55 protein-coding genes (2 of these 55 only partly in view) are annotated in these 56,902 nt (G+C 61.2%); 25 read left to right on the forward strand and 30 right to left on the reverse strand.

Going from position 1 to position 56,902, the window contains the following annotated elements; translation table 11 throughout:
• Together HX793_RS28305 and HX793_RS28310 are read left to right on the forward strand one after the other, a co-directional pair.
• On the forward strand, positions 1–754 hold the 3' portion of the coding sequence (locus tag HX793_RS28305; protein WP_016978669.1) for a Tim44 domain-containing protein. Its footprint begins 119 nt before the window's first position; 754 of the gene's 873 nt are visible here — the last part of the coding sequence; its start codon lies beyond the left edge, outside the window; its stop codon occupies positions 752–754.
• Between the two features lie 136 nt (positions 755–890).
• Positions 891–1,298, forward strand: a complete 408-nt coding sequence (locus HX793_RS28310) for an SMI1/KNR4 family protein (protein WP_016978670.1) — start codon at positions 891–893, stop codon at positions 1,296–1,298.
• 101 nt (positions 1,299–1,399) lie between these two features.
• On the opposite strand, the gene HX793_RS28315 is transcribed toward HX793_RS28310, so the two are convergent.
• Entirely contained in the window at positions 1,400–3,157 is a 1,758-nt protein-coding gene (locus HX793_RS28315; RefSeq protein ID WP_016978671.1) for a cation:proton antiporter, read from the reverse strand.
• A gap of 291 nt (positions 3,158–3,448) precedes the next feature.
• Between HX793_RS28315 and HX793_RS28320 the strand changes: the two genes are divergently transcribed.
• Positions 3,449–3,931 (forward strand): acyl-CoA thioesterase, encoded by a 483-nt coding sequence (locus HX793_RS28320; RefSeq protein WP_016978672.1) that lies wholly within the window; start codon positions 3,449–3,451, stop codon positions 3,929–3,931.
• On the opposite strand, the gene pdxY is transcribed toward HX793_RS28320, so the two are convergent.
• Positions 3,932–4,804: a pyridoxal kinase PdxY gene (gene pdxY / locus HX793_RS28325; protein ID WP_177052552.1), complete on the reverse strand. Its 873-nt coding sequence runs from the start codon at positions 4,802–4,804 to the stop codon at positions 3,932–3,934.
• 117 nt (positions 4,805–4,921) lie between these two features.
• On the opposite strand from pdxY, the gene HX793_RS28330 reads away from it, so the two are divergent.
• Positions 4,922–5,314, forward strand: coding sequence for a DUF3301 domain-containing protein (locus tag HX793_RS28330; protein WP_016978674.1), 393 nt, complete (start codon positions 4,922–4,924; stop codon positions 5,312–5,314).
• Here HX793_RS28330 and HX793_RS28335 read toward each other — a convergent pair.
• Genes HX793_RS28335 through dksA form a run of 4 tightly spaced genes read right to left on the reverse strand, consistent with a single transcriptional unit; the run spans position 5,308 to position 8,599 of the window.
• Entirely contained in the window at positions 5,308–6,270 is a 963-nt protein-coding gene (locus HX793_RS28335) for a CobW family GTP-binding protein (RefSeq protein WP_177096623.1), read from the reverse strand. The two genes, HX793_RS28330 and HX793_RS28335, sit on opposite strands and share 7 nt — an antisense overlap.
• Before the next feature lie 44 nt (positions 6,271–6,314).
• Positions 6,315–6,959 carry a DUF1826 domain-containing protein gene (locus tag HX793_RS28340; protein ID WP_177052550.1) on the reverse strand — a complete coding sequence of 215 codons (645 nt, stop codon included), beginning with the start codon at positions 6,957–6,959 and terminating at the stop codon, positions 6,315–6,317.
• Entirely contained in the window at positions 6,959–8,167 is a 1,209-nt protein-coding gene (gene zigA / locus HX793_RS28345; protein WP_177052549.1) for a zinc metallochaperone GTPase ZigA, read from the reverse strand. Before zigA ends, HX793_RS28340 begins: the two co-directional genes overlap by 1 nt.
• 27 nt (positions 8,168–8,194) lie before the next feature.
• Positions 8,195–8,599 carry an RNA polymerase-binding protein DksA gene (gene dksA, locus HX793_RS28350; protein ID WP_177096632.1) on the reverse strand — a complete coding sequence of 135 codons (405 nt, stop codon included), beginning with the start codon at positions 8,597–8,599 and terminating at the stop codon, positions 8,195–8,197.
• Positions 8,600–8,726: 127 nt separating this feature from the next.
• Between dksA and HX793_RS28355 the strand changes: the two genes are divergently transcribed.
• A complete protein-coding gene (locus tag HX793_RS28355) occupies positions 8,727–9,095 on the forward strand; it encodes a glutamine synthetase (protein ID WP_177096634.1) in 369 nt (122 codons plus the stop codon).
• On the opposite strand, the gene HX793_RS28360 is transcribed toward HX793_RS28355, so the two are convergent.
• Positions 9,092–10,306 carry an N-acetylmuramoyl-L-alanine amidase gene (locus HX793_RS28360; protein WP_177096636.1) on the reverse strand — a complete coding sequence of 405 codons (1,215 nt, stop codon included), beginning with the start codon at positions 10,304–10,306 and terminating at the stop codon, positions 9,092–9,094. The two genes, HX793_RS28355 and HX793_RS28360, sit on opposite strands and share 4 nt — an antisense overlap.
• A 128-nt stretch (positions 10,307–10,434) precedes the next feature.
• Here HX793_RS28360 and folE2 point away from each other — a divergent pair, with 128 nt between their 5' ends.
• Genes folE2 through HX793_RS28400 form a run of 8 tightly spaced genes read left to right on the forward strand, consistent with a single transcriptional unit; the run spans position 10,435 to position 16,884 of the window.
• A complete protein-coding gene (gene folE2, locus HX793_RS28365) occupies positions 10,435–11,325 on the forward strand; it encodes a GTP cyclohydrolase FolE2 (RefSeq protein WP_177052547.1) in 891 nt (296 codons plus the stop codon).
• Complete coding sequence (locus HX793_RS28370; protein ID WP_177058406.1) at positions 11,322–11,990, forward strand: metal ABC transporter ATP-binding protein; 669 nt, start codon at positions 11,322–11,324, stop codon at positions 11,988–11,990. The genes folE2 and HX793_RS28370 overlap by 4 nt, the downstream gene beginning before the upstream one ends.
• Positions 11,990–12,856, forward strand: coding sequence for a metal ABC transporter permease (locus HX793_RS28375; RefSeq protein ID WP_177052545.1), 867 nt, complete (start codon positions 11,990–11,992; stop codon positions 12,854–12,856). Before HX793_RS28370 ends, HX793_RS28375 begins: the two co-directional genes overlap by 1 nt.
• A gap of 11 nt (positions 12,857–12,867) precedes the next feature.
• On the forward strand, positions 12,868–13,746 hold the full coding sequence (locus tag HX793_RS28380; protein ID WP_177096638.1) for a metal ABC transporter substrate-binding protein: 879 nt from the start codon (positions 12,868–12,870) through the stop codon (positions 13,744–13,746).
• Entirely contained in the window at positions 13,743–14,156 is a 414-nt protein-coding gene (hisI, locus tag HX793_RS28385) for a phosphoribosyl-AMP cyclohydrolase (protein WP_016978685.1), read from the forward strand. Before HX793_RS28380 ends, hisI begins: the two co-directional genes overlap by 4 nt.
• Positions 14,153–14,713 (forward strand): gamma carbonic anhydrase family protein, encoded by a 561-nt coding sequence (locus HX793_RS28390; protein WP_016978686.1) that lies wholly within the window; start codon positions 14,153–14,155, stop codon positions 14,711–14,713. The genes hisI and HX793_RS28390 overlap by 4 nt, the downstream gene beginning before the upstream one ends.
• Positions 14,714–14,716: 3 nt before the next feature.
• Entirely contained in the window at positions 14,717–16,054 is a 1,338-nt protein-coding gene (locus tag HX793_RS28395; protein ID WP_016978687.1) for a dihydroorotase, read from the forward strand.
• An 11-nt stretch (positions 16,055–16,065) separates the two neighbouring features.
• A complete protein-coding gene (locus HX793_RS28400) occupies positions 16,066–16,884 on the forward strand; it encodes a His/Gly/Thr/Pro-type tRNA ligase C-terminal domain-containing protein (RefSeq protein WP_177052542.1) in 819 nt (272 codons plus the stop codon).
• Here HX793_RS28400 and HX793_RS28405 read toward each other — a convergent pair.
• A complete protein-coding gene (locus HX793_RS28405; RefSeq protein WP_016978689.1) occupies positions 16,868–17,389 on the reverse strand; it encodes a DUF3617 domain-containing protein in 522 nt (173 codons plus the stop codon). The genes HX793_RS28400 and HX793_RS28405 overlap by 17 nt on opposite strands.
• Positions 17,390–17,519: 130 nt before the next feature.
• Here HX793_RS28405 and cls point away from each other — a divergent pair, with 130 nt between their 5' ends.
• Positions 17,520–18,959, forward strand: a complete 1,440-nt coding sequence (cls, locus tag HX793_RS28410; protein ID WP_016978690.1) for a cardiolipin synthase — start codon at positions 17,520–17,522, stop codon at positions 18,957–18,959.
• Between the two features lie 5 nt (positions 18,960–18,964).
• Here the strand turns inward: cls and cfaB are convergent, their stop codons facing one another.
• The 8 genes from cfaB to hflK (HX793_RS28450) all read right to left on the reverse strand — a co-directional run bounded on the left by cfaB (position 18,965) and on the right by hflK (HX793_RS28450) (position 28,118).
• Positions 18,965–20,149 (reverse strand): C17 cyclopropane fatty acid synthase CfaB, encoded by a 1,185-nt coding sequence (gene cfaB, locus HX793_RS28415; RefSeq protein ID WP_177052540.1) that lies wholly within the window; start codon positions 20,147–20,149, stop codon positions 18,965–18,967.
• 87 nt (positions 20,150–20,236) lie between these two features.
• Complete coding sequence (locus HX793_RS28420; protein WP_177058402.1) at positions 20,237–21,025, reverse strand: HvfC/BufC N-terminal domain-containing protein; 789 nt, start codon at positions 21,023–21,025, stop codon at positions 20,237–20,239.
• Complete coding sequence (gene bufB / locus HX793_RS28425; RefSeq protein WP_038845437.1) at positions 21,016–21,861, reverse strand: MNIO family bufferin maturase; 846 nt, start codon at positions 21,859–21,861, stop codon at positions 21,016–21,018. The genes HX793_RS28420 and bufB overlap by 10 nt, the downstream gene beginning before the upstream one ends.
• Positions 21,862–21,926: 65 nt before the next feature.
• On the reverse strand, positions 21,927–22,181 hold the full coding sequence (gene bufA2 / locus HX793_RS28430; RefSeq protein WP_016978693.1) for a BufA2 family periplasmic bufferin-type metallophore: 255 nt from the start codon (positions 22,179–22,181) through the stop codon (positions 21,927–21,929).
• A 116-nt stretch (positions 22,182–22,297) separates the two neighbouring features.
• Positions 22,298–24,184 (reverse strand): cation-translocating P-type ATPase, encoded by a 1,887-nt coding sequence (locus HX793_RS28435; protein ID WP_177096640.1) that lies wholly within the window; start codon positions 24,182–24,184, stop codon positions 22,298–22,300.
• On the reverse strand, positions 24,181–25,215 hold the full coding sequence (gene hflK, locus HX793_RS28440; RefSeq protein ID WP_177052537.1) for a protease modulator HflK: 1,035 nt from the start codon (positions 25,213–25,215) through the stop codon (positions 24,181–24,183). The genes HX793_RS28435 and hflK (HX793_RS28440) overlap by 4 nt, the downstream gene beginning before the upstream one ends.
• Positions 25,212–26,201 carry a protease modulator HflC gene (gene hflC, locus HX793_RS28445; RefSeq protein WP_177096642.1) on the reverse strand — a complete coding sequence of 330 codons (990 nt, stop codon included), beginning with the start codon at positions 26,199–26,201 and terminating at the stop codon, positions 25,212–25,214. The genes hflK (HX793_RS28440) and hflC overlap by 4 nt, the downstream gene beginning before the upstream one ends.
• Positions 26,202–26,213: 12 nt before the next feature.
• Positions 26,214–28,118: a protease modulator HflK gene (gene hflK, locus HX793_RS28450; RefSeq protein WP_177052536.1), complete on the reverse strand. Its 1,905-nt coding sequence runs from the start codon at positions 28,116–28,118 to the stop codon at positions 26,214–26,216.
• Positions 28,119–28,423: 305 nt separating this feature from the next.
• Between hflK (HX793_RS28450) and HX793_RS28455 the strand changes: the two genes are divergently transcribed.
• The 8 genes from HX793_RS28455 (at position 28,424) to HX793_RS28490 (ending at position 35,311) form a co-directional block, all read left to right on the forward strand.
• Positions 28,424–29,047, forward strand: coding sequence for a CDP-alcohol phosphatidyltransferase family protein (locus HX793_RS28455; RefSeq protein ID WP_177096644.1), 624 nt, complete (start codon positions 28,424–28,426; stop codon positions 29,045–29,047).
• A gap of 11 nt (positions 29,048–29,058) precedes the next feature.
• Positions 29,059–30,807 (forward strand): bifunctional alpha/beta hydrolase/class I SAM-dependent methyltransferase, encoded by a 1,749-nt coding sequence (locus HX793_RS28460; protein ID WP_177052535.1) that lies wholly within the window; start codon positions 29,059–29,061, stop codon positions 30,805–30,807.
• Between the two features lie 2 nt (positions 30,808–30,809).
• Entirely contained in the window at positions 30,810–32,108 is a 1,299-nt protein-coding gene (locus HX793_RS28465; protein ID WP_177058400.1) for a phosphatase PAP2/dual specificity phosphatase family protein, read from the forward strand.
• Positions 32,098–32,541: a hypothetical protein gene (locus HX793_RS28470; RefSeq protein WP_122730011.1), complete on the forward strand. Its 444-nt coding sequence runs from the start codon at positions 32,098–32,100 to the stop codon at positions 32,539–32,541. Before HX793_RS28465 ends, HX793_RS28470 begins: the two co-directional genes overlap by 11 nt.
• Before the next feature lie 9 nt (positions 32,542–32,550).
• Positions 32,551–33,171 (forward strand): lysophospholipid acyltransferase family protein, encoded by a 621-nt coding sequence (locus tag HX793_RS28475; protein ID WP_061434693.1) that lies wholly within the window; start codon positions 32,551–32,553, stop codon positions 33,169–33,171.
• A gap of 1 nt (position 33,172) precedes the next feature.
• Positions 33,173–34,105, forward strand: a complete 933-nt coding sequence (locus tag HX793_RS28480; protein WP_010207670.1) for a phosphatidate cytidylyltransferase — start codon at positions 33,173–33,175, stop codon at positions 34,103–34,105.
• 163 nt (positions 34,106–34,268) lie between these two features.
• The gene (locus HX793_RS28485) at positions 34,269–34,733 is read left to right on the forward strand and encodes a helix-turn-helix domain-containing protein (RefSeq protein WP_033897219.1); all 465 of its coding nucleotides are present in this window, start codon (positions 34,269–34,271) and stop codon (positions 34,731–34,733) included.
• The gene (locus tag HX793_RS28490; protein ID WP_016978704.1) at positions 34,724–35,311 is read left to right on the forward strand and encodes a mobile mystery protein B; all 588 of its coding nucleotides are present in this window, start codon (positions 34,724–34,726) and stop codon (positions 35,309–35,311) included. The genes HX793_RS28485 and HX793_RS28490 overlap by 10 nt, the downstream gene beginning before the upstream one ends.
• 193 nt (positions 35,312–35,504) lie before the next feature.
• Here HX793_RS28490 and HX793_RS28495 read toward each other — a convergent pair whose 3' ends face one another.
• Positions 35,505–35,978, reverse strand: coding sequence for an Lrp/AsnC family transcriptional regulator (locus HX793_RS28495; protein WP_025854407.1), 474 nt, complete (start codon positions 35,976–35,978; stop codon positions 35,505–35,507).
• Positions 35,979–36,113: 135 nt separating this feature from the next.
• On the opposite strand from HX793_RS28495, the gene HX793_RS28500 reads away from it, so the two are divergent.
• The 3 genes from HX793_RS28500 to pbpC all read left to right on the forward strand — a co-directional run bounded on the left by HX793_RS28500 (position 36,114) and on the right by pbpC (position 44,900).
• Entirely contained in the window at positions 36,114–36,743 is a 630-nt protein-coding gene (locus HX793_RS28500) for a LysE family translocator (RefSeq protein WP_177096646.1), read from the forward strand.
• Between the two features lie 77 nt (positions 36,744–36,820).
• Positions 36,821–42,619 carry an MG2 domain-containing protein gene (locus tag HX793_RS28505; protein ID WP_177096648.1) on the forward strand — a complete coding sequence of 1,933 codons (5,799 nt, stop codon included), beginning with the start codon at positions 36,821–36,823 and terminating at the stop codon, positions 42,617–42,619.
• The gene (gene pbpC / locus HX793_RS28510) at positions 42,600–44,900 is read left to right on the forward strand and encodes a penicillin-binding protein 1C (protein ID WP_177096650.1); all 2,301 of its coding nucleotides are present in this window, start codon (positions 42,600–42,602) and stop codon (positions 44,898–44,900) included. Before HX793_RS28505 ends, pbpC begins: the two co-directional genes overlap by 20 nt.
• Here pbpC and HX793_RS28515 read toward each other — a convergent pair whose 3' ends face one another.
• The 13 genes from HX793_RS28515 to atpE form a co-directional block, all read right to left on the reverse strand.
• Positions 44,901–46,067: a hypothetical protein gene (locus tag HX793_RS28515; protein ID WP_177096652.1), complete on the reverse strand. Its 1,167-nt coding sequence runs from the start codon at positions 46,065–46,067 to the stop codon at positions 44,901–44,903.
• A complete protein-coding gene (locus tag HX793_RS28520) occupies positions 46,064–46,645 on the reverse strand; it encodes a LemA family protein (RefSeq protein WP_177058396.1) in 582 nt (193 codons plus the stop codon). The genes HX793_RS28515 and HX793_RS28520 overlap by 4 nt, the downstream gene beginning before the upstream one ends.
• A gap of 99 nt (positions 46,646–46,744) precedes the next feature.
• The gene (locus HX793_RS28525) at positions 46,745–47,110 is read right to left on the reverse strand and encodes an avidin-fold protein (protein WP_016978711.1); all 366 of its coding nucleotides are present in this window, start codon (positions 47,108–47,110) and stop codon (positions 46,745–46,747) included.
• 60 nt (positions 47,111–47,170) lie between these two features.
• A complete protein-coding gene (gene glmS, locus HX793_RS28530) occupies positions 47,171–49,003 on the reverse strand; it encodes a glutamine--fructose-6-phosphate transaminase (isomerizing) (protein WP_178905561.1) in 1,833 nt (610 codons plus the stop codon).
• A 10-nt stretch (positions 49,004–49,013) separates the two neighbouring features.
• Positions 49,014–49,781, reverse strand: a complete 768-nt coding sequence (locus HX793_RS28535) for a DeoR/GlpR family DNA-binding transcription regulator (RefSeq protein WP_010207681.1) — start codon at positions 49,779–49,781, stop codon at positions 49,014–49,016.
• A 128-nt stretch (positions 49,782–49,909) separates the two neighbouring features.
• On the reverse strand, positions 49,910–51,277 hold the full coding sequence (gene glmU / locus HX793_RS28540; RefSeq protein ID WP_016978713.1) for a bifunctional UDP-N-acetylglucosamine diphosphorylase/glucosamine-1-phosphate N-acetyltransferase GlmU: 1,368 nt from the start codon (positions 51,275–51,277) through the stop codon (positions 49,910–49,912).
• A 123-nt stretch (positions 51,278–51,400) separates the two neighbouring features.
• Positions 51,401–51,817: a F0F1 ATP synthase subunit epsilon gene (locus tag HX793_RS28545; RefSeq protein ID WP_003177061.1), complete on the reverse strand. Its 417-nt coding sequence runs from the start codon at positions 51,815–51,817 to the stop codon at positions 51,401–51,403.
• A gap of 44 nt (positions 51,818–51,861) precedes the next feature.
• Complete coding sequence (gene atpD, locus HX793_RS28550; protein ID WP_010207684.1) at positions 51,862–53,238, reverse strand: F0F1 ATP synthase subunit beta; 1,377 nt, start codon at positions 53,236–53,238, stop codon at positions 51,862–51,864.
• 27 nt (positions 53,239–53,265) lie between these two features.
• Positions 53,266–54,126: a F0F1 ATP synthase subunit gamma gene (atpG, locus tag HX793_RS28555; RefSeq protein WP_010207685.1), complete on the reverse strand. Its 861-nt coding sequence runs from the start codon at positions 54,124–54,126 to the stop codon at positions 53,266–53,268.
• 50 nt (positions 54,127–54,176) lie between these two features.
• Entirely contained in the window at positions 54,177–55,721 is a 1,545-nt protein-coding gene (atpA, locus tag HX793_RS28560; protein WP_010207686.1) for a F0F1 ATP synthase subunit alpha, read from the reverse strand.
• 21 nt (positions 55,722–55,742) lie between these two features.
• Positions 55,743–56,279 carry a F0F1 ATP synthase subunit delta gene (locus HX793_RS28565; protein WP_010207689.1) on the reverse strand — a complete coding sequence of 179 codons (537 nt, stop codon included), beginning with the start codon at positions 56,277–56,279 and terminating at the stop codon, positions 55,743–55,745.
• 12 nt (positions 56,280–56,291) lie between these two features.
• Entirely contained in the window at positions 56,292–56,762 is a 471-nt protein-coding gene (locus HX793_RS28570) for a F0F1 ATP synthase subunit B (RefSeq protein WP_008439543.1), read from the reverse strand.
• A 56-nt stretch (positions 56,763–56,818) separates the two neighbouring features.
• A protein-coding gene (atpE, locus tag HX793_RS28575) for a F0F1 ATP synthase subunit C (protein ID WP_002555987.1) crosses the window boundary here: on the reverse strand, positions 56,819–56,902 show its end. It continues 174 nt past the right edge of the window; 84 of the gene's 258 nt are visible here — the last part of the coding sequence; its start codon lies off the right edge, out of view — the gene reads right to left on this strand; its stop codon occupies positions 56,819–56,821.

Genomic DNA, 56,902 nt, shown 5'->3' on the forward strand with positions numbered 1-56,902 from the left:
CAGCCAAATGGCTCCATCCGCCGGTGGCATGGGCGGTGCAGCCGCGACCGCAGGCGCAGCCGGTGCTGCTGGCGCCGCTGCCAAGGCCGGCGGTGCTTCGCGCTGGTTGGGCCCTCTGGCCGGTATCGCTGCCGGTGGCCTGCTCGCTTCCATGTTCATGGGCGGCGGCTTCCAGGGCATGCAGATCTTCGACATGCTGATCCTGGCGGTCATCGCCTTTGTGATCTTCCGCTTTATCGCCGCCCGTCGCCGCAAGCAGCAGGAGCACTTGGCTCCAGCCGGCGCGCCGATGCAGCGTGAAGTGTTCGAGCAAAAACCAGCCATGGGTTCGATCTTCGGTGGTTCGGCAGCGCCTGCTGCAGCCCGTCCGGTGATCAACGCGCCGGCCTGGTTCAACGAAGAGCGTTTCGTCGAAGCGGCCCGTAGCCACTTCCAGTCCCTGCAGCAGCACTGGGACGCCAACGAAATGGACAAGATCGCCGAGTTCGTGACCCCGCAACTGCTGGAGTTCCTCAAGCGCGAACGTGCCGAGATCGGCGATGCGTTCCAGTCGACCTACATCGATGACCTGCGCGTCCAGCTGGAAGGTGTGGATGACCGCGCCGACAAGACCATCGCCACCCTGACGTTCAGCGGTGTGTCGAAGTCCTCGCGTTTCGACCAGGGCGAAGTGTTCAGCGAAAGCTGGAACATGGAGCGTCCACAAGGCGAGAACCAGCCTTGGCTAGTCGCCGGTATTCGCCAGAACGGCTGATACCCATGCGGTTAAGCATGCAGTAACAAAAACCCCGGACATGTTCCGGGGTTTTCTATTTCACGGTTGCACTTATAGCGAGCTACTGTATAAAACGCCCCTATAAACCGCGCCATCTAGCAAGAGGATCCCGGCCGTGGAAGAAGTCATCGAACAATTGCGTGAAGCCAACGAACCGGTCCCGGTTCCTTTGGAGCTGCCTGACGAAGATCAACTGGTTGAGGTTGAAGAAGAGCTATTCATCAACATACCGTTTGTCTTCAAAGAGTTCCTGCTGACTGTCAGCGACGTAGTCTATGGCAGCCTGGAACCCGTCACCGTTACCGACCCGCAATCCCATACCTACTTGCCCGACGTTGCGGCCAATGCTTGGGATGCAGGACTGCCACGCGACCTGATCCCTATCTGCCAGGATGGTGACGACTACTACTGCGTCGAAGAAGACGGCACCGTGGTGCTGTGGTCCGGTGAAGAAGAGCTTGTCACCGAAGAGTCATGGGAGTCGGTGTGGCACTGGGCGCGGGACGTCTGGCTGGAAAGCTGAGCCTCCTGTAGGAGCGAGCTTGCTCGCGAGAAACCCGAGAGCACCACTGGGCGTCAGGTTTCCCGCGTTATCGTTAACGACCTTCGCGAGCAAGCTCGCTCCTACAGCGTGTCCTTGTGGTTATCCAGCGTCTCCAACAAGGCGACCTGCATCCGCGTATGCACGCGGATGAACCACCGCCATAGTACGGCCGCCACCGCCGCCGTGACCACGGCAATGAGCACCAGCAACTTGTTGGTCGGCAGAATACTGGCCGACAAGGCTGCCAATAGCAGGAAGATCACCAGCAGCGACAGGATCGGGATCAGCTCCGCGATCACCCGCCGTACGCGCTGGGTATGCCGCCCAGCCATTTCCGGCTTCACACTCATCTCCGCCAACAGCATCGACAGCGCCTTGAGCTTGCGATACGCCGCGATCAGGAATGGCAGCGACAATAGCAACGCCCCACCCCAGATCAACGCCTTCTGCCAGCTCGGATCACTGATCCAGCCCTCCAGATACCCTCCGATACGCGCTGCGAAAAAGCTGCCGGCAAAGAAGATCGCCACCACCAGCGCCAGATTCACCCCGACTTGCAGGATGATCTTGCGGATCATCGACGCCAGCATCGCGCCTTCGCCCTGGGGCTGGATACTGCGCAGCCATTCACCGTACATGCCGAACACCCGACTCAATCGCTTGGGCATGACCGCTGCAATCTTCAAGGACAGTGGGTCGGCACCACGAATCAGGTACGGCGTGAGCAGTGTGGTAATCGCTGAAACTGCTACCGCGACAGGGTAAAGGAAGTCGCTGGTCACCTGTAGCGTCATCCCCAACGCCGCGATGATGAAGGAAAACTCACCAATCTGTGACAGCCCCATGCCGACACGCAGTGAGGTACGGCCGTCATTGCCGGCGATAAACGCCCCCAGGCCGCAGGACAACATCTTGCCCAGCACCACCGCCACGGTGATCACCGCAATCGGCCAGGCGTATTGCAGCAGAATCTGCGGGTCGATCATCAAGCCGATGGCGACGAAGAAGATGGCGCTGAACATGTCGCGAACCGGCTCGATCAGGCGCTCGATCTTAATCAATTGCTTGGATTCGGCCATGATCGCGCCAATCAGGAACGCGCCCAGCACCATGCTGTATTCCAGCTTGACCACCAGCAGGCAGAAACCGAAACACAGGCCCAGTACGGTGATCAGCAGCATCTCGTTGCTTTCGAACTTGGCCACGTAGGCCAGCAAACGCGGCACCAGCAAAATGCCGATGACCAGCGCGACGATCATGAACAACGACAGTTTGCCGACCGTGGAAAACACCTCGCCGGAGCTGACCGTGCCGCTGACGGCAATGCTCGACAGCAAGGCGATGATGCCGATGCCAAGGATGTCTTCGACGATCAGCACGCCGAAAATAAGCTGGGCAAAGCGCTGGTTCTTCATCTTCAGGTCATTGAGCGCCTTGACGATGATGGTGGTGGAGGAAATCGCCAGGATCGCGCCGAGGAACAGCGAGTCCATGGTGTTCCAGTCGAACCAGCGGCCGATTTCGTAGCCGATCCAGATCATCAGGATGATTTCCAGGAAGGCCGCGATGAAGGCTGTGGCGCCGACCTTGAACAGCTTGCGCAGGCTGAACTCCAGGCCCAGGCAGAACATCAGGAAGATCACCCCCAGCTCGGCGAGGGTCTTGATGGTGTCTTCATCGTGGATCAGGCCGAACGGCGGGGTGTGGGGGCCGATGATGAACCCGGCGACGATGTAGCCCAGCACCACCGGTTGCTTGAGGCGGTGAAACAGGATGGTGACAACCCCTGCCACCAACATGATCACGGCCAGGTCCTGGATAAAGCTGATGGCGTGCATGGCGAGGGGCTCCTTGAGGGTACTGGCGCTTTTCCCACTTCCGCCCGCGCCTTTGAAATGTCGCAAAGGGCGAAAGGAAAAGTCTGCCTTGATCGTAAGAAATGCCCTGAGATGGGCTTTTGAAGGTTAACACCGCGACTTCCGGCAGAAAGCCGGTGCAATATATGGAAACAGATCGGTACACGCGTGACGGCAAGCCGACCACCGGCGTCCCGTTAAGGAAGGCGCAGCAAAGATTCCAGCACCCGCAGAGGTGCCCCCCAACCAATGCCTACAACCCGTGAGTGTGCTATGGAACCCGGAAACGCCCAGCTGTCGATGACGGTATTGATGACCCCTGATATGGCCAACTTCTCAGGCAATGTCCACGGCGGCACCCTGCTCAAGTACCTCGACGAAGTGGCCTACGCCTGCGCAAGCCGTTATGCCGGCCGTTATGTCGTGACGCTGTCGGTGGACCAGGTGATTTTCCGCGAGCCGATTCATGTCGGCGAGCTGGTGACCTTCCTCGCGTCGGTCAACTACACCGGCAACACCTCGATGGAGGTGGGCATCAAGGTGGTGACCGAGAACATCCGCGAACGCTCGGTGCGCCACACCAACAGTTGCTTCTTCACCATGGTGGCCGTGGACGACCAGCGCAAACCGGCCGCCGTACCGCCATTGCAGCCGCAGAACAGCGAAGATAAGCGCCGCTTTGTACAGGCCCAGCAGCGCCGGCAGATTCGTCAGGAGCTGGAAAAGCGCTACCAGGAAATCAAGGCAGACGCGTAATCACAGGCCGATCGGCGTCGCCTCGAACCGCACGCGGGGATGGGCGATACGGTCCTGAGCACGCACCAGCTCCAATTCATAACTGGCGCACGCCTGGGTTTCTAGCAGCACTTCATGCACCGCTGCGGCAGTGAACTCGAACGCCGCCAACAGGCTGTCGCCCAACAGTACCCGCGCCAGGAACAACCCCGAGGTCAGGTCGCCCACGCCCACGGGCTGACGCGGAAACGCCAGCAGCGGCCGGCGCAGGTGCCAACTGCCATCGGCGGTCACCAGCAGCATCTCGAAACCGTCCGGCAGCTTGCCGGGGTAATCCAGGTGCTTAACCAATACCGCCTTCGGCCCGCGTGCCAGCAACGCCTTGGCCATGGCCAGGCAATCGAACAGCGATTGCGGCTTGCGCCCGGCAAAGCTGTCCAGCTCCAACTGGTTAGGGCACAGGAAGTCAGCCATGGCTGCGGCTTCGTCCAGCAGGAAATCGCTGACTTCCTGGGGCACGATGCAGCCCTTTTCCGGATGGCCCATCACCGGGTCGCACAAATACAGGGCCTTGGGGTTGATGGCCTTGATGCGCGCCACGCCGCTGAGAATCGCCCGGCCCTGGTCCGCACTACCCAGGTAGCCGGACAGCACGGCGTCGCAGTTGCCCAGTTCGCCGATCGCGGCGATGCCTTCCACCAGCGCCGGAATCTGCTGCGGCGCCAACACTTCGCCCGCCCATTGGCCATACTGGGTGTGGTTGGAGAACTGCACCGTGTTCAACGGCCAGACATTCACCCCGACGCGCTGCATGGGGAATACGGCGGCGCTGTTTCCGGCGTGGCCAAAGACCACATGAGACTGGATCGCAAGCAGGTGAGGTGTGCGTTTCATGCGCGGGATTTCCGTAAAGCCATTGAAATTCTGGCCGCGCAGTATGCGACTAAACGCAGCCTGTACGACAGACCGGCGACACAGTTAAGCTGCTCTCACTTTGTTGGAGTCTTTCGCATGCTGACCCTGGGAAACATCTTCGTGTTGATGCTGCTGGCGACCGGTGCCGCCTGGGTGTGGCACAACCACGGCCTGCGCGAGCGGGCGCTGGAGCGGGTCAAGCAGCATTGCGCCAAGCTCGACATCGAGCTGCTGGACGGCGCGGTGGCGCTCAAGCGCATCGGGTTTGTGAAGGATGCCAACGGGCGTCGGCGCCTGGCGCGTATCTACAACTTTGAATTCACCGTGACCGGCGAAACTCGCCATCCGGGGACCATCACCCAATTCGGCGCCCACAGCGCGCAAATCGAACTGGCGCCCTACCCGTTCGAGATCAAGACGCCGCTGCCCAGTGCCGAGGTGATCGAGCTGAGCCAGTGGCGCCAGGACCACGCCAAGAACCGTCAGTAACGGCAGGCCTTTAGTGCGGCCTGCAAGGCAGCCAGGTCCTGTGGCTCGCTGAAAATCAATTCGATACGTGAATCGCGGCGCCACTCGCTGGCCTGCCAAGTCCGCTCGCTGTTATCCACCGCATTGGTCGAAACCCAACCGTCGGCGCTGTGGATAACCAGCTTGGCGCGGCGCCATTCAAGGCTTGTCAGCCACTGGTCGAGGCGGCGGGTATCAAACTGCTGGCTCGGGTGCCAGCGCCAGCCGACACTCCAGCCACCCTCTTGAGCCTGACTCAGGCAGATCGGTTGAGTGGGATCGCTCCACACCGCCGGCATTTGCGCGAGGCCTTCGGGCAGTTCGACGTTATCCACAGCGGCTGAAGCCTGCGCGTTCAGGCCGGGTAATTGTTGCAGGGGTAATTGCGCCTGGCGAGTCCAGTAGAGCGGGCATTCGGGCAACTGCAGTTCGATCGCTCGGCGCTGCCCAGCGTCCACCCCTTCATCCTTGTTCAACACCAGCAACCCGGCACTCGTCAGAGCCTCTTGCTGCGCTGGCGGCAATGGTTTTCCTGCGGCCAGCGTTTGGGCATCCAGCACCAGCACACAGGGCTGGACGGCCAGCACGCCCTGCCACGGCGCCTGTCGCAACTGCTTGAGCAACTGCGCCGGATGGCCCAGGCCCGACGGTTCGATGAACAGCCGGTCGGGCTTGGCCTTACGCAACAGACGGCCCAGTCCTACCTGGAACGGTGCACCGTTCACACAACACAAGCAGCCGCCGGCGACTTCGCCCAGGGCAATGCCGTCGTCATCCTGGGTGAGCAAGGCCGCGTCCAGGCCGATCTGCCCGAACTCGTTGATCAGCACGGCCCAGCGCTCGTTGGCCGGGCGCTGGGAGAGCAGGTGCTTGATGAGGCTGGTCTTGCCGGCGCCCAAGGGCCCGGTAATCACGTGGGTGGGAATGTTCTGCAGCATGAGGGGCATCGTTCGGACCGTGTAGAGCGTTTGATCCTACGCGGTTATGCGAGCCAATCCAGTGTCAGGATCAATCGGCGCTCATCGGCCTTGAGCGCCGGTGACCGGTGGATCAGACCGTAATTCTCATTACCGTGCCATTTGGTGCCCTTGAGCAGGGCGACTTCGCCGCAATGGATCTGTTCGACACGCTCGTTGGGCTCGGCCTCCGGCTGGCTCAGCCTGCGCCGGTCCATCACGCCTTCGCGCAACCACTGGCTGCCGATCCCGGCATAGGTGGTGATCAGCCGCACTGGCACATGGTCGACGTGAAAACGTGGGCACATCGCCTTATCCAGCAACCTCAAACGCACACCAATACGCTTGGCGCCCAGCAAGCAGGCGAATGCGCTGACCAGCCACGACACGTCGGCAATAAAGCCTTCGTAGCCTTCAAGATCACGGCAACTGGACGCCAGTCCCTGCAAGTTGGGTACGGCGTCTTCGTTGTTGAGCTCGATCACCATGGAATCGGCCAACGGCTCGTTGAGCGCCACCAGCAAGGCGCCGAAATCGGCGATGTGCAACGGCAACTGCCGCTCCCACACGGCCAGGTTGACACCATCTTCCAGGATGTCGGACAGCGCCAGCGGAGTTTCGCCACGGGTCTGGCGAATCACGGGACGCAGGGGAATCACCGGGGCCAGCATCAGGCGGCTGCCTCCTCATACCAAGGGCCAAAAGGATCGGCCAGCAGGCGCCAACCGTCGACGCCCAGGGCCATTTCTTCATCGTTGAGCAGGCACGCGTCCAGCTCGGCACGCAGTTGGGTGAAGTCGATGTTCTGCCCGATAAACACCAGTTCCTGGCGGCAATCACCGGTGCTCAGTTGCCAGTTGCCCATGATCGCCGCAATGCTTTCTTCGTCCTGAGGCCACTGGCTTTTTGGCACAAAGCGCCACCAGCGTCCGGCAAAACCATGGCGCATCAAACCGCCAGCCTGGGACCAACTGCCCGCATCCTGGTGCTTGCTGGCCAGCCAGAAAAAACCCTTGGAGCGCAGCAGTTTGCCGTTGACCCACGGACGGTCGATGAAGTCGAAGAAACGCTGTGGATGGAAGGGACGGCGCGCACGGTAAGCGGTGGAAGCAATACCGTATTCCTCGGTTTCCGGCACATGTTCACCGCGCAGTTCCTGCAGCCAGCCCGGGGCTTGGGCTGCACGTTCGAAGTCGAAACGGCCGGTATTGAGGATTTTGTTCAGCGGCACTTCGCCCATGACCATTGGGATGATTTCCGCCTGGGCGTTGAGGCGTTCAAGGATCGCCATCAACTCTTCGCGTTCGCGACTGCTGATCAGGTCGATTTTGCTGATGAGGATCACGTCGGCGAATTCGATCTGCTCGATCAGCAGGTCGGTGATGGAGCGCTCGTCTTCTTCACCGAGGGTTTCACCACGCGACGCGAGGCTTTCGGCCGCCTGGTAGTCGAGCAGGAAGTTCATGCCGTCGACCACGGTGACCATGGTGTCCAGGCGTGCGATGTCGGCCAGGCTTTGCTCGTTTTCATCGCGGAAGGTGAAGGTCTCGGCCACGGGCAAGGGTTCGGAGATGCCGGTGGACTCGATCAGCAGGTAATCGAAACGACCTTCCTTGGCGAGTTTTCCCACTTCAAGCAACAAGTCTTCGCGCAAGGTGCAGCAGATGCAGCCGTTGCTCATCTCCACCAGTTTTTCTTCGGCGCGGTTGAGCGTGACGTCGCGCTGGACCTCACTGCCGTCGATGTTGATTTCGCTCATGTCGTTGACGATCACCGCCACCCGCAGGTTTTCGCGGTTGCGCAGGACGTAGTTGAGCAGCGTGCTTTTACCGGCGCCGAGAAATCCGGACAACACAGTAACGGGGAGACGATTGGGCATCAGGTATTCCTCATCAGGGTTGGCCGGTCAAATCGCCCGTTTGTGGCGTTCGCGCAGCTCTTCACGTTCTTTGGCTTCGATACACAGGGTGGCGGTAGGACGCAGCAACAAGCGCTGTAGGCCGATGGGCTCGCCGGTTTCGCGGCACCAGCCGTATTCGCCGCGAGCCAGCAAGTCGAGGGCGCCGTCGATCTTGTCCAGCAGCTTCTTTTCCCGCTCCAGCAGGCGCAGTTGCCATTGGCGCTGTTCTTCGGCGCTGCCGACATCGGCGGGGTCGCTGTTGGTTTCCTGCTCGCGCAGTACCAGGAACTCGGCGTCGATGCGGGCTTGCAGCTCATTGCGCTGGGCCAGCAGCAACTCACGGAAGAACCCTTGCTGGGCTTCGTTCATGTAGTTGGCGGAAGGCTGGGCCAGGAGGTCTTGTTCGGTCATGGGGAGCGGTTCACGGGTCAGGCTGTGTTTTAATGTTATAGTATAACAGTACAAATAAGCCAATCCCCTCTTGCTCGCCACGACGAAGGGCGCAATGCTTGAATACTTCCCGACCTCGAGAAACCCGATGAAACGCTTGGTGTGCGCCCTGTTATTGGTTGCCGCAGGACCTGTCTGCGCCCAGGTGCCGAGCCTGCTGGCCAACTGCACGCGCAGCGCCAACCTGCTCGCTTGCGTTGACCCTTTAGGCAACGCCTACGGCGTGGCGACGGTCGGCAGCACCACGTATTTGCGCGGGTACGAGGTGATCGGCAAACGCTATTGGGCACAGACCAACAGCCGCTACGGGCAACTGACGTTCTTTACCGGGTTGGCGTCGGACGGTGAGGCGTGGGTCGGCTACACGCGGCGCGTGGGCTGGACCACCCTCAACCGGTTTTCCAGTTCGGGTGGCGCCAGCGCCAAATTCACCTGTAGCCGTATAACCGGCTGTTAGACCTGGCCGTTCTTCTGCTCCTGCACCCACGCCATGTAGCTGTTCATCGGTGGGTTCTTCTGGAAGTATTTCTTCAGGCCTTCGAACAGGCCATCGGCAACCGCCTGTTGATGACGCGCGGTGACCAGCCGCGCGCTGTCCCGCGCGTTGGAAATAAACCCGGTTTCCACCAGGATCGACGGCACGTCCGGTGACTTGAGCACCGCGAATCCGGCTTGTTCCACGCGCTTCTGATGCAGGCTGGTGATGCCTTCCAGGCTGCCCAGGATCGAGCTGCCCAGTTGCAGGCTGGACGCGATAGTAGCGTTCATCGACATATCCAGGATCACCCCGGCGAGCATCGGGTCCTTGTCTTTCAGATTGAGCAGGCTGGTAGCGCCGAGCAGATCGGCACCGTTTTCCCGTTGCGCCATGAACCGCGCCGTGGCTGAAGTCGCGCCGCCTTCGGACAGGGCATACACCGAAGCGCCCGATGCCGTGATACGCGGCGCCGCGTCCGCATGCACCGAGATAAACATGTCGGCATTGTGCTTGTGGGCGATTTCCACACGCTTGCGCAGCGGCACGAAGAAGTCGTCGTTGCGCACCAACTTCACGTCGAAGCCTTTCTCGCGCTTCAAGCGTTTAGCCAGCAGCTGGGCGATGGATAGCACCACATCTTTTTCGCGCTGGCCTTTGGAACCGACAGCGCCTGGGTCCTTGCCGCCGTGGCCAGGGTCTACCACCACAATAATGTCGCGCTTGGGGTGCGCCTTGTCCACCAGTGGCTTGGGCTCGGCCGCAATCTGGCGAGGCGCCTGGGTGGCGCTGGTCAGGTCCAGTACCAGGCGATGGCCTTGGCCATCCTGGGGCGGCAATAGAAAGCTGTTGAGCTGCATCGGCGCCGCCAGGTCGAGCACGATGCGCGTGTCGCCTTTGCCGAAATGCCCGGAACGGATAGAGGTGATCCCGCTGTTCTTCAGCGCCAACTGAGAGAAATCACCACTGAGCCCGGCGCCGCTCAAGTCGATGATCAAGTCGATGATCAAGCGTTCCGGCGCGCTCAGGGTGAAGGTCTTGTATTGCACCGGACCGCTGAGGTCAAACACCAGGCGCAGCTTGTCGTCCGAGCGCCACAGGCGGGCGTTGCTGATCTGCGTGGCTTGGGCGGCAAACGGCAAGGTGAACAGCGGGCTGGCCAGAAGCAGGTTTAGGAGCTGACGTCTGTGCATGAAAAATACCGCAAATAAAGGAGCGTCCCTACTCGACATGACTGAAAAAAGGCTGGAGCAGAAAAATCATCGTCGACTCAATAGTTATAATATAACATGTCTTTTTATTTCCAACGATGGACCTGCTCATGAATGCGCTGACTCTGCCGGATATCGCCGCGCAGGCTTCACGCCAAGCCTTGCCACTCGACTGGGTGGGCATGTGCGGCATCGCCCTGCCGATTCTCATCGACGGCCAACGCCTGACCGCCACCGCCGATGCCGGTGTGAGCCTGGACGATGGCGCCGCCCGGGGCATTCATATGTCACGCCTATACCTGGCCCTGGAGATGCTCGACCAGCAGCCGCTTACGCCTGCACTTCTGCGTAATGTACTGCAGCGTTTTCTCGACAGTCATGAAGGTTTATCTAATAACGCCTACCTGCGCATCCACACCGATTTGCTGCTCAAACGCCCGGCGCTGGTCAGCCCGCTGGCCGGCTGGAAAGGCTACCCGGTGAGCATCGAAGCGCGTCTGGAAAACCAGATGTTCCACGTGGAACTAAAAATTGACGTTACTTACTCCTCGACCTGTCCCTGCTCCGCTGCCCTCGCCAGGCAGTTGATTCAGCAACAATTTCTCGACGACTTCGCCAACACACCGTTGCAGCATGAAGACGTATTGACCTGGCTCGGCAGCGCCAACGGCATCGTCGCCACGCCTCACAGCCAGCGCAGCAGTGCGCAATTGCATGTCGAGCTGCAAGGCGAGCAACTGCCACTGACAGACTTAATCGACACCGTCGAAGCCGCCCTCGGCACCGCCGTACAAACCGCCGTAAAACGAGCGGACGAACAAGCCTTCGCCCTGGCCAACGGGCAGAACCTGATGTTCTGCGAAGACGCCGCCCGCCGCCTGAATCTCGCCTTGAAACGCTCGGATGCCGTCAAAGCCTTCCATCTGAAAGTGATCCACGCCGAAAGCCTGCACGCGCACGATGCCGTGGCTGAAAGCCGCTGGACGAGACACCCTGCATGATCACCTGCACCGCTTTACGCTGGGGCGCACCCGGCCAACCGCTGACGCCCGCCATCGACCTCACCCTGGAAAAAGGCAGCCTCACTGGCATCATTGGCGCCAACGGCACCGGTAAAAGCAGCCTGCTCAAGGTGATTGCCGGTCTACAAAAGCCGCTGGCAGGAAAAGTGACGGTGGATGTTCCACGCCGTGGTGGCCTGTCGTTCCTCCCGCAACAACAGCACCTTGACCGACAGTTTCCCATCAGCCTGCAAGAGCTGGTCGCCGCCGGTTTCTGGGGCACGCAACTGTCCCCTCAAGCGCGCAGTCAGCGTCTTGAAGCGGTACTGGAAGACTGGTGCCTCAGCGGCCTTGGGCATCGCCCGTTGATGGCGCTGTCCGGTGGCGAACTGCAACGCGCCCTGCTCGCTCGCATGAGCCTGGCCGAGGCACCGGTTCTGCTGCTCGACGAGCCCCACGCCGCCCTCGATGAAGAAGGCCAGGCGCTGTGCTGGAAACACATCCACGCCTGGCATGAGCAAGGCCGCACGCTGATCGTGGTCTGCCATGACCTCGCCTCCGTGCGCCACCACACCCAACAGGTGGTGCAGATCAAAAGCACCGGCTGCGTGTTCGGCCCGAGTAAAGAGCTGATCCGCCCGCAGCCTCAGATGCAGGTGGCCTGATGCATTTCGCCGCCCACCTGTGGATGCCCTTCGTCGACTTCTTGTTCATGCGCCGCGCCCTCATCGGCGGGTTGGTACTCGCCTGCAGCACCGCGCCGCTGGGGGTGTTCCTGATCCTGCGGCGCATGAGCCTGATCGGTGACGCTGTCGCCCACGGCATCCTGCCCGGCGCAGCCCTCGGCTTCTGGTTCGCCGGCCTCAGCCTGCCCGCCCTGACCATCGGCGGCCTCGGCGCGGGCCTGAGCATGGCAGGCCTGTCCGCCTGGATCACTCGCCGCACCGGCCTGCGCGAAGACGCCAGCCTCGCCGCCATCTACCCCATCTCCCTGGCCGCGGGTGTGCTGATCCTCGGCATTGCCGGCAAACGCCTCGACCTGTTGCACCTGCTGTTTGGCTCCGCCCTGGCGGTGGACGAAACCACCCTCACCGGCATGCTATGGGTTTCCAGCTTCAGCCTGATTGCCATGGCCGCGATCTACAAACCGCTGCTGCTGGACACCCTCGACCCGTTGTTCCTGCAGACAGTCAGCCGCCTCGGTCCGCTGGCCCATGGTTTGTTCCTGACCTTGGTGGTGCTGAACCTGGTCATCGGCTTCCAGGCCATCGGCGCCCTGATGGTGGTGGGCCTGATGATGTTGCCGGCCATCGCTTCACGTTTCTGGAGCCGGCGCCTGCCGGTGTTGATCGCGGTATCGGCAGTGCTGGGATGCCTGTCGGTGTGGCTGGGCTTGTTGCTGTCGTTCTACTACTCGTTGCCCAGCGGCCCGGCCATCGTGCTAGTGGCGGGCGCCGGGTATCTGCTGTCCGTAGTCTTCGGTCCGGTGCACGGCTTGCTGCGCCGCCCGCCTTTGCTGTCATCCCAATGAGGTGTTTCCCGATGCGCGCTCTACTCGTGCTATTCAGTCTCGTCCTGTCGTTGTCGACGGCCCAGGCCGCCGACAAGCTTCAGGTGGTTACCAGCTTCAGCATCCTCGATGACATCACTCACCAGATTGGTGGTGATCACATCCAGATCAGCAACATGGTCGGCCCCGACGCCGACGCCCATACCTACGAGCCCACTCCCGACGATGCCAAGGCATTGCTCAAGGCCAAGGTGATCATCAAGAACGGCCTGGGCTTCGAACCCTGGCTGGACCGTCTGGTGACCAGCACCGAAACCAAAGCCACGGTGGTGACCGCCAGCAAAGGCGTAATCTCCCACACCATGGAAGAGGACGGCGAGACCATCCCCGACCCGCACGCCTGGCACAACCTGGCCAACGCCGAAATCTATGTGAACAACATCACCAAGGCGCTGATCGCTGCCGACCCGGCCAACAAGGCCGACTACCAGCACAACAGCCAAACCTACCTGAAAGAAATCTATCGCCTGCTGGCCGAAGCCAAGACCAAGTTCGGCGCACTGCCCGCCGGTAACCGCCGCATCGTCACCTCCCACGACGCCTTCGGCTACCTGGGCCAGGCTTATGGTATCGAGTTCCTCGCGCCTCAAGGCCTGTCCACCGAACGCGAGCCGTCCGCCGCCGAAGTCGCCGCGCTGATCACTCAGATCCGCAAAGACAAAGTCAAAGCCGTGTTCATGGAAAACATCAAGGATTCGCGCCTGCTCAAACAGATCGCTGACGAAAGCGGCGCGCAGATCGGCGGCACGCTGTACTCCGACGCCCTCGCCGCTGAAGGCCCGGCCAGCACCTTCACCGGACTGTTCGAATACAACCTCAACACGCTGTGCGCGGCTCTGAGCAAGCCATGACCTTGAGCATGCTCGACCTGGAAGGGGCTGCCGTCGGCAGCCGCTTTCCACTCGAACCCGTGCTCGATGCCCTGCCGTGGAACAGCGATGGCCTGATCGCCGCCATCGCCCAGCAACACGGCAGCGGCGAGGTGTTGATGCTGGCCTGGATGAACCGCCAGGCCCTCAAGGAAACCCTGGGCACCGGGCAAGTCTGCTACTGGTCGCGCTCACGCCAGCGGTTGTGGCGCAAGGGTGAAAGCTCCGGTCACTGGCAACAGCTGGTGGAAGCACGCCTGGATTGCGACGGCGACGCGGTCCTGCTGATCGTCGACCAGCAAGGCCCGGCCTGCCACACCGGACGGCCGACCTGCTTCTACAACGCCATCGACGGCGACTACGTCCACATCATTACGGAGCCCTTAGCATGATCCGCAAAAACCCGTCCGGCGATCTGCCCGTGATTGCCGAATCGGCCTACGTCGACAAGACCGCCATCATCTGCGGCAAAGTCATCATTGGCGAAAACGTTTTCGTCGGCCCCTACGCCGTGATCCGCGCCGACGAAGTCGACGCCAGCGGCGGCATGGACCCGATCATCATCGGCGCCAACTCCAATATCCAGGACGGCGTGGTCATCCACTCCAAATCCGGCGCGGCGGTGACCATCGGAGAGTTCACCTCGATTGCGCACCGCTCGATCGTCCATGGCCCCTGCACCGTCGGCGACCGCGTGTTCATCGGCTTCAACAGCGTGCTGTTCAACTGCGTCGTGGGTGATGGCTGCGTGGTGCGCCACAACTCGGTGGTCGACGGCCGCGATTTGCCCGCCGCCTTCTACGTGCCCTCCACTACCCGCATCGGTCCCAACACCGACCTCTCGCAATTCCCGCCGGTGAGCGTGAGCGCCTCGGAGTTTTCCGAAGACGTGGCGCGCACCAACGTTGACCTGGTGCGCGGCTATAAAGCCCTGCAAAACGAGTTCTGAACCATGAGCCGCCTGCTGATCCGCAACGCCCGCCTGGTGAACGAAGGCCAGGAATTCGACGCCGATGTGTTGGTTGCCAATGGTCGCATCGAAAAGATCGCCAGCAGCATCCAGGACAGCAACGCGCCTATTGCCATCGACGCCCAAGGCCAATGGCTGTTGCCCGGCATGATCGATGACCAAGTACATTTTCGCGAACCTGGCGCGCCAGACAAAGGCAGCTTCTACAGCGAATCCCGCGCGGCGGTAGCCGGTGGTATCACCAGTTACATGGACATGCCCAACACCCGCCCGGCCACCCTCGATCTGGACGCCCTGGCCGACAAAAAGCGCCGCGCCGCCCTGCACTCGGTGGCCAACTACGGCTTCCACTTCGGCGTGAGCAACGACAACCTCGATACCGTCGCCGCCCTCGACCCACGTGAGGTGGCCGGGGTCAAAGTGTTCATGGGCGCTTCAACCGGCAATATGCTGGTGGACGATCCACGGATCCTGGAACGCCTGTTCGCCGAAGTGCCCACCATCCTGCTGGCCCATTGCGAACACACGCCGAGCATCCAGGCCAACGAGCTGCGCCTGCGCGAGCGTTTCGGCGAGCACATCCCCGCCGTCGCGCACCCGCTGATCCGCGATGCCGAGGCGTGCTATCGCTCGTCATCCTTTGCCGTGGAATTGGCCAAGCGTCACGGCACCCGATTGCATGTGCTGCACCTGACCAGCGCCCGCGAACTGGCGCTGTTCGAAGACAAGCCCTTGAGTGAAAAACGCATCACCGCCGAGGTTTGCCTGCACCACTTGTTGTTCGATGACCGCGACTATCACCGCCTCGGCCACCAGATCAAATGCAACCCGGCGATCAAGACCCGCGCCGACCGCGACGCCTTGCGCCTGGCGTTGCTGAGCGACCGCCTGGACGTGATCGGCAGCGATCACGCGCCGCATACCTGGGCACAAAAGCAGTTGGCTTATCGCGAGGCGCCGTCGGGATTGCCACTGGTTCAACACGCGCTGCCGGCGCTGTTGGAGTTGGTGGCCGATGGGCTGCTGCCGCTGACCACGCTGGTCGCAAAAACCAGTCACCGCGTGGCCGACCTGTTCGCCATCCCGGATCGAGGTTATCTACGTGAGGGTTATTGGGCCGACCTGGTGCTGATCAAACCGGAGCCCGAAGGCAAGCCCGTCAGCAGCCAGCCGATCCTGGCCCGCTGCGGCTGGACGCCCTTCGCCGAGCGCAGCTTTCGTCACAGCGTCAGCACCACCCTGGTTTCCGGTCACTTGGCTTTTCATAACGGTCAGGTAATCGACAGCTGCCAAGGATTACCTTTGCATTTCCAGCGCTAGAGACGACGGCGATGATCCGGATCACCCTGCCAGACGGCACCCACCGCGAGTACGACGAGTCGCTGTCGGTTTACGAGGTAGCCGCCAGTATCGGCTTGGGGCTGGCCAAAACCTCGGTCGCCGGTCGCGTTGACGGTGTGCTGGTGGGCTGCGAACACCTGCTGGAACAGGACGCCCGACTCCAGATCATCACCACCCAGGATCCCGAGGGGCTGGAGATACTGCGTCGCTCCTGCGCAAGTCTGTTAGCGATGGCCACTCAGCAACTGTTTCCTATCGCTCAACTAACAGCCGGGGCGCCCATCGACGATGGTTTTTTCTACGACTTGGCCTACGAACGCGCCTTCACACCGGTCGACCTTGAACAGATCGAAACACGCATGCGCCACTTGGCGAACACCAATCATTCGGTGCGGCGCCTGGGCGATTTTGAAGCCCTGTGCCACGGTCTTCATGTGCCCAGCACCGGTGTGATCCGAGCCTTCAAGCTGACCAAGGTCACCATCCACGCATCGCAACAACGCATTTACGGCACCTGTTGGGCCAGCCAACAGGCTGCGGTGCTCACCCTGAGTGAAAGCCAGGCCGACTTCGGCCAGCAGGTCTGTGAAGCATTGAAACGTGTGGGTATACGGGCGGTGGTGGACCGACGCAACGAGAAGGTCAGTTACAAGATGCGCGAGCACAGCCTGCACCAAGTGCCGTATCTGGTGATTGTTGGCGAGAGGGAAAAAGCCGGCGGCTACGTCAGCCTGCGTAGCCGCCTGGGGGAAGACCTCGGTCAGATGAGTGTCGAAGCCCTGTGCGAAAGGCTCAAGCGCGAGGCTTGACCGTCCCGCAATCGTTGCCCAGCCACTGGGCATGGCTGTCCAGGCTGCCCTTCTGCTGAATGCCGGTGGCATTGAAGGTGCCGTTGACGGTGGTGGTGAATTCTTTCTGGCTCTGGAAAGTGGCAACACCCGTGCCTTGGGCTTTCGGGCAACTGAAACGGAATTTCCACTGGTTGCCGGTCTTGTCGGTCACTTCCTGCTTGCAGCCCGATTGCGGGTCGGTCAGCGGGATCGAATCGGAGGCAACCTGCGCCGGGGTGAGGCACACCTGCACGCCTTTGCCGGCCATGGTGATGCCTTGTTTTTCGAGCATGGCGCGTTGTTCCGGGGTCATCTGTTGCTTGAGCTGACCGAGGATCAGCGACAGGTCTGGCAAGTCCTGGTTATCGACTTTCATATTGCTGGTGGTCAGTTCCCACAAGCCCGGCGCCAGCATCTGCGCCTGCGCCGCCACCGGCAGCGACACACCAATCATCATGGCCAAAGACAGCAGACGAGCATTCATCGGGTAACTCCTGGGTAATGTTGGGCGTTAGACGCCGCAAAGGTGCCAGGGTTGCACGGCAAATAAAATAGCGACATTCCTGACCAGACATGGTCTGTTAGGCACTGGATTGCCTGGAGTAACGTCGTTCATGGATTTCTTTGGCCCGCACCTGCTCGCCTACTTCATTGCCACGCTGCATTTTCTCGGGACCCTCGCCGCGATCCACGCGGTGCTGACCGTCAGGACCGCCCAGGGCTCAATCGCCTGGGCCTTGTCGTTGATGTTCATGCCTTACCTCACGCTGATCCCATACCTGATCTTCGGCCGCAGCACGTTCGACGCGTACATCCAGGCCCGTCGTCAGGCCAACCAGGAAATGCACACCGCCATCACCGAGCTGAACTGGCGCCCGTGGGTCGAAGAAGCCCTGGCCGCGCGCAACTCCAGCGCCTACGCCTCGCTGCGCGCCATGCCCAAGCTGGGCCGCATGCCGTGCCTGGCCAACAATGAAGTGCGTTTGCTGATCAATGGCGACGCCACCTTCAGCGCAATCTTCGCGGCGATCCGCACTGCCAAGACGGCGGTGTTGTTCCAGTTTTTTATCATTCATGACGACGAACTTGGCCGCCAACTGCACGCCTTGCTGAAGGAAAAGGCCGCAGAAGGCGTCTCCATCTACGTGCTGTATGACCGCATCGGTAGCCACGCCCTGCCCCATCGTTATGTGCAATCGCTGCGCGACGCCGGGGTGAAGGTCAAAGCCTTCGCCACCCGCAGCGGCTGGCTCAATCGCTTTCAGGTCAACTTTCGCAACCATCGCAAGATCGTGGTGGTGGATGGCATCACCGGGTTTGTCGGCGGGCATAACGTCGGTGATGAATACCTGGGCAAGAAGCCGCCGCTGGCGCCGTGGCGCGATACCCATGTGCAGGTGACCGGCCCGGTGGTGGCATGCTTGCAAGAGTCGTTTGCCGAGGACTGGTTCTGGGCCGCACGCGAACTGCCGCCACTGATCTTGCCGGACGCCTACCCCGAAGACGGCGTGCTCTGCCAATTGCTCGCCAGCGGTCCGGCCGACCCTTATGAAACCTGCTCACTGTTCTTCGTCGAAGCCATTCACGCGGCGACCGAGCGCGTCTGGATCACCAGCCCCTACTTCATCCCCGACGAAGCGGTGTTCTCGGCCCTGCGCCTGGCCGTGCTGCGCGGTGTCGATGTGCGGCTGCTGCTGCCCTCTCGGCCCGATCACCGCATCGTCTACGCGGCGTCCAGCCTGTACGCGATCGAAGCCGTGCGCGCCGGCGTGCGGGTATTCCGCTATACGCCGGGCTTCCTGCATCAGAAGGTGGTGTTGGTAGACGACGAAATCGCCGCCATCGGCAGTGCGAACATGGACAACCGTTCGTTCCGGCTGAATTTCGAAGTGATGTTGCTGACGGTCGACGAGGTCTTCGCCAAGGAAGTGGAACACATGCTACTGGACGACTTCGCCCTGGCCCATGAAGTCAGCCAGGAAGAAAGCCGCGAAACCCGCCGCCTTCAGCAACTGGGCATGCGGGTGGCGCGGCTTATTTCACCGATCTTGTAACGGACTCAGCGGTAGATATCTTCCCGTGTCCACGGCAGGTCATGGCTGCCATCGGCATGGGGTTTCACCGCCAGAATCTGGTGCAGGTTGATCCAGCCCCGCGCAAACGCATAGGCACAACCCGCCAGGTAGAGCCGCCAAATGCGCAACGCTTGCTCCGGCACCATTTTCGCCGCCGCTTCGAGGTTGTCTTCCAGGCGCTCGCTCCAATGGTCCAGGGTGCGTGCGTAGTGCAGGCGCAGGCTTTCGACGTCGACCACTTCCAGCCCGACTTCGCTGATCTCCGCCGTCATCATCGCCAGGTGCGGCAGCTCGCCGTTGGGGAACACGTAACGCTCGATGAACTCCCCGGCGCCGCGCCCCACAGGGCGACCATCGGTATGCTTGGCGGTGATGCCGTGGTTCATCACCAGGCCGCCTTCGCGCACCGCGCCGAACAGGGTCTTGCAGTACTCCGCCAGGTTGGCGTGGCCGACGTGTTCGAACATACCCACGCTGACCACTTTGTCGAAACGGCCGTCCTGCGGCAGGTCACGGTAGTCGAGCAGCTGCAGGTCCACCTGTCCTTCCAGGCCTTCGGCTTTCACCCGTTCCCGGGCCAGCGCCAACTGCTCCTTGCTCAGGGTGATGCCAAACACCTTGACCCCGAACTCCCGCGCGGCAAACCGTGCCAACCCACCCCAACCACAGCCGACATCCAGCAAATACTCGCCCGGCTGCAGCCGCAACTTGCGGCACAGGTGGCGGAATTTGTCTTGTTGGGCCTGGTCGATCGATTCGCTGCCGGTTTCGAAATACCCGCAGGAGTACGCCATGTCCTGGTCCAGCCACAGCTGGTAGAACTCGTTGGACAGGTCGTAATGGTAGGAAATGGCCGCTGCGTCAGTGGCCTTGTCGTGGATCGAGCGCACCGGACGACTCCCCTCGTCGTCCTCGATCAGGGCGTGACTCAATTCGTCACACACCCGGATGACCTCGGCGATGGAGCCTTCCAGCTCCAATTTCCCCTCGACGAAGGCTTCGCCCAGTGAATCGAGCGTTGGATGGGTCAGCTTGGTCACGACCGTGGGGTCCTTCACCACGATGGTCACACTGGGCTCGGGGCCCAAGTTGAATTCATGGCCGTCCCAGAGTCGAAGACGCAGCGGTAGCTGAAGATTCTGTAAGGCCGGTGGAAGTTGCGCGAGCATGAGTAGTCCCCCCTTGTTTCAGACGTCTGCTGAGAGGTTAGACCATCCGAAGACAAAGTAGGAGGCTATCGATTTGATAGCGCTCCTCTATGGGGCTCGGCGCTCGAGCAACCCGTCCTGGACCCACTGCTTCAGCCACGTGACGGCCTGCAATGGCGCACCCTCTGCATGAGTGACTGCCAACTCGGCGCACAGTTCGGCAAAGGTCCAACCGGTGGTCGCCATGCCTGCCAGGGCGCTGGCTTCGGCGGGTTCCAGGCTGCGGTAATGGCAGACATTCTGATGGCGCCACACCAGGCACGTCTGCGACGGGGCCAGCGCGTGGCTGTCGGGGAAGTCGGATTCGTCCTTGCTGGCACGCCAGATCGCTACGCTGTTGAACTGGCACAGCAGCGGTTGCACCGTCGGCGCCAGGGAAACCTGCAACACCGGCCACGCCTCTGGCGGCAGCGAAGCCATGTCGTTCAGCGTCAGCGGTTGGCCCTGCGGCGCATCAAATGCCAGGGTGAACGCCCACTCCAATCGCGCCAGCTCCGCCAATGGCGCACTCTGCTCCGCTACCAGATGCTCAAGGATAAACGCCGGGAAACGCTCGCCCAGCCAACGCAGGCTGTAATGGGCCGAGGGGTAGCGGCGCAGGTAGGCCTCGGTCAACCCGGCAAACTCGTCATCACCCAGCCAATAAAGGAGGGCGCTGAAGTCATGCCGCAAGACTTCCTGCAACCGCGAGAGATAGGCGTTGTGGTAAATCGCCAGGCCCGTGTCCACATCCAGCGTTGGCCCGCCCAGCAACGTGGCGGCGAAACCACTGTTGGCCACTGGCGTTTCGGATAACAGGTGCTGCTCGAAGGCCAGTTGCCAATCCGTCAGGCGCATAGCTGCCTCCTGGCCAGGGCGGTCGCGCCCAGTTCACGGGCCTTGCTCAGTTCGGTGAGCAGCTCTTCAAAGGGTGGGAAATGGTCATCCCGTTCCAGTAGCGTCGACACAGGCCCCAGATGCTCAAGCGTCTGTTGATAAAGCGCCCACACCGGATCACACACGGGATGGTCATGCGTGTCGACTACGTAGTCGCCGTAGTCCATATGCCCCGCCAGATGCAGTTGGCGAATGCTTTCCGGTGGCAGGTTGCGAATAAACGTCCAGGCATCAAAGCCATGATTGCGCGAGCTGACGTACACGTTGTTAACGTCCAGCAACAGCTGGCAGCCCGACAGGTGGGCCAGGGCATTGAGAAATTCCCACTCGGTGAATTCGTCCGCCTTCGAGCGTACATAACTGGAGACGTTTTCCAACACCAACGGGCGTTGCAGCACATCCTGCACTTGGCGCACACGGGCGGCCACGTGGTAGAGGCTTTCTTCGGTGTAAGGCAGCGGCAGCAGGTCATGTAACTGGTGGGCGCTGCCACGACTCCAGCACAGATGATCGGAAACCCATGCCGGCTGGATGCGCTCGGCGAGCTGTTTGATCTGCTTCAGGTAATCGGTATCAAGGGCATGCGGCCCGCCGATGGACAGGGACACCCCGTGCATCACCAGGGGATAACGCTCGGCTATCGCATCCAGGTAATACAAGGCTTTACCGCCCTGGACCAGATAATTCTCGGAGATCACTTCGAACCAATCCACCGCCGGCGATTGTTCAAGGATCTGCTGGTAGTACTCACTGCGTAAACCCAGGCCGTAACCGAGGCTCGGAAGAGAGGTAGGCATAAGACACTCCTGGGAAAGTGTCCGCAGCGGTGGGGGCGACCGCTGCGGGTGCACTTGGCGGCCGGTTATTCGCCGACTTTGCCGCCAGCCTTGGTGCAGGCATCGGCACTGGCCATTGCCTTGAAGCCCTGGCCTTTGCAAGAACCCTGGCCTTTGCAGGCATGGTCCTTGGTTTTGCAGTCGTTCTGGCCTTTGCACGCATTGATGCCGTAGCAGTGAACGGCGGTGTCAGCGGCTTGAGCCTGAGTGACAACACCGGCAAACATGGTAGCGGCGGCCATTGCGAGAGCGGCACCAGCAGCAGCGGATTTGATGTTCATTGTTGTATTCCTCATGATCGTAGGGGTGTCGGTCTGAACGGATTGTTCAGTCTCGACACACCACTAGAGTGAGGCCCCTCATCCGCGTTACAGCCGTGTGCAAATATTTCTGAAAATTATTCTTCGAGCTTCAAAAGAGGCTCTTGGAAGCGTAGCAAACGCCCGGCGTTGCCCAGTACCAGCAAGGTGCTGAGGTTATGCAACACCGCTGCAATCATGGCGCCCGCCGCGCCCAACCAGCCAAACGCGGCAAACACGACAATGGCCAAGGTCCAACCCAGGCCGATGATCACGTTGACCTGCAAGGTCTGCCGGCACTGGCGACTCAAGCGCACACAGGTGCCCAGGCGCCGCAGGTCGCTGCCGATCAGCACCACGTCCGCCGACGCCAGGGCAATATCCGCCCCGCCCGCGCCCATGGCCACGCCGACCACGCCTGCCTTGAGCGCCAGGGAATCGTTGATGCCATCCCCCACCACCATCGGGCGAAAGCCGCTGCCGATCTCACCCAGCACGCGGTTGAGCTTGTCTTCCGGCAGGGCCTGGGCTTCGACGTCGCTGATGCCTACCTCCAGCGCCAGGCTGTTGGCCACGCTTTGACGATCGCCGGTAAGCAGCAGTTGGCGACCGAGACCGAGGTCACGCAGTTCTTGCAGGGCCTGGCGTGCCTCCGGCTTGACGCTGTCGGCCAGCAGCAACCAGGCGAGGAACTGCCCATTCAGCGCCAGCCCGGCGATGGGGCCATCGTGGTTCGGCACGGCGGTGGTGACGATGCCTAGTTGCTCGAACAATTCCGGCCGACCCAAGGCCGCTTCGCCCTGCTCGGTCTGCGCCACGACGCCCAGCCCCTGACGCTCACGGATATCCGTCAACGCCAGCAGTTGTTCCTGCGTTGCCAACCCCGCCAACGCCCGGCTGACCGGATGGCTGCTCGCGGAGCCCAGGCTGGCCGCCAGATTCAGCAGCACCTGCCGATCCGGCGCGGTGGTTTCGATGGATTGCAGGCGCAGGGTACCGAAGGTCAGCGTCCCGGTCTTGTCGACTACCAACGAGGTCAGGTCCGCCAGCTCCTCCAGAAACGCCGAGCTGCGAATCAAAATCCCATGCCGCGCCGCGACTGCGATGCCCGCAATCGCCGTGGCCGGCGCCGACAGCACCAACGCACACGGGCACGCCGCCACCAGCACCGCGAGCATCGCCTGGGCGTCGTTGGTTACAAACCAGGTCACCGCCGCCAGCAACAACACCAGCACCATATAGCTGCCCGCATAGCGTTCCAGCAGGCGTGTGATCGGCGGCTTGGCGCGCTCGGCGTTCTGCATCAGCGCGATGACTTTGCCCAAGGTGGATTCATTGCCCGTACGCGTCACTTGCAGGCGCAGCAGGCCATCCAGGTTGATCGCACCGCCAAACACCTGCACGCCCACACTGGCTTCCAACGGCACCGACTCACCGGTAATCGGCGCGGTGTCCAGGCTCGCCTGGCCCGACAGCACCACACCGTCAGCCGGCACCCGGTCACCGGCGCGCACCTCTACCACATCACCGGTGTTCAGCGTGCCGTTATCCACTTCGACAATGCTGCCGTCAGCCTGCACCAAGCGCGCGTGGCTGCGCGTCAGCTTGCCCAACGCCTGGATCGCTTCCTGGGAACCGATCACGCTGCGCTCTTCCAACACATGGCCGAAGATCATGATGATCGGCAGCAACGCCGCCGTCAGCAGATCCCCTGTGGCCCAGGCACCGAGCATGGCCAGGGCGATCAACTGATCGGTGATGCCATGCAAACTCGGAAACCGCAGGCTGTACCAGGCCGAACGCATCACCGGCACGGCCACCAGCAAGGACGCGACGCCCAGCAGCAACTGGCTCACGCCGGTCTGGTCGGGCGCGAGCCAGCGCCATACCAGGCCCAGCACCAGCAACCCCAAGGCCAGCATGGCCAGGGTCAATTGCCGGGCAGCGCTGCGCTGTTCAGCGGAGGTCAGCATGGGTGCGCTCATTGTTCGGCTCCCTGGATGATCAAGCGGGAGTCGTCTTTCGGATCGACCGTGGTCACAGAACCGGCCTGGCCGAGAATTTTCGGCACGCGCTCGCGGTACAGGCGCAACAGCAAGCCCGGGTCTTTCACCTGGGCCAGGCTGGCGACGGTCGCGGTTTGCGCCTGGGCGTTGGCCAGGCGTTCGCTGGCCTGGGCGTGGGCGACTTGCACCAGGCGGTCGGCCTGCTGGGTCGCGGTCTGAGTGAGTTTTTCCGCGTCGGTGCGCGCGTTGGCCACGGCCTTGTCGGCTTGCTGGCTGGCGGTCAGCACGGCGTTGAACGCATTGACGGCCGGGCCCGGCAGGCTGGATTGCACATCGACGCGGGTCACTTGGATACCCAACCCCAAACCTGTGGAAGCCAATTCCACCAGGCGCTTGTTGATGCCTTGCACCAAGTCGCCACGCAACCGTTCACGGCGCTCGGCGGCGCCGTTGTCGGTGCCGATCAGTTCAGGTCGCGCCACCAGAATCGTGTCCAGGTCCCGCGCCGCGGTGAGGGCCACGGCGCTGCGCGTCACCAGTCGATCCAGGGCCGGCAGCACATGATCGCCCTGCAACACAAAGGCATAGGGTTCAGTGACCTTGTAGAACACCCGCACATCCAGTTGCACCACGCCGGCATCGCCGGTCAGCAGGTAACCGGAACCCGCCAGCGCATCACTCAAGGGCGTGGCGAAGCTGGCTACACGGTCGGCCTGGACCGCCGCGTCTGAGCGCAGCAGGTTCTCCACCCGGCGTTCGATCACCCGATCAGCCGCCGGTAGCAACACCACCTGCTCGAACGGCTGCGGCCACGCCAGCAACAGCCCGGCGTTCTGAATACGGTCGAGCGCGCCGAAATGCAGGACCACCGCGCGGTTCTGCGGGTCGATCTGGCGCACATTGGAAAACGCCCAGGCCAACGCCGCCAATACCGTCACCGCGTACAACGCCAGGAAGGTCAGGCGCCCGGCCTGGATCCATGGGCTGTCCGGGCTGTCACGCTCGGTCATGGCTGGACGTCCTTCGGCCCGTCCACCAAGGCGTGGAACGGCGCGGCGTCGGTGCGCAGGATGATCTTGGTGCCTGGTGTAACAACGGTGCCCAAGGTATCCAGAGACCGCAGCAGGTTGTACAGCTGTGGATTACCCGCATAGGCGCGACCATAAATCTGCGCCGCTTCGACCCGCGACTGGGCCTCGATATCGGCAGCCTTCACCGTGGCATCGGCCTGCACGATGCGCGCATCACGCTCGGCGGCGGAGCGGATCTGCGCGGCCTCGCGCTTGCCCACGGCGGTGCGTTCGGTGGCGATGGTTTCACGCTCGGCGCGCATGCGGTCGACGGTGGCGGTGAGCGTGACCGACGGCAAAGTCAGGCGTTCAATGCCGACCTGGGCGACACGAACGCCGTAGGTGGTGAGCAATTGTTGATCAATCTGCTGACGCAGCTGCGCTTCGAAATCAGCGATGCGCACCTGGCTGGCATCGGTGTTGATCAGGCTGGACAGGTCGAAGCTGGCGGCCGTGGTTTCCAGCGCCGAACCCACGAAGGTACGAATCTGCCGCGCCGCTTCATCCGGTTGGTTCTGCACGGCGCGCATGAAGCGCTGCACGTTGTCTGCGTCGCCCTGCACCTGCCACGCCACGTACGCCTGCACGATGATGCGCAGGCCGTCGCGGGTACCCACATCCTGCAACCCGCTGGAGGTGGTGCGCAGGCGCAAATCCACCGGGATCGCCGCTTCGAACGGCGCCGGCCAACGCCAGCCCAGGCCCGGCTCCAACAATACCCGCGACGGGTTACCGAAACGGGTAATCACCGTGGCCTCGCCGGAACGCACCTGCACCAGGCTGGCGGCGGCAACCGCAAACAGCACCAGCAACAGCGCCCAGGCCATACGCCGCCAGGGGAACGGGCCGGCCGCTTGTTCGTCACCGTGATGATGGTGGTGGTGATGGCCGTGATGATGACCGTGATCGTGAGAATGAGCGCTCAACAGACAGACTCCTTATTGAACGGCTTTACGCGGCACCGAAGGATCGGCCGGCAAGGTAAAAGAACGCAGATCGATCGTCGGCGCGCCGTCGGCACCCAGGCGATGATCCAGAATCAGCAGCTTGGCGTGAGCCAGGCCCTGGCTGAGTTGGCCGAGGTACTGTTCCAGCACGAACGCCTGCCCGGCGGTGGCGTAGGCCTTTTGTTCGGCGGTGAAGCGCAGGTTGGCCGCTTGCGCGCCCGCGTTCACTTCGCGGGCCGTGGCCGTGGCCTGGTCGCGGGCGGTGCTGGCTTGCAGCAACGCCTGGTTGGTTTGCTCACTGGCCGCACCGCGTTCGCGGGAGATCAGGGCCTGGGCGCCGATCTGTGCAGCCTGCACACCGTGGTAAGCGTTGGCGGCACCGGCCGGTGGGTGGATCGCCTCCACCACCGTGGCGAGAATTTCTACGCCGCTGTCGAGTGTTTGCAGGTCGGCCTGCACGGCGCGGCCGATTTCGTCGGCCAGGCTCGTGCGTTGTTCGCCGAGCAATTCGTCGAGGGTGCGCGAGGCGAAGTCATGTACGAGGATGCGGCTGGCGGTGCTGCGGATCAGGGTCGGCACGTCCGCGCTGTTATAGGTGGCAGCGAGCGCGGCCTGGTCGGTGAGGCCGATGCGGTAGACAAACCGCACATCCATATTGACGATCTGGAAGCTCTGTTTGTCGCCGCTGCTGCTGGCGATCACCTGGGACTTGTCATTCACATGGCTGGCGTCCCATAAGCGGTTGGCGATCAGCGGCGCCGGGCCTTCGGCAGGCGCCAGTTCTGGCGTGGCGGCTTCGCTGACGCTGGTGGCCAGTTCATGCACCACGCCGTTTTCCACACTGATCACGCGGCCCAGTGGCCACGGCAATCCCGCATGCAAGCCAGGGCCGAAGACCTGCACCGGCTTGCCGAAACGTTCATAGATCCCACGGCCTTGCAGGGGCACTTCGTGCACGCCAGTGAGCGCCCAGCCTACCGCCAGCACCACCAGCAACACCGGCAGAAACGCCCGGCGCATGTAGGTAAATGCCCAGATCTGGCGCAAGTCGATGCCGAAGCGGTTGTGCAGTTCATGTTGCAGCGCGAGCAAGGGCTGCGGCGGCCAGCGTAACAATCCGGCAATAAAGCTTTGCGCCATCAAGCGCGGCTCGACGCGGGGCTGACGTGGGCTGAACAGGGACAGCACGGCTCTTAATAGAAATTCGAGCGAGACCAAGGCCGGCAGCAAACCGATCAACACAGCCAACCTCAGTGGCCACACTGAGTTAGCCCCGGCAAACAGCAGACACACCGCACTGACCACCAGGCAAATAATCGCTACTCGGCTCAACTGCGCCAGTTGCGAGGCTTCCGGCCATTGCGCGGTGGTCTCCTGGGCCAGACGGCGCTCAAACACCAGCAAACCAAATGCCAATCCCAACCCCAACGCGGCGCCGATGCTTGCCGATTGACCGACCGGTGCGGCGGGCAGCGCCAGGTTCCAGAACTCGACAATGCTGACCAGCGCCAGCAACGACCAGCCGCCGAACCACAACACCGGCGTACCGATCTGTTTGCCAAAACGCTCCACAAGCCGCGCGTACCGGCTTGCGTCTTCAACCGGCACATCAACCGTCGGTTCTTCCAACGCCTGCGCACGCCAATCCGCCACCCACCACGCCGATTGCAAACCCGCCACCAGCAGCAGCAATGCCGACGCACAGTTGATCAGCACCACCGGCCAGATCGACAGCGGCGCAAACAACGCGACAAACAGCGCCAGCACCCAGCCGGCAACGGCCAACACCGTCAGGCTGATACCGGCCTGGCGCAATCGGCGGGCATGGAACAGCCCCTGTTGAAAACGCGGAAGGCCTTCCACCGAAGCGCCGTCAGCTTCCAGATCCACTTGCATCCACTCAACGCCCGCCTGTACATGATTCGTTACGATATAACACGGAGCGTGAAATTTTTGTTCGAATACAACGCAAATCCCCTGTGGGAGCGGGCTTGCTCGCGAATGCAGAGTGTCAGTCACGTAATAGTTGGCTGATCCACCCCATTCGCGAGCAAGCCCGCTCCCACATTTGTTCTTCAGCGCGTTCGATATCGTGACTAAACCCCCAGAAACACGCGCCATCACTGGTGCAGGCCACGAAGAATCGGGCACACTCCAGAACAGTTTTTCGCGGGTCCACGGACAAGGAAGCGTCACTCCCCATGATTTCGATCTATCAGCTCAAGCCGCGTTTTCAAAACCTGCTGCGCCCTCTTGTGCAGCGCCTCTATGACAATGGCACCACCGCCAACCAGATCACCGTGCTGGCCGGCGTGATTTCCTTGCTGATCGGCCTGTTGATTGCCAGCTTCGCCCAACACCTGTGGCTGTTTGCGCTGATCCCGCTGTGGATGATCCTGCGCATGGCGCTCAACGCCATCGACGGCATGCTTGCCCGTGAATTCGGCCAGCAGTCGCGCCTGGGCGCCTACCTGAATGAACTGTGTGATGTGATCGCCGACAGTGCGCTGATCCTGCCGTTTGCGCTGATCCCCGGCGTGAGCCTGGCGCCGGTGCTGCTGGTGGCGTTGCTGGCGGTGTTCAGCGAATACGCCGGCGTGCTGGGGCCGATGGTGGGCGCATCGCGGCGTTATGACGGGCCGATGGGCAAAAGCGATCGCGCGTTCGTACTCGGAGTACTGGCCACCGGCGTGGCGCTGGGCTGGCTGGGCGCGGGTTGGGTCGACGCCGTGATGTGGCTGGTGGCCGCCCTGCTCGCCTACACCTTGGTCAACCGCGTGCGTCAGGGCCTCAAAGAACAACAAGAAACCTCACCGATTGCATAAGGATTTTTGCGATGCGCGAACAGCAACAGCACACCTTCAGTACCCACGACGGCGTCGAGCTTTTCTACCGGCACTGGCCGGCCACGGAAACTACCGGGCCGCGCAAGGCAATCGTGTTGTTCCATCGCGGCCATGAGCATTCGGGACGTATCGCCCACCTGGTGGATGAGCTGAACCTGCCGCAGTTTGATTTCTTCGCCTGGGACGCCCGTGGCCACGGCCAATCCCCCGGCGAGCGCGGTGACAGCCCCAGCTTCGCCACCAGCGCCCGTGATGTGCAGACCTTCTGCGACCACATCGGCGCCACCTATGGCATCGAGGAGGAGAACTTCGCCGTCATTGCGCAAAGCGTCGGCGCGGTGATTGCCGCGACCTGGGTGCACGACTACGCGCCGAAGATTCGCGCACTGGTGCTCGCGTCCCCGGCGTTCAAGGTCAAGCTCTACGTGCCATTCGCCCGGCCAGGCCTGGCGCTGATGCGCAAGTTCCGTGGCAACTTTTTCGTCAACAGTTACGTCAAGGCCAAGTTTCTCAGCCATGACCCGGAGCGCGTCGCCTCCTACGACAGCGATCCGCTGATCACCAAGGCCATTTCGGTGAATGTGCTGCTCGGCCTGTACGAAGCGGCCGACCGGGTTGTCGCCGATGCCCAGGCGATCCAGGTGCCGACTCAACTGCTGATCTCGGGTTCGGACTTTGTGGTGCACCGCAAACCCCAGCAGCAATTTTTCGACCGCCTCGGCAGCCTGAAAAAAGAGCTGCACATTCTCCCCGGTTTCTTCCACGACACCTTGGGCGAACGCGACCGCGCCACTGCGGTGAGCAGCGCCCGGCGTTTCATCCTGCAGAACTTCGAACACCCGCTGGACCGCGCCTCGCTGCTGGATGCCGACAAGCTGGGCGCCACCTGCGCCGAGTCCGAAGCCCTCGCCGCGCCGTTACCGCGCAACTCCTTGCGCGACCTGTACTGGCGCATGACCCGCGCCAGCATGGGCCTGGGCAAGAACCTGTCGGACGGTGTGAAGCTGGGCTTCGACACCGGTTTCGACTCCGGGAGCACCCTCGACTACGTGTACCGCAACACCCCCACCGGCAAGGGCGGGCTGGGGCGGATGATCGACACCAACTACCTCAACTCCATCGGCTGGCGCGGCATTCGCCAGCGCAAGTTAAATGTCGAAGAACTGTTGCGCCTGGCGATGGCCAAGTTGCGCGGGGAAGATCGCGAAGTACGCATTGTGGATATCGCTGCCGGTCATGGCCGCTACATCCTGGAAGCCTTGCAGGGCGTGTCGCCGCTGCCGGAATCAATCCTGCTGCGCGACTACAGCGACATCAACGTGCGCGACGGGGGCGCGCTGATTCGCGAGAAAGGCCTGGGCGACATCGCGCAATTCGTCAAAGGCGATGCGTTTGACCGTTTGGACCTGGCCGCGCTGGAACCCAAGCCAACGCTCGCGGTGGTGTCCGGGCTGTATGAGCTGTTTGCCGATAACGGCATGGTCGGCGGTTCGCTGGCGGGCCTCGCTGAGGCCGTAGAGCCCGGCGGCTATCTGGTCTACACCGGGCAGCCATGGCACCCGCAACTGGAGCTGATCGCCCGCGCGCTGACCAGCCACCGCCAAGGCCAGGCCTGGGTGATGCGCCGCCGCAGCCAGGCGGAAATGGATCAACTGGTGGAAGCCGCCGGTTTCCGCAAGATCACCCAGCGAGTGGATGAGTGGGGCATTTTCACCGTGTCCCTGGCACAGAAGATCTGAGCATGCGCGAACCCGGCTTATTGAAACCCGCGTTCCTGTGGCTGCTGCTGTTGGCGCCGCTGTTTTTCAGCACCTACGGCTTTGCCACCTGGGTCACCAGCCAGCGCAGCGACGTCGGCACACTGGTGTTCGACTGGGAAACCCATATGCCGTTTTGGGCTTGGACCATCGTGCCCTACTGGTCCATCGACCTGCTCTACGGGTTTTCCCTGTTGCTACCCAACACCCGGCATGAGTTGAAGCAACATGCGCTGCGCTTGCTGAGTGCCCAGGTGATCGCCGTGAGCTGCTTCCTGATCTGGCCGCTGCGCTTCACCTTCGAGCGGCCGGAGCTGGACGGCGTATTTGGCTGGCTGTTTGCGGTGCTGGCGGGGTTCGACAAGCCGTTCAACCAGGCGCCGTCGCTGCATATCGCGCTGTTGGTGATCCTGTGGGTCATGTACCAACGCCATACCCAGGGACTCTGGCGTTGGCTGGTGCATGGCTGGTTCGCGTTGATCGGCATTTCGGTGCTGACCACTTATCAACATCACTTTATCGACTTACCCACAGGCGCCCTCGCCGGGTGGCTGTGTGTGTGGTTGTGGCCGGTGGAGCATCCGAGCCCACTGTTGAATGCGCGGCTGACGCGGGACCCCAAGCGCTGGCGGTTGGGTGTGCGCTATGGCCTTGGCGCCTTGCTGTTGGCGATTCTTGCGTTTGTACTGGGCGGTGGCTGGTTGTGGATACTTTGGCCTGCGGTTTCCCTCGCCTTGATCAAAGCGAATTACTTCGTGCTCGGCGCTGCGGGCTTCCAGAAACGCGGTGACGGCCAACTGACGCCCGCCGCGCGTTGGCTGTACGCGCCCTATCTGGCCGCTGCCTGGGTCAACTCGCGCCTGTGGACACGTAAGCATCCACAACCTGACCTGATTGTGGATAACGTCTGGCTCGGGCGTATTCCTACAACGAGTGAGCAAGAACCCTTCAAGGCCATCGTCGATCTCTGCGCCGAACTGCCGATTAATCCACAGGGCCGCGCTTACCAATCGATTCCCGTGCTGGACCTGATTGCCCCAAGCCCCACCGAATGCCTGCAAGCCGCGCAAGCCATCGAGCGCTTGCGCACTAGCAGCCCTTTGCTGGTCTGCTGCGCCCTCGGCTATTCGCGCAGCGCCACCGCCGTGGCCGCCTGGTTGCTGCACACCGGGCGCGCCGCGACGATAGAGGATGCGCTGACTATCATTCGTACAGCGCGGGCCGATGTGGTCCTGCACCCCGCACACCGTGAAGCTTTGGAGGGTTTACCCCATGCCCGCTGATATGGAACTGCAGGTTGTCGCCAGCTTGTTGCGTCGTGGTCGCTCGCTGGATCAGTTATCCACAGGCCTGACCCTGGTCGGCGTCGCATTCGGCCTGGCTCAACTGCTGATGGCGAGTATTGCGCCGATCTGCCTGCTGCTGAGCCTGTGGATGATTATCCTCGGGCTGCTGCAAAAGTACTGGGCACTGCGCGTGGCCTTCGACGCCGATCTGTTCGCCCTGCTGGCCCGCGACATCGACCGCACCCCGGACCTCGACCAGGCCTTGCAAACCCTTGGCCTGCAATCGGCCAAGCGCATTGGCCGGCCCTGGACCGAACGCCGTCGTGGCGCGCTCAAACTGTTGCGCAAACAAGCCTGGCTGCTGGGCGCGCAAGCGCTGCTGACCCTGGGCGTGATCCTCGCCAGCCCTTGGCTGCCTTTCGCCGGATAAGGAATCCCCATGTTCGAACCCGTGGTCGCCACGTTGATTACCTCCATGGCCCGCACCGTCACCGGTGCCCGCAGCCTGTGGCTGGGGTGCGCGCCGGTGCCGGTGCAACGCATCTACTTCGCCAACCACAGCAGCCACGGCGACTTTGTGTTGCTGTGGGCCTCGCTGCCGCAGAACCTGCGCAAATTCACGCGCCCGGTGGCCGGCAGCGATTATTGGAATACAAGCGCATTGCGCCGCTACATCATCAACCGCGTGTTCAACGGCGTGCTGATCGACCGCGAACGCAAGGACCCTGTGGATAACCCTTTGCAACCCATGCTCAACGCCCTGGAAGGCGGCGATTCGCTGATCATCTTCCCCGAAGGCACGCGCAACCTTGAAGACGGGCTGCTGCCGTTCAAAAGTGGCTTGTATCACCTGGCGAAAAGTTACCCACAGGCCGAATTGGTGCCGGTGTGGATCGCCAACCTCAACCGGGTCATGCCCAAGGGCCGCGTGCTGCCGCTGCCCCTGCTGTGCACCACCAGCTTCGGCGCGCCGCTGCAACTGGAAGACGGCGAAGACAAAACCGCCTTCCTCGCCCGCACCCGCGATGCCCTGCTCGCCCTTGCCCCGGAGCCTGTCTGACATGGATAGCCAAACCCTGATGTTGTTCGGTGGCATAGGCGCGATCCTGGTGCTCGCCTCGCTGATCGGCCTGATCCTCAAGTTGCGCACCCGTGGCAGCCCGAATGCCGTCATCGACAACCTCAACGCCCGCATCAACGCCTGGTGGGTGATGGTGGTGGTGATCGGCATCGCCTTCTGGCTCGGCACCGGCGCGGTGATCCTGCTGTTCTACGCGGTGTCGTTCTACGCCCTGCGCGAATTCCTCACCCTCACCCCCACCCGCCGCAGCGACTACCCGGCGCTGGTCGCCGCGTTCTACCTGGCGCTGCCGCTGCAGTACCTGCTGATCTACTCGGACTGGTACGGGCTGTTCTCGATCTTCATCCCGGTGTACGTGTTCCTGCTACTGCCGATCCTCGCCTCCCTGGGTGGCGACAGCACGCACTTCCTGGAGCGCGCGTCGAAAGTGCAGTGGGGCCTGATGATCGCAGTGTTCTGCGTATCCTTCGTGCCCGCCCTGCTCACCCTCGACATCCCTGGCTACGAAGGCCGCAACCTGCTGCTGATTGCCTACCTGGTGATCGTGGTGCAACTGTCGGACGTCTTGCAGTACGTGTGTGGGAAGTTGTTCGGCAAGCACAAGATCGCACCGAACCTGTCACCGTCGAAAACCGTGGAAGGCTTTGTCGGCGGCATCCTGCTCTCGTCGCTGATCGGCGCAGCGCTGTGGTGGACCACCCCGTTCAACCCGTGGCAGTCGTTCTTGATTGCACTGCTGATCAACCTGCTCGGGTTTGCCGGCGGCATCGTGATGTCGGCGATCAAACGCGATCGCGGCGTGAAGGACTGGGGCCATATGATCGAAGGGCACGGCGGGATGCTGGATCGGTTGGATTCGGTGTGCTTTGCGGCGCCGATTTTCTTTCATCTTGTGCGGTATTGGTGGACGTAAATTTCGTTGCCATTAACAACTTGAACGAATTTTTAAGCCTATAGGCAAACAAAATTACGTATTTTGTTAGCCTATAGGCTTATTTTTTTCTTTATTTGTATGCCTATAGGCTAATATTAATTACGAAATTGATAGCCTATAGGCTTACAAAGGGTCATTTACCATGAGTGCTTCCAAGCTCTACAAACTGCGCCTTTCTCAAGTAGAACGTGCCATTGAGCCGTTTAATACCATTAAAAATGCGGCTGTTCCGCCAGGCGGTTGGTTGCGGGCTATCCGAGAATCATTAGGCCGCTCATTAAAAACGCAGGCCGAAATTGCCGGCGTATCCTCAGGGACGTTGACCAAGTCCGAGCGCTCCGAGGCTGAAGATCGGATATCGCTCGCACAGCTAAGAAAGCTAGCAGCAGCACTGGACTGTGAACTCGTCTACGGCCTGGTCCCCAAGAAGCCCCTGCACGAAGTCATCCAAGACCGCGCCGAATTCATGGCGAAGCAAGAAATCCTAGGCGTTGCACACTCCATGAGCCTCGAAGACCAACGCCCCTCTGATGCGTTCATCGAACGTCAGATTGATGAACGCCGCAGAGAACTACTCGACGGATCGTGGGCCCGCCTATGGCAATAGAACTGGAACTGAAACCAGGCCAAACGCCTCTCGATCCCGACGAAGCCGCTGGCCTGAAACCGAGGCATATCGCCACCCAGGGCGAACTGGATGAATGGGAGGCGCAAAACATCCTCAAAGCCTCACGTTGGATAGCGCGGCAAAAAAAGCTGGATGTATTGAACGATCATTTCTGCCGTGAGCTTCACGTGAAAATGTTCGACGACACTTGGAAATGGGCCGGCACCTTCCGCAAATCCGATAAGAATATCGGCTGTGATTGGACGCAGATCGCCGTCAATTTACGGCAGTTGCTCGACAACATGGCTTACTGGCTGGAACACAATGTCTTCCCGCCAGAAGAGGTTGCCGTGCGCTTTCACCACCGACTTGTTTGGCTACACGCCTTTCCGAATGGCAACGGTAGACATGCTCGCCTCATGACCGACTGCCTGCTGAGGCAATGTGGTCTTGCTCCCTTCTCCTGGGGTCGCGGTAACTTGGTGACCGCTAATGAAGTGCGCCAACGCTACATCCAAGCGCTTCGCGCTGCCGACAACAATGATTACACGCTACTGTTGGCATTCGTGCGCAGTTGAAGCGCCGCTTGAGGATAACGGGCAACGTTAGGGTGAATCGTGAATCCGCTGTAACCCTGTGGCGAGGGAGCTTGTCGAACCGTCGCACCGTCCCGTTGGGTCGCGAAGCGGCTCCAGCTTTTGATTAGTACTGCTGCGCAGTCCAACGGGAGCAAGTAAGGTGTTCGCCCATCACCAAATAGAGTTCATACGCCTAACCCGGCAAATGCCCCAGTGGCAACGCCCCTGGGGTTTTCACGGTCTGGATCGCGAAGTTGCTGCGGATATCCCTCACCCCCGGCAGCTTCAGCAAACTACCCGTGACGAACCGCTCATAGCCGCGCAAATCCGGCACCACCACCTGCAACAGAAAGTCCGACTCCCCCGACACCAGGAACGCCGAGATCACCTCTGGCAACGCCGTGACCGCCTCACGAAAGGCGTTGGCCTCGGTGTCGTTATGCCGCTCCACCTTCACGCCCACGAACACCATCATCCCCAGGCCCACTTCATCGCGATCCAGTGTGGCCTGGTAGCCGCGAATCACACCGGCTTCTTCCAGCAACCGCACGCGTCGCAGGCAGGGTGAGGCAGACAGCCCGATCTCGTCGGCCAGTTGCACATTGCTCAGGCGGCCGTCGCGTTGCAGGGCTTCAAGAATCTTGCGGTCAAAAGCGTCGAGTTTCAGATTTGGCATAAATGGATGGCCAATAGAGTGATAAGTGGCAGATAGTGCCACGACTAGACGCTTTTCTAGCTGACTACGCAAGCACCTGCCCCGCCCTTCGGCCCTAGAATTGGCCAACACACAAGGGGGTGGAACATGGCGGAACTCTGGTTGTTTCTGGTGGCTCTTTCGGTGGCGTATCTGCTGCCAGGGCCGGACATGATCCTGCTGCTGCAGACCGGCGCGCGCCAGGGCAAAGCCTTGGCGCTGACCACGGCGATTGGCCTGGGACTGGCCCGCGCCTGCCATGTGGCCCTGGCAGGCATGGGCTTGGCGACCTTGTTCAAAGTGGCGCCCTGGACCTTTGATGTAGTGCGCCTGGGCGGCGCGGCCTATCTGTTGTGGCTGGGGGTGCAGTGTCTGCGGGCAAACATGTTGCCTGCCCTCGATACTACCAACGCCTCCCTGACAACCCGTGCCTGGCGTGGCGCGCTGCAACGCGGCTTGCTGACTAACCTGCTCAACCCCAAGGCACTGCTGTTCTGTTCGGTGCTGCTGCCGCAATTCATCAACCCGCAAGCCGGCCCCGTGGCGGCGCAATTCGCGTTGCTGGGGGTGATTCTGGTAGCAGTCGGTTTCGCCTTCGACTGTTGCTACGCCCTGGCTGGCGCGCGCATTGGCCAGTGGCTGGCACGCAATCGCTCGGCGCAACGTATGCAGCAGTGGCTATTCGGCAGTCTTTTGATCGGTTTTGCGGTGCGCCTCACTTTTGTGCAACACGCCTAGCGGTGCGGCGTATCGGCGTCATCTTTTGTATCAAAGACGCGTGTAAGATACGCCGCACTTAGCCAGGGATGCTCACCATGTTCGATTCGTTCAAAGCGATCAGCCGCCGTATTGTCGGTGCGTTATTGACTGTGGTGGGGGCCGTCTTTGGCCAATGGCATCCGCCGCTCTGGCTGCGTGCAGTCGGGCGTGGGCTGGCGAACCTGGGCAGCAAGGCGCGCGCTTATCCGCGTCAAACCGGTGCCGGCCTAGTGGGCCTGGTGTTGCTGGCCGCTGCCGGTTTCTACGGCTGGCATTGGTACTCCAACCTGCCACAGCCGCATACCGCGAGCTACTCGCTGCACAAACCCAACCTTACCGACTACACCCAGCAAACGCCGGTTGTGGATAACTTGCAGGTGCGCTTTGGCGAATCCGTGGCTCCGTTGTCGGCCATCGGCAAACCGGTCACCGAGGGTATTACCCTTAAACCTGCGGTAGCGGGCACCTGGCGCTGGGCGGATGACCGCAGCCTGTTGTTTGTGCCGGAAAAAGACTGGCCCATCAACGCCCATTACACCCTCGACATGGCGAAGAAAAACCTGCTTGCCGATGGCGTGTTGCTCGACCAATACAGCACGCAGTTTTCCACCCAACCGTTCCGCGCCACCCTGGCGCAAAACGAGCTGTACCAGGACCCGTCCAACCCAACGCTGAAACAGCTGGTGGCGACCTTCCATTTTTCCCACCCGGTGGATGAAGACAACCTACGCAAGCGCGTCACGGTAACCCTCGGCAAAGGCCTGGCCTACCGCGACGCCCAATTGCCCAACCGCCCGGAAATCACCTTCGACGAGAAAAAACTCAACGCCTACGTGCGCTCCGCCGCCCTGGCCACGCCACTGGAAAGCACGCCAGTCAGCGCCAAGCTCGACGAAGGCATCAAGGCCCGCGACGGTGGCAACGCCAGCACCGCGCCGCTGGTGTCGGAAGTCACCGTGCCCGGCCGCTATCGCCTGACCTTTACCGGCGCCGAAGTGAGTTTTGTCGACAACGCACGGGGTGAACCAGAGCCGGTATTGATGTTCAGCAGTTCTAGCGCGGTAGCCGATGAGACCATCGCCGGTAAGGTCCAGGCCTGGTTATTGCCGGAAAAAGCCCAAGACGACACGCGCCCTTACAGCAGCAACGACATCGACGACGCCCTGCTCGCCCGCAGCACCAAACTCAACCTGACCCATGTGCCCAGCGTCGAACCGCTGAATACCCTGCACGCCTTCAAATTCAAGGCCCCGGCCGGGCGTGCGGTGTACGTGCGTGTCCCCGCCAACCTGGAAGCCATCGGCGGCTACCTGGCGAAGAATCCTACGGCGTCGCTGATCAGCATGCCGGCTTACCCACGTACCTTGCAGTTCCTGTCTGACGGCGCTTTGCTCAGCCTCAATGGCGAAAAACGCCTGGGCTTCATGGCTCGCGGTGTGCCTGGCGCCCATGTGGAAATCGCCCGCCTGCTGCCCAACCAGTTGCAACACCTGGTGGACCAAAGCAGCGGCAGCTTTGCCCGGCCGAACTTCGGCAACGAATATTTCGATCGCATGGTCGAGCGTCAGTCGTTGGATATCCCGCTGTCGTCCAATGACCCGGCAAAAACCGTCTACGACAACGTGGACCTCAGCCACTACCTCACCGCCAATGGCGGCCGTCGCGGGATTTTCGTACTCAAGCTGAGCCCGCAGGATGACCCAGCCCAACGCACTTTCGAATACGACCGCAGCAGCACCAGCGACCTGCGTTTTATCGTGGTGACGGACCTGGGCATCATCGCCAAGCGCTCCAGCGATGGCAGCCATGACGTGTATGTGCAGTCCATCGGCAACGGCTCGCCGGTGTCCGACGCGCAAGTCGACATCATTGGGCGGAACGGTCTGCCGGTGAGCAGCGGCCGCACCGACGCCGAAGGCCACGCGCACTTCGCCAAGCTGGATGAACTGCGCCGTGAGAAAACGCCGCTGATGTACGTGGTCACTCGCGGTAATGACCAGTCGTTTTTGCCGATCGCCCGTCAGTCCCAGCAACTGGATCTGTCGCGCTTCGATGTAGGCGGTTTGGAAGAAGACGGTGCGATCGATCGCCTCAGCGCCTACCTGTTTACCGACCGCGGCCTGTACCGTCCGGGCGAAACCGCGCACCTGGGCATGATCGTGCGCAGCGGCAACTGGAAAGGCGCCCTGCTGGGCCTGCCGGTGGAGCTGCAAATCACCGACCCCCGTGGCCTGGAAGTGATTCGCCAGCCGTTGAAGCTGTCCGCCAGCGGTTTTGAAAGCTTTGATTTCCCCAGCAGCGAAGTCGCGCCCGCCGGGGAATACACCGCGACCTTGCAGTTGATCGGCCAGAAGCAGACCCGCACCGACCTGGGCAGCGTGAGCTTCAAGGTCCGCGACTTCGAGCCGGACCGCATGAAGGTCAGCCTGAGTTTGCACGACTCGCCTGTGCAGGGCTGGATCCCACCGGACCAAGTGGTGGCCAAGGTCACCGCGATGCATCTGTTTGGCGCCCCGGCGTCCGGCCGTCGTGTGACCGCCAAAATGTCCCTGAGCCCAACACTCGCTGCGTTTGATCGTTACCCGGATTACCGTTTCCGCCTCAACGACTCCCTGGAAGACGCCACCACGGAAGACCTGGCCGAAACCACCGTCGACGATAACGGCCAGGCCGTGCTCGACCTCAACCTGCAACGCTTCGCCAACAGCACCTATCGCCTGCAGGTGATGAGCCAGGTGTTCGAAGCCGAAGGCGGGCGCAATGTGGCGGCGCAAAGTGCCTTGTTGGTGTCGTCCGCGCCCTACCTTGTAGGTGTGAAAAGTCAGGATTCGCTGTCGTACGTCGCCAAGGATGCGCCGCGCCAGGTGCAATGGCTGGCCGTCGCGCCGGACCTTTCGCCACTGGCGGTGAACGGCCTGACCACTGAAGTGGTCGAACATCGTTATGTATCGGTGCTGGTGAAACAATCCAACGGCACCTACAAGTACGAGTCGCGCATCAAGAACATCAGCCAGCCGGCCTCACCTCTGGTGATGACCCAGGAAGGCGCCAAGCAGGCCTTGAACACCGGCACACCGGGTGACTTCACCCTGCAATTGAAAGACGCCAACGGCAACCTGCTCAACCAAATCGACTACAGCGTGGCCGGACGAGGCAACACCTCGCGCTCGCTGGAACGCAATGCCGAGTTGCAACTGCGCCTGGATAAACGCAGCTACGCCACCGGTGATGAAATTGCGATCAGCATCCGTGCGCCGTATACCGGTGCCGGCTTGATCACCATCGAGCGGGACAAGGTCTACACCCAGCAGTGGTTCAAGGCCGACAGCACCAACAGCGTGCAACATATCCGCGTGCCTGCAGGGCTTGAAGGCAATGCCTACGTCAACGTGCAGTTTGTACGCGATATGGGTTCGGTCGAGGTGTACATGAGCCCGTTGTCCTATGGCGTGGTGCCCTTTAGCATCAACCTGGATGCGCGGCGCATGGCGCTGAAGGTTGAAGGCCCGGCGAAAATCGAGCCGGGGCAGATGCTCGACATCAAGGTCAACGCCGACCGCCCAGGCCGCGCGGTGGTGTACGCGGTGGACGAAGGCATCCTGCAAGTGGCGCGCTACCAGACGCCGGACCCGCTGGGCTTCTTCTTCCAGAAGCGTGCGCTGGAAGTCGGCACCAGTCAGATCCTTGACCTGATCCTGCCGGAATTCAGCCGTCTGCTCAGTGGGGCAGCGCCCGGTGGCGATACGGAAGGCGCCCTGGCCAATCACCTCAACCCGTTCAAGCGTAAACACCAGCCGCCTGTGGCTTGGTGGTCTGGACTGGTCGACCTGCCCGCTGGCGAAACCGTGCTGCATTACCAGGTGCCGGACAGCTTCAACGGCAAGCTGCACCTGTTTGCGGTGGCTGTGGATAACGACAGTGTCGGTGTCAGCGAAGCCAATACCGATGTACGTGGTCCCATCGTGATCACGCCCAACGTGCCGGCCTTTGTGGCGCCGGGGGATGTGTTCAACGTCAGCGCCGGGGTGTTCAGCAACCTCGACGCGGCGGCAGAGGTGAAGTTTGAACTGCAGACCAGCGATGGCCTCAAGGTACAGGGCGACAAGGGCAGCACCTTGTCCCTGCAACCGCGCAAGGAAGGCACCGCCGAGTTCAAGATCAAGGTTGGCGAAACGCTTGGCTCGGCGGACCTGCGATTTGTCGCAGTGCTGCCGGATGGCAAACGCATCCAGGTGGCCGAAACCACGTCGATCCGCCCACTGGGCGAACATCGCGTCGCCCTGAGCCTGGGTCGCTTTGAGAGCGCCAGCAAAGAGCTCAAACCTAGCCGCGAATTGTTCAGTCAATTGCGCGACGTACAGTTGGGCGTGGCGGCCTCGCCACTGGTGTGGGCCAACGGCCTCAAGCATTACCTGGACGATTACGGCTACGCCTGCACCGAGCAACTGGTGTCCAAGGCCATGCCGGCGCTGATCTGGGGCGGCGACGCACCTGAGGCCGAACAGGCCTTCGGCAGCGCGGTGCGCATGCTGCGCCAGCGCCAGAACCAGGCCGGCGGCTTTGGTTTGTGGGCAGCCAACCCGGACGTGGCGCCGTACGCCAGCCTGTACGCCACTGACTTCCTGATCGAAGCCAAGGAGCGCGGCTTGCCGGTGCCGGAAGACCTGTTGGTGCGCTCGAATGCGTATCTGACTGACCTGGCCAACGGCCCTAGCGAAGGCCTGTCGGAATTGCGCAACCGCGCCTACGCCAGTTACCTGCTGAGCCGTCAGGGGATTCTGGTAAGCGGCGCCTTGAGCGATATCCGCGAGCGCTACGAAGGCTACTTCAAAGACAGCTGGCAGAACGACCTGGGCGCCGCCTACCTGGCGGCCAGCTATAAGCTGCTCAAGCAGGATCGCCAGGCTGACATGCTGTTCCGCAAAATCCCCTGGCGCTCGCTTGTGGATAAGTGGGACAGCGACGGTTTGTACTACGACCCGCTGGTGCACGACGCCGAACACCTGCACCTGTTGGCGCGACATTTCCCAGAGCTGATGGACGATGTGCCTACAGCGCTGCTGGATAAACTCGGTAAGCGCCTCAACGAGCAACGTTACAACTCGCTGTCGGCGGCCCTGCTGCTGCGCGCCCTGGATAACTACGGCCAGCGTGCACAAAGCGACATGACCCTCAAGGCCACGGCCTGGCTGGGGGACAAGCAGCAGCAATTGCTGGAGATGGCCGGTCAGCCACCCCGCGCCGCGGTGCCGGGTGCGACGCAGAAGCTGGTGATGGAAAAATCCGACGGTCCGGCGGCGTTCTACATGCTCAGCGAAGCCGGTTTCGACAAGGGCGCCAAGCTCAAACCGATCACCAATGGCCTGGAGATCATCCACGAATACCTCGACCTCAAGGGCGAGCCGGTGAGCAAGGTCGCGGTAGGTGATGAGTTCCTGGTGCGCCTGCGTCTGCGCGCGACCGACCGTGACCAGGTGCAGCAAGTGGCCGTGGTCGACCTGCTGCCCGGTGGCGTCGAGCCTGTGTATAACTTGCCGCCGGAGCCGGAAGCCGCCAGCAGCGAGGAAGGCGAAGAGTCCGAGTACGTGGAAGAGGACAGCCAGGAAGAAGAAAGCTGGCAAGCCCCCATCGGCGAAACCGAGCTGAGCAACTGGCAGCCGGGGTACGTGGACGTACGTGATGATCGAGTGGTGTTGTACGGCAACGCGCTGCGTGATGTAGGCACTTTCGTGTACCGCGTGCGCGCTACCAACGCGGGCACGTTCAATACGCCACCGGCCTATGCCGAAGGCATGTACGAAACCACCCTGCAAGGGCGCGGCAAAGTAGGCCAGCTTGAAATTACCAAGCCTTAAGCGCCTGACACTGCCGCTGTTCGCAGCGGCGGTGGTCCTGGTGGGGCTGCGAGTGTGGCCCCATGCTCCGCTGGAACAGACGGTGACCTCATCGCGGGTGGTGTTGGCCGATGATGGCTCGCTGCTGCGCATGACCTTGGCGGATGACGGGCAATACCGACTTTGGCTACCGCTGGAGCGGATTTCTCCTTCATTGGTCGAAGCCTTGCTGCTCAAGGAAGACCGCAATTTCTACTGGCATCCGGGCATCAATCCCCCGGCGTTACTGCGCGCGGCCATGGCCACCTACAGCGGTGGCCAGCGCCAGGGCGGCTCGACCTTGAGCATGCAATTGGCACGGCGCTTATGGGACTTGAACACCCGCCAGGTGCCGGGCAAGTTGCAGCAGATGGCCTTGGCGCTGTGGCTGGAGGCGCGCTACAGCAAGCACGACATCCTTGAGGCCTATCTGAACCTGGCGCCGATGGGTGGCAATATCGAAGGTGCCGAGGCGGCCAGCCGCATCTACTTCGGCAAGTCGGCGGCGCAGTTGTCGTTGTCCGAAGCACTGGCGCTGGCGGTGATCCCGCAACAGCCAGGGCGGCGGGCGCGCTTCGGGGCGTCGCTGCAAAACGCTCGGCTGCGCTTGATGAACGACTGGCGCGAGACTTATCCACAGGATCCGCGCAATGACAGCTTGTTGGACTTGCCCCTGGAAGCACGCAGCCGCCAGCAGATTCCGTTCCTGGCGCCGCATTTGAGTGAACAACTGCTGGCGTCCCAGCCCGGTAATGAGCTGAACAGCACCCTCAACCTGCCGCTGCAACAGTTGCTCGAACGCCTGATCACCGGCTTCATCGCCGAACGGCGCAGCACGGGTGTGGAAAACGCCACGGCGATCCTGATCGACAGCCGCGACCAGAGCGTCAAGGCATTGGTCGGGTCGGCGGATTACTTATCCACAAGCCTTCACGGCCAGGTCAATGGCGTGCTGTCGCGGCGCTCACCAGGGTCGACACTCAAGCCGTTCCTGTACGGGCTGGCGCTGGACCAAGGGGTGATTCACCCCATGAGCATCCTCAAGGACCTGCCGAGTAACTTCGGCTACTTCCAGCCGGAAAATTTCGACGGCAGTTTTGTCGGGCCACTGACGGCGCGGGACGCACTGATCCGTAGTCGCAATATCCCGGCGGTGTGGCTCGCCAGCCAGGTCAAGTCGCCCTCCCTGTATGGACTATTACAACGCGCCGGGATCAAAGGCCTGCGTGACGAAAGCCATTACGGCCTGGCCCTGGCCCTCGGTGGCGGTGAAATGACCCCGGAAGAATTGGCGCGTCTGTACGTGATGCTGGCCGGGGACGGGCATCTGCGGCCGTTGCGCTATTTGCAGGAACAGCCCCAGACCACCGGCGCCCAACTGCTGACGCCCCAGGCGGCGTTCATGGTTCGCGATATGCTGCGCCGAAACCCTCGCCCGGATGGTCTGCCCGGACGCCACTGGCGTACCGCCTGGAAAACCGGCACTTCCTGGGGTTTTCACGATGCCTGGAGTGCAGGACTGGTAGGCCCCTACGTGCTGGTGGTGTGGGTGGGTAATTTTGATGGCCGGCCGAACCCAGCATTTATCGGTGCCAAGACTGCCGCGCCCTTATTTTTTCGCATCGCAGACGCCCTGCCCCTGGCGTTGCCCAACGTGGTCATCAAGGCCGACAAACCGCCCGCCGGGCTGGTGCGCATCGATGTCTGCGCCGCATCCGGCGAGTTGCCCAACCGCTGGTGCCCGCAAACCCGCAAGACCTGGTACATCCCCGGCGTATCGCCGATTCGGGTGTCCAACCTGCACCGCCCGGTGCTGATCGACACCCGCACTGGGAAAGCCGCCTGCCCACCGTTCGATGCGCAATACACCCGCGAAGAAGTCTTCGAATTCTGGCCCAGCGACGTGCAACGCCTGTACCGCGCCGCCGGCCTGCCGCGACGCACGCCGCCCAACGTGATGAAAAGCTGCCAGCCCAACCGCCTCAGCGACCAGAGCGAAGCCCCGCAGATCCGTTCGCCGCTGACCCAGGTGAGCTATCAACTGCGCCTGTCCCAACCCCAGGAAAGCATTCCGCTGAATGCCAACACCGCCAGCGACGCAGCGACGCTGTACTGGTTTGCTGATCAAACCCTGATCGGCCAGGGCCCACCGCAAAGCACACTGAATTGGCGGCCGGGCAAGTCGGGGGAGTATCGGTTGCGGGTTAGTGATGATCAGGGACGCAGTACGAGTCGAGGGTTGAAGGTGGAGTTTGTGCCCTGATCAGGCATCTTCATCACTGAAACTGCCCTTGCTCACACGTTTGGCAAAATGCCTGTACGCAACCCCCATTTTGCGCTGCTCAAACAACGAGAACACCAGGGTGCCCAGTAGGATTAGCATCCACACCAGAAACTGCTTCAGCGCATCCACATGGGCGACGAACAGCAGCAGGGTGACCACGCCGCCAATCACCATGCCCAACGCCATCCAAGCGCCAAGCACACGGCCTACCGCCAGGCGCATGCCTTTGGGCAGCAACAGCCGGGTCCATATCAACACCACGAAAATCGTCAGCATGAAGCCGAACGCGGCCATGAAGGGGATCGGAAAACCACCCTCGCGGTACAGCCAGGCCAGCAGCTTATACACAGGGCCAAGTGACTCCATCTGTTGATAAGTGTCCGGGCCCGGCAACTGCAGTTGGGCAAAATGCGCGGGGGTCATGGCCATCACGCCAACCCCGAGCATCGCCACCACCGCGCCGTAGAAGCTGCCGACACGCCACAACGGCGCCAGCACCCGGCGGTTTTCCACGTCCTCGGTCAGTGCCACGCCGAATACAGCCTTGGACTGTTTGCCCTGGGCGATCACGGTCTGGCCATCGCGCTCGCAGGCGTCGCCGATCAGCATCACGTCCAAGTCCTGGACCAGCAGGATTTCGCCTTGGCGGCGCGAGCTGCCGATCAGTTCATAATCGTCCGGTGATTTGTTGCCGAACAGGTCGATGCCTTCGGCAATGACGCGGATTTCTCCCGTGGCGTCCTGTACACGGAAGTCGTTGCAGCGCGCCTCGCTCTTGGCCCGGCTCCAACTCCAGCGCCCGTCGTCGTCCTTTTCGCCCTCTTCGATGATCCACACGTAGCCCGCGCAGGGCTTGCCGTGCACCGGGGACAACAGCGGTTTATCCACAATCACCTTGCCACGGATTTCTACCAGGCCCATGGCCAGCGACCGTATCTGGCTGGTGGCCAGTCGTTGTTCGGTCTTGTAGAAGTTGGGGCCGAAGCTGGCCAGCAGGCACACCAGGGCGAATACCGGGAAAAACATCGCCACCACGGTCATCGGCGCGTAGACCAACAAGCAGGCAAACCCCGCCAGGCACAACAGCGCCAACAGAGTTTTCCAACGCGACTTCTTTTTCTCTTCTCCCGCCTGCGTGGTTTTCATGCCCCCGGCACCTCAAGCTTCACGCCTTCGTAACGGGTTTCTTCGGCACTGATGGCCAGCAGTGGAATGCGTTGATAGCTGAGCATTCGCGCGAAAAACAGGTCGGGGAACACCGCGATAGCGATGTTGTAGAGATTGACCGACTCATTGAAGAATTCACGACGGTCGGCGATGCGCTCTTCGACAGCCGAAATAGCCTGCTGAAGCTCGACCATATTGGGACCGGAAATCAGCGTCGGGTAACCCTCCGCCACCGCAATCACCGACTTGAGCGCCGTATTCAACTGGTTGGACGCCTCGACCTTGTCACTCAGGTTACTGGCATTGAGGTATTGCTGGCGCGCGTCACTGAGGCGGGTAAACAGCGCGTGCTCATGGTTCATCGCGGTCTGCACCACGCGCATCAGATCCGGGATCTGATCCGCCCGCTGCTTGAGCAACACGTCGATGTTGGCGAAGGCCTTGTCCACATCGTTACGCCGCATCACCAGGCCGTTGTAGACGCCCACCATCCAGCCGACCAGGCCGACAACAATGATCAGCACGACGATGCCGGCGATTAGGAGTTCGATGTTCATGGTGAAGGCATCCCTGGCTGAGTTATCCACAGGGTCGCATTTTAGGGGTAAAACAAGAGGGCGCGCCGGGTACTGGCCCACAGAACCGACAAGAGGTGGTTAACGGGAGAGTAACTCCACGTAATTGGACTCGCCACCGCCCATGGCGCCCGACAACCAGCCCCACTCGAAGGCCAGCGTCGTCAGACCAGCGTGATCAATGCCTACTGTGCCACGCGACCAACCGGACAGCAGTTCGCCGTCCAAGGTCAGGCACTGAAACAGCAATTCGATAGTGTCCGGGCCTGTCACTCGCCCCACTTGCGTGCCCAGGCGAATCCGCCCGCCCTGGTAAGTGCTGGAGATGGCATCCCCCTCGACAAGGTAATGAAATACCGTGCCCGAGCCGGAAAGCCCCTGGGTATTGTTGGCGACGATGAAGCGGCGGTTGTTCAAGCGCTGGTGGAGCTGGGAGGGGGTTTGCATCGAGGGCGCGTCCTTTCGCGGGAGCCTGGAAACCCGGGCGGGCCTCCAGGCTATGGCGTGTTACTCCACGGTCACCGACTTCGCCAGGTTGCGCGGCTGATCGACGTCAGTGCCTTTCAACACAGCAACGTAGTACGACAGCAACTGCAGCGGGATGGTGTAGAGGATTGGCGACAGGGTGTCGTTGATGTGCGGCATGTTGATGACGTGGGTGCCTTCGCCGTTGGTCATGCCAGCTTTTTCGTCGGCGAACACCACCAGTTGGCCGCCACGGGCGCGGACTTCCTGCAGGTTGGACTTGAGCTTTTCCAGCAGCTCGTTGTTCGGCGCCACGGTGACCACCGGCATGTCGTCATCCACCAGGGCCAATGGGCCATGCTTGAGTTCGCCGGCCGGGTAGGCTTCGGCGTGGATGTACGAGATTTCCTTGAGCTTGAGCGAACCTTCCATCGCCACCGGGTATTGCGCGCCACGGCCGAGGAACAGGGTGTGGTTCTTGTCGGCGAACAGTTCGGCGACTTTTTCCACGGTGCTGTCCATGGCCAGGGCCTCACCCAGGCGGGTTGGCAGGCGGCGCAGTTCTTCAACCAGCGTGGCTTCGACGCCTTCGGCCAGGGTGCCGCGCACTTGACCCAGGGACAGGGTCAGCAGCAACAGACCAACAAGCTGGGTGGTAAAGGCTTTGGTGGACGCCACGCCGATTTCGCGACCGGCCTGGGTCAACAGGGTCAGGTCGGATTCACGCACCAGAGAGCTGATGCTGACGTTGCAGATCGCCAGGCTGGCCAGGAAGCCCAGCTCCTTGGCGTTGCGCAAGGCGGCCAGGGTGTCGGCGGTTTCGCCGGACTGGGAGATGGTCACGAACAGGGTGTCGGGTTGCACCACCACCTTGCGGTAGCGGAACTCGCTGGCGACTTCGACCTGGCACGGGATGCCGGCCAGTTCTTCCAACCAATAACGCGCAACCATGCCGGCGTGGTAGCTGGTGCCGCAGGCGACGATCTGCACGTTGCGCACTTTGGCGAACAGCTCGGCGGCCTGTGGGTCGAAGGCGTTGACCAGCACTTGGTTCTGGCTCAGGCGACCTTCCAGGGTGCGTTGCACCACAGCCGGTTGCTCGTGGATTTCCTTGAGCATGAAGTGGCGGTATTCGCCTTTGTCGGCGGCTTCGGCGCCGTCGCGGTACTGCACGGCTTCGCGCTCGACGGATTGACCGTTGACGTCCCAGATCTGCACGCTTTCACGGCGAATGTCGGCGATATCGCCTTCTTCCAGGTACATGAAGCGATCGGTGACCTGGCGCAGGGCCAGTTGGTCGGAGGCAAGGAAGTTTTCGCCCAGGCCCAGGCCGATCACCAACGGGCTGCCACTGCGAGCGGCAACCACGCGGTCCGGTTGGCTCGCACTGACCACGGCCAGGCCGTAGGCGCCGTGAAGCTCTTTGACGGTGGCCTTGAGGGCGACGGTCAGGTCGCCCAGGTCCTTGAGCTTGTGATTGAGCAGGTGGGCGATGACTTCGGTGTCGGTGCCCGAGGTGAACACGTAGCCCAGGCCTTTCAGTTGTTCGCGCAACACTTCGTGGTTTTCGATGATGCCGTTGTGCACCACGGCCAGGTCGCCGGAAAAGTGCGGGTGAGCGTTGCGTTCGCACGGCGCACCGTGGGTCGCCCAACGGGTGTGGGCAATGCCCAGACGGCCAACCAGCGGCTCGCCGGCCAGGGCCTGCTCCAACTCGCTGACCTTGCCCGGACGGCGCATGCGCTCCAGCTTGCCGGCGTTGGTGAAGACCGCCACACCGGCGCTGTCATAGCCACGGTATTCCAGGCGCTTGAGGCCTTCGATCAGGATCGGGGTGATGTTGCGTTCAGCGACTGCGCCTACGATGCCACACATGGTGTTTCTCCTAGATGATTGCCGCGCATATCAGCGTAATGCCGCGGGCTTGGATCTGGTCGCGGGCCTCAAGCGGCAGGCGATCATCGGTGATAAGGGTATGGACGCTGCTCCAGGGCAGTTCCAGGTTGGGAATCTTGCGGCCGATCTTGTCGGATTCGACCATCACCACCACTTCCCGGGCGACCTCGGCCATGACGCGGCTCAGGCCCAGCAATTCGTTGAAGGTGGTGGTGCCACGTTGCAGATCGATGCCGTCGGCGCCGATAAACAGCTGGTCAAAATCATAGGAACGCAGCACTTGCTCGGCGACCTGGCCCTGGAACGAGTCCGAATGCGGATCCCAGGTGCCGCCGGTCATCAGCAGCACCGGTTCGTGTTCCAGTTCGCTCAACGCGCGGGCGACGTGCAGGGAGTTGGTCATCACCACCAGGCCGGGCTGGTGGCCCAACTCGGGAATCATGGCGGCGGTGGTGCTGCCGCTGTCGATGATGATGCGTGCGTGTTCGCGCAGACGCATCACGGCGGCACGGGCGATGGCGCGCTTGTACACCGAGATGGGTTGGGTGGCGTCGCCCACCAGTTCCTGGGGCATGGTGATGGCGCCACCGTAGCGGCGCAGCAACAGGCCGTTACTTTCGAGCGCGGCCAGGTCCTTGCGGATCGTAACTTCCGAAGTTTCGAAACGCTTGGCCAACTCATCCACGCTGACTTCGCCCTGTTCGTTGAGCAAGGTCAGGATATTGTGGCGTCGTTGGGGGGTATTTCGTTTCGACATTTTGGCTTTAAGTTTCGTTTCGAAAGATAACGAAGGCAATCAAAACCTATTCGGAGGAAATCGTCAATATGCGGCTATAAAAAAACCTGTTGGTAATTAGCCAACAGGTTTCAGTGAGTGTGGATAACTCAGGTCTTTTTGATTTTCACCGGGCGTTTCCAGCCGTCGATGTTGCGTTGGCGGGCGCGGGCTACGCCAAGCTGCAAGTTATCCACATCCTGGTTGATGGTGGAACCGGCTGCCGTGGTGGCGCCATCACCCAGTGTCACCGGGGCAACCAGCGAGTTGTTGGAGCCGATGAACACGTCTTCGCCCAGCACTGTCTGGTGCTTGTTGGCGCCGTCGTAATTGCAGGTGATAGTGCCGGCGCCGATATTGGTGCGCGCGCCGATCACGGCATCGCCCAGGTAAGTCAGATGACCCGCCTTGGCGCCTTCGCCCAGATGAGCGTTTTTCAGCTCGACGAAGTTACCCACATGGGCCTTGGCTTCCAGCACACTGCCGGGGCGCAAGCGCGCAAATGGACCTGCATCGCTGCCCTCCCCCATCACCGCGCCGTCCAGGTGACTGTTGGCCTTGACCACCACGCCTTTGCGCAGGGTGCTGTCCTTGATCACACAGTTCGGGCCAATCACCACGTCGTCTTCGATGATCACGCGGCCTTCGAGGATCACGTTGATGTCGATCAGCACATCGCGGCCAACGGTGACCTCTCCACGAACATCGAAGCGTGCCGGGTCACGCAACGTCACGCCTTGGGCCATCAGGCGGCGACCTTCGCGCAATTGGTAGTGACGCTCCAGTTCGGCGAGTTGCTTGCGGTCGTTGGCGCCCTGCACTTCCATCGGGTCGTGGGGTTGCTCAGTGGCGACCAACAGGCCATCGCTTACCGCCATCTCGATGACGTCGGTCAGGTAGTACTCGCCCTGGGCGTTGTTGTTGGACAGACGGCTCATCCAATCGCCGAGCTTATCGGCAGGGACCGCCAGGATCCCGGTGTTGCCCTCGGTAATGGCGCGCTGGGCTTCGCTGGCATCTTTGTGCTCAACGATAGCGGCAACCTTGCCATCGGCGTTGCGCACGATGCGTCCGTAGCCGGTGGGGTCATCCAGTTCAACCGTCAGCAGGCCCATCTGGCCAGGCACGACGTGCTTGAGCAGGCGTTGCAGGGTTTCGACTTCGATCAGCGGCACGTCACCGTAGAGAATCAGCACGGTGTCGGCGCTGATGAAGGGCACGGCTTGAGCGGTGGCGTGGCCGGTGCCCAGTTGTTTGTCTTGCAATACGAAATTCAAATCGTCCGCGGCGAGGCGTTCACGCACCGCATCGGCACCGTGGCCGATCACCACGTGAATGCGCTGTGGGTCGAGCTGCCGGGCGCTGTGGATAACATGGCCAAGCATGGAATTGCCGGCAACCGGGTGCAGCACCTTGGGCAGGGCCGAACGCATACGGGTGCCCTGGCCTGCGGCGAGAATGACGATTTCAAGAGACATGAGTGGCTACCAATCCTGGGCGGTCCGGCTTCAGACCAGAGAAGTGTTTTGCAAAAAAAGAAAAAGGGTAGCCGAGGCTACCCTTTTTAATCAATCGCGCTTGAAGCATGACGGCATGGCCGCTTACTTCTTGCGGATCTGCTGGAGCGTGCGCAGCTGAGCTGCAGCCTCGGCCAGACGTACAGCAGCAGCGCTGTAGTCGAAGTCCGCACCCTTTTCGTTCAGGGCCTTCTCAGCAGCCTTGACGGCTTCCTGAGCGGAGGCTTCATCCAGGTCGCCAGCACGTTGCACGGTGTCGGCAAGTACCTTGACCATGTTCGGCTGAACCTCGAGGAAACCACCCGAGATGTAAAACACCTCTTTTTCCCCGCCTTGCTTGGTCAGAGTGATCGGACCTGGCTTCAAGCTGGTGATCAACGGCGCGTGACCCATGGCAATACCAAGGTCACCGAGTTCGCCGTGTGCAATCACCATCTCTACCAGACCGGAGAAGATTTCCCCTTCCGCGCTGACGATATCGCAATGGACTGTCATAGCCATCTGATTGCCTCAACCTGATGAGCGCCCGTTTCCGGGCGCCTGGATTACAGTTTCTTGGCTTTCTCGATCGCTTCTTCGATGCCGCCGACCATGTAGAACGCTTGTTCTGGCAGGTGGTCGTAGTCACCGTTGAGGATGCCTTTGAAGCCAGCAATGGTGTCTTTCAGGGAAACGTATTTACCCGATGCACCGGTGAAGACTTCAGCCACGAAGAACGGCTGCGACAAGAAACGCTGGATCTTACGAGCACGGTTTACCAACTGCTTGTCGGCTTCCGACAGCTCGTCCATACCCAGGATCGCAATGATGTCCTTCAGTTCTTTGTAACGCTGCAGCACGTACTGAACGCCGCGAGCGGTGTCGTAGTGCTCCTGGCCGATCACGTTCGGGTCCAACTGGCGCGAAGTCGAGTCGAGTGGATCGACCGCTGGGTAGATACCCAGGGAAGCGATGTCACGGGACAGAACGACGGTGGCGTCCAAGTGGGCGAAGGTGGTCGCTGGCGACGGGTCGGTCAAGTCATCCGCAGGTACGTATACCGCTTGGATCGAAGTGATCGAACCTTCTTTGGTCGAAGTGATACGTTCTTGCAGAACGCCCATCTCTTCGGCCAGGGTCGGCTGGTAACCTACTGCCGAAGGCATACGGCCCAGCAGTGCGGATACTTCAGTACCGGCCAAGGTGTAACGGTAGATGTTGTCGACGAACAGCAGAACGTCGTTACCTTCGTCACGGAACTTCTCGGCCATGGTCAGGCCGGTCAGTGCTACGCGCAGACGGTTACCCGGCGGCTCGTTCATCTGACCGTAAACCAGTGCCACTTTGTCCAGAACGTTGGAGTCCTTCATCTCGTGGTAGAAGTCGTTACCCTCACGGGTACGCTCACCCACACCGGCGAACACGGAGTAACCGCTGTGCTCGATGGCGATGTTACGGATCAGTTCCATCATGTTTACGGTCTTGCCTACACCGGCACCACCGAACAGACCGACTTTACCGCCCTTGGCGAACGGGCAAACCAGGTCGATAACCTTGATGCCGGTTTCCAGCAGGTCGTTGCCGCCAGCTTGTTCCGCGAACGAAGGTGCTGGACGGTGAATGCCCCAACGCTCTTCGGTGTCGATCGGACCCGCTTCGTCAATCGGGTTGCCCAGTACGTCCATGATCCGGCCCAGGGTCGCTTTACCGACCGGTACGGAGATGGCTGCGCCAGAGTCGACAACGTCCAGACCGCGCTTCAAGCCTTCGGTGGAACCCATCGCAATGGTACGAACTACGCCGTCGCCCAGCTGCTGCTGAACTTCCAGAGTAGTGTCCGCGCCTTGTACTTTCAGCGCGTTGTAGATGCTCGGTACGCTGTCGCGTGGAAATTCCACGTCGATAACGGCGCCGATGATTTGAACGATACGTCCGCTACTCATAGCTGGATCCTCTGAATATTTGAACCGTTAAACCGCGGCAGCGCCGCCGACGATTTCCGAGATCTCTTGGGTGATCGCAGCCTGACGCGCCTTGTTGTAGATCAGCTGCAAATCGCTGATCAGATCACCGGCGTTATCGGTAGCGTTTTTCATCGCGATCATCCGCGCCGCTTGTTCAGCTGCGTTGTTCTCGACCACCGCCTGGTACACCTGCGACTCCACGTAGCGCACCATCAAGCCGTCAAGCAGCTCTTTGGCGTCTGGTTCGTAGAGGTAGTCCCAGTGGTGCTTGAGTTCCTGATCCGGAGTCGCCACCAGTGGAATCAATTGCTCCACGGTTGGCTGCTGGGTCATGGTGTTGATGAACTTGTTGGATACCACGGAGAGGCGGTCAATCCGGCCTTCCAGGTATGCATCCAGCATCACCTTCACACTGCCGATCAAATCATTGATCGACGGCTCTTCACCCAGGTGGCTGATAGCTGCTACGACGTTGCCGCCGAAGTTGCGGAAAAAGGCCGCACCCTTGCTACCAACAACACACAGATCGATCTCGACGCCTTTTTCGCGGTTTACCGCCATGTCCTTGACCAGGGCCTTGAACAGGTTGGTATTCAAACCACCGCACAAACCACGGTCACTGCTCACAACCACATAACCCACACGCTTAACTTCGCGGTCGATCATGAAGGGGTGGCGGTATTCCGGGTTGGCGTTGGCCAGATGCCCAATTACCTGGCGGATACGCTCCGCATAAGGACGGCTAGCAGCCATGCGCATTTGTGCCTTGCGCATTTTGCTGACCGCCACTTTTTCCATGGCGCTGGTAATTTTTTGCGTGCTTTTGATGCTCGCAATCTTACTGCGAATCTCTTTTGCGCCTGCCATGTAACACCTATCAGGTTAGCAAGCGGGAGCCTTGCGGCTCCCGCTGCGGCTTACCAGGTTTGGGTGGCCTTGAACTTCTCGATACCGGCTTTGAGGCCAGCGTCGATTTCGTCATTGAAGTCACCCTTCACGTTGATCTTGGCCAACAAGTCGGCGTGATCGCGGTTGAAGTAAGCAATCAGCGCTTGTTCAAAGCTGCCGACCTTGGCGATTTCGACGTCAGTCAGGAACCCACGCTCAGCGGCATACAGCGACAACGCCATGTCAGCGATCGACATTGGGGCGTATTGCTTCTGCTTCATCAGCTCGGTAACGCGCTGACCATGCTCAAGTTGCTTACGGGTCGCTTCGTCCAGGTCAGAAGCGAACTGGGCGAATGCCGCCAGTTCACGGTACTGAGCCAGAGCGGTACGGATACCACCGGAGAGCTTCTTGATGATCTTGGTCTGAGCGGCACCACCCACACGGGATACCGAAACACCGGCGTTCACTGCAGGACGAATCCCTGAGTTGAACATGGCCGATTCCAGGAAGATCTGACCGTCGGTGATGGAAATCACGTTGGTCGGAACGAACGCGGAAACGTCGCCAGCCTGGGTTTCGATGATCGGCAGTGCGGTCAGGGAACCGGTTTTGCCGGTCACTGCGCCGTTGGTGAACTTCTCTACGTACTCTTCCGAAACGCGGGATGCGCGCTCCAGCAGACGGGAGTGGAGATAGAACACGTCGCCTGGGTAAGCTTCACGGCCTGGTGGACGGCGCAGCAGCAGGGAAATCTGGCGGTAAGCCACTGCTTGCTTGGACAGATCGTCATAAACGATCAGCGCGTCTTCACCGCGGTCGCGGAAGAATTCACCCATGGTGCAACCGGCATACGGTGCCAGGTATTGCAGTGCAGGCGATTCCGAAGCACTGGCAGCCACGATGATCGTGTTTTTCAGTGCGCCGTTCTCTTCCAGCTTGCGAACCACGTTGGCGATGGTCGATTGCTTCTGACCGATGGCTACGTAGACGCAGAAAATGCCGCTGTCTTTCTGGTTGATGATCGCGTCGATCGCCAGAGCGGTTTTACCGATCTGACGGTCACCGATGATCAGCTCACGCTGGCCACGGCCGACTGGGATCATGGCATCGACAGCCTTGTAGCCAGTCTGTACAGGCTGGTCTACCGACTTACGCCAGATCACGCCTGGAGCAACTTTCTCGACCGCGTCGGTCTCGGTGTTGCCCAGTGGACCTTTGCCGTCAACAGGGTTACCCAGTGCGTCGACTACGCGACCCAGCAGTTCCTTACCAACCGGAACCTCCAGGATGCGGCCAGTGCACTTGGCGCTCATGCCTTCAGCCAGAGACTGGTAAGCGCCCAGGATAACGGCACCTACGGAGTCCTGCTCCAGGTTGAGGGCCATACCGAAGACGCCGCCCGGAAACTCGATCATCTCGCCGGACATTACGTCGGCCAGACCGTGAATCCGCACGATACCGTCAGATACGCTGACGACAGTGCCTTCGTTACGGGCTTGGGAGGTCACATCGAGCTTGTCGATGCGGCCCTTGATAATTTCACTTATTTCGGAAGGATTGAGTTGCTGCATTGCTCTGCTGCCCCTTCAAACTCAAGATTTCAATGCTTCGGCAAGATTCGCGAGTTTGCCGCGAATCGAGCCATCGATAACCAGGTCGCCGGCGCGAATGACAATGCCCCCAATGAGGGATTTGTCTTCCGCAACTTGCAGGCGCACTTCCCGGTCGAGTCGTGCACTGAGAACCTTGGCGAGTTTGTCTTGCTGTTCTTGGTTCAATGCAAAAGCACTGGTCACTTCAACGTCTACCGACTTCTCTTGCTCGGCCTTGTACAGGTCGAACAGAGCGGCAATCTCCGGCAGAAGCAGGAGACGGTCGTTTTCGGCAACGACGTGGATGAAGTTCTGTACCTTCACATCGAACTTGTCGCCGCACACTTCAATAAAAGTGGCGGCCTTGTCTGCGCTCGTCAGTCGCGGGGCCTTGAGCACGCGCTGCATGGTGTCGTCTTGCGACACTGCTGCAGCCAGGCCGAGCATGGCTGACCAAGAGGCCAGCTGCTGGTGGGCCTGGGCGTGCTCGAAGGCTGCCTTAGCGTAAGGTCGGGCCAACGTGGTCAATTCTGCCATGATCGCCCTCGCTTAAATTTCAGCAGCCAGTTTGTTTACCAGCTCCGCGTGCGCGTTTTGATCGATTGTGGCACCCAGGATCTTCTCAGCACCGCCGACGGCCAGAGCACCCAGTTGGGCACGCAGCGCATCTTTGACACCGTTCAGTTCCTGCTCGATCTCGGCCTGAGCCTGAACCTTCACACGGTCAGCGTCGATACGGGCTTTTTCAACAGCCTCTTCAACGATCTGGTTACCGCGTTTCTTGGCTTGCTCAATGATTTCGGCTGCTTGAGCTTTCGCTTCGCGCAGTTGCTGACCCGCTTTATCTTGGGCCAACTCCAGGTCGCGAGCTGCTCGTGCTGCAGCGTCCAGCCCATCCGCGATCTTCTTCTGACGTTCGTGCAGAGCTGCGATGACCGGAGGCCATACGAACTTCATGCAGAAAACGACAAAAATCAAGAACGCTAAGGACTGACCAATAATGGTTGCATTAATGTTCACGCCAATACCTCGCTCATTCGTTGCACAACACACCAATCACTCGAAAAGACGAGTGATTAACCGGCGAGTTGACCAACGAAAGGGTTCGCGAAGGTGAAGAACAGAGCGATACCAACACCGATCATGGTCACGGCGTCGAG

The sequence above is a fragment of the Pseudomonas reactans genome, assembly GCF_013387025.1.
GTDB classification, from domain to species: Bacteria; Pseudomonadota; Gammaproteobacteria; order Pseudomonadales; family Pseudomonadaceae; genus Aquipseudomonas; species Aquipseudomonas reactans.

Bases quoted from the DNA above. Each gene is read 5' to 3' on its own strand.
- HX793_RS28315 (WP_016978671.1), bottom strand. From the start codon at position 3,157: ATGCACGCCATCAGCTTTATCCAGGACCTGGCCGTGATCATGTTGGTG.
- HX793_RS28320 (WP_016978672.1), top strand. From the start codon at position 3,449: ATGGAACCCGGAAACGCCCAGCTGTCGATGACGGTATTGATGACCCCT.
- pdxY (WP_177052552.1), bottom strand. From the start codon at position 4,804: ATGAAACGCACACCTCACCTGCTTGCGATCCAGTCTCATGTGGTCTTT.
- HX793_RS28330 (WP_016978674.1), top strand. From the start codon at position 4,922: ATGCTGACCCTGGGAAACATCTTCGTGTTGATGCTGCTGGCGACCGGT.
- HX793_RS28335 (WP_177096623.1), bottom strand. From the start codon at position 6,270: ATGCTGCAGAACATTCCCACCCACGTGATTACCGGGCCCTTGGGCGCC.
- HX793_RS28340 (WP_177052550.1), bottom strand. From the start codon at position 6,959: ATGCTGGCCCCGGTGATTCCCCTGCGTCCCGTGATTCGCCAGACCCGT.
- zigA (WP_177052549.1), bottom strand. From the start codon at position 8,167: ATGCCCAATCGTCTCCCCGTTACTGTGTTGTCCGGATTTCTCGGCGCC.
- dksA (WP_177096632.1), bottom strand. From the start codon at position 8,599: ATGACCGAACAAGACCTCCTGGCCCAGCCTTCCGCCAACTACATGAAC.
- HX793_RS28355 (WP_177096634.1), top strand. From the start codon at position 8,727: ATGAAACGCTTGGTGTGCGCCCTGTTATTGGTTGCCGCAGGACCTGTC.
- HX793_RS28360 (WP_177096636.1), bottom strand. From the start codon at position 10,306: ATGCACAGACGTCAGCTCCTAAACCTGCTTCTGGCCAGCCCGCTGTTC.
- folE2 (WP_177052547.1), top strand. From the start codon at position 10,435: ATGAATGCGCTGACTCTGCCGGATATCGCCGCGCAGGCTTCACGCCAA.
- HX793_RS28370 (WP_177058406.1), top strand. From the start codon at position 11,322: ATGATCACCTGCACCGCTTTACGCTGGGGCGCACCCGGCCAACCGCTG.
- HX793_RS28375 (WP_177052545.1), top strand. From the start codon at position 11,990: ATGCATTTCGCCGCCCACCTGTGGATGCCCTTCGTCGACTTCTTGTTC.
- HX793_RS28380 (WP_177096638.1), top strand. From the start codon at position 12,868: ATGCGCGCTCTACTCGTGCTATTCAGTCTCGTCCTGTCGTTGTCGACG.
- hisI (WP_016978685.1), top strand. From the start codon at position 13,743: ATGACCTTGAGCATGCTCGACCTGGAAGGGGCTGCCGTCGGCAGCCGC.
- HX793_RS28390 (WP_016978686.1), top strand. From the start codon at position 14,153: ATGATCCGCAAAAACCCGTCCGGCGATCTGCCCGTGATTGCCGAATCG.
- HX793_RS28395 (WP_016978687.1), top strand. From the start codon at position 14,717: ATGAGCCGCCTGCTGATCCGCAACGCCCGCCTGGTGAACGAAGGCCAG.
- HX793_RS28400 (WP_177052542.1), top strand. From the start codon at position 16,066: ATGATCCGGATCACCCTGCCAGACGGCACCCACCGCGAGTACGACGAG.
- HX793_RS28405 (WP_016978689.1), bottom strand. From the start codon at position 17,389: ATGAATGCTCGTCTGCTGTCTTTGGCCATGATGATTGGTGTGTCGCTG.
- cls (WP_016978690.1), top strand. From the start codon at position 17,520: ATGGATTTCTTTGGCCCGCACCTGCTCGCCTACTTCATTGCCACGCTG.
- cfaB (WP_177052540.1), bottom strand. From the start codon at position 20,149: ATGCTCGCGCAACTTCCACCGGCCTTACAGAATCTTCAGCTACCGCTG.
- HX793_RS28420 (WP_177058402.1), bottom strand. From the start codon at position 21,025: ATGCGCCTGACGGATTGGCAACTGGCCTTCGAGCAGCACCTGTTATCC.
- bufB (WP_038845437.1), bottom strand. From the start codon at position 21,861: ATGCCTACCTCTCTTCCGAGCCTCGGTTACGGCCTGGGTTTACGCAGT.
- bufA2 (WP_016978693.1), bottom strand. From the start codon at position 22,181: ATGAACATCAAATCCGCTGCTGCTGGTGCCGCTCTCGCAATGGCCGCC.
- HX793_RS28435 (WP_177096640.1), bottom strand. From the start codon at position 24,184: ATGAGCGCACCCATGCTGACCTCCGCTGAACAGCGCAGCGCTGCCCGG.
- hflK (WP_177052537.1), bottom strand. From the start codon at position 25,215: ATGACCGAGCGTGACAGCCCGGACAGCCCATGGATCCAGGCCGGGCGC.
- hflK (WP_177052536.1), bottom strand. From the start codon at position 28,118: ATGCAAGTGGATCTGGAAGCTGACGGCGCTTCGGTGGAAGGCCTTCCG.
- HX793_RS28455 (WP_177096644.1), top strand. From the start codon at position 28,424: ATGATTTCGATCTATCAGCTCAAGCCGCGTTTTCAAAACCTGCTGCGC.
- HX793_RS28460 (WP_177052535.1), top strand. From the start codon at position 29,059: ATGCGCGAACAGCAACAGCACACCTTCAGTACCCACGACGGCGTCGAG.
- HX793_RS28465 (WP_177058400.1), top strand. From the start codon at position 30,810: ATGCGCGAACCCGGCTTATTGAAACCCGCGTTCCTGTGGCTGCTGCTG.
- HX793_RS28470 (WP_122730011.1), top strand. From the start codon at position 32,098: ATGCCCGCTGATATGGAACTGCAGGTTGTCGCCAGCTTGTTGCGTCGT.
- HX793_RS28475 (WP_061434693.1), top strand. From the start codon at position 32,551: ATGTTCGAACCCGTGGTCGCCACGTTGATTACCTCCATGGCCCGCACC.
- HX793_RS28480 (WP_010207670.1), top strand. From the start codon at position 33,173: ATGGATAGCCAAACCCTGATGTTGTTCGGTGGCATAGGCGCGATCCTG.
- HX793_RS28485 (WP_033897219.1), top strand. From the start codon at position 34,269: ATGAGTGCTTCCAAGCTCTACAAACTGCGCCTTTCTCAAGTAGAACGT.
- HX793_RS28490 (WP_016978704.1), top strand. From the start codon at position 34,724: ATGGCAATAGAACTGGAACTGAAACCAGGCCAAACGCCTCTCGATCCC.
- HX793_RS28500 (WP_177096646.1), top strand. From the start codon at position 36,114: ATGGCGGAACTCTGGTTGTTTCTGGTGGCTCTTTCGGTGGCGTATCTG.
- HX793_RS28505 (WP_177096648.1), top strand. From the start codon at position 36,821: ATGTTCGATTCGTTCAAAGCGATCAGCCGCCGTATTGTCGGTGCGTTA.
- HX793_RS28515 (WP_177096652.1), bottom strand. From the start codon at position 46,067: ATGAAAACCACGCAGGCGGGAGAAGAGAAAAAGAAGTCGCGTTGGAAA.
- HX793_RS28520 (WP_177058396.1), bottom strand. From the start codon at position 46,645: ATGAACATCGAACTCCTAATCGCCGGCATCGTCGTGCTGATCATTGTT.
- HX793_RS28525 (WP_016978711.1), bottom strand. From the start codon at position 47,110: ATGCAAACCCCCTCCCAGCTCCACCAGCGCTTGAACAACCGCCGCTTC.
- glmS (WP_178905561.1), bottom strand. From the start codon at position 49,003: ATGTGTGGCATCGTAGGCGCAGTCGCTGAACGCAACATCACCCCGATC.
- HX793_RS28535 (WP_010207681.1), bottom strand. From the start codon at position 49,781: ATGTCGAAACGAAATACCCCCCAACGACGCCACAATATCCTGACCTTG.
- glmU (WP_016978713.1), bottom strand. From the start codon at position 51,277: ATGTCTCTTGAAATCGTCATTCTCGCCGCAGGCCAGGGCACCCGTATG.
- HX793_RS28545 (WP_003177061.1), bottom strand. From the start codon at position 51,817: ATGGCTATGACAGTCCATTGCGATATCGTCAGCGCGGAAGGGGAAATC.
- atpD (WP_010207684.1), bottom strand. From the start codon at position 53,238: ATGAGTAGCGGACGTATCGTTCAAATCATCGGCGCCGTTATCGACGTG.
- atpG (WP_010207685.1), bottom strand. From the start codon at position 54,126: ATGGCAGGCGCAAAAGAGATTCGCAGTAAGATTGCGAGCATCAAAAGC.
- atpA (WP_010207686.1), bottom strand. From the start codon at position 55,721: ATGCAGCAACTCAATCCTTCCGAAATAAGTGAAATTATCAAGGGCCGC.
- HX793_RS28565 (WP_010207689.1), bottom strand. From the start codon at position 56,279: ATGGCAGAATTGACCACGTTGGCCCGACCTTACGCTAAGGCAGCCTTC.